Genomic DNA, 57,671 nt, shown 5'->3' with positions numbered 1-57,671 from the left:
AGGCCGGCGAGGACGAGGCCCGGCTGCACATGATCGGCGTGTGGCGCGAGGCGCGGAACTTCTTCACGGAGAAGGAGCAGGCCGCCCTCGCCCTGACCGAGGCCGTCACCCTCGTCCCGCACGCCGGCGTCCCCGACGACGTCTACGCGCGGGCGGCCCGCCACTTCGACGAGACGGAACTGGCCCGGGTCCTCGCGCTGATCTTCACGATCAACACCTGGAACCGCATCGCCCTGAGCACCGGAAAGGTCGCGGGCGAGGACGAGAGGACGGCCCGCTGACGGCCGTCCGGGCCGGTGGCGGCCGGCCCTCGAGCCGCCGCGCCGGGGCCCGCCGACCGTGCGGGCGTGGTGCGTGGCACGGGCGCCGCACCAGCCCGCACCGGCACAGCGCCTCGACGTCCGTCTCCACGTCGTCAGTCGGCCCCGGCCCGGCAGCCGACGGTCAGGAGGCCGGCGCCGGGCCGGCCCGATCGTCCTGGCGAGCCAGCAGGCCCGATGCGGTGACGGCCGTGGTGCGGCGGACCAGCTCCGTGAAGTCCACGCGCATGGCCGCCAGCGCCGGGTCGGAGGCGTAGACCGCCAGCATCGCCTCCGAAGGACGGCTGCATTGCCAGGCGGTCATGGCCATCAGCAGGGCCGATTCCACCAGGGCGGCGGCGCCGTCGTCACCGAGTTCGGGGAGGTGGCGCCCCACAACCTGGACCATGCCGTCGAGCGACTGCCGGGCCGCGTGCTTGTGCCGGACACCCACCTCCGTGGAGATGTTGTGCTCCAGGACCGCGCCCTGCGCGGCGAGCAGGTCGCACAGAACCGGCCTCCGTGCCAGGGAGGTCGCCAGGTGGTCGGCCAGCCCGTCCCCGCGCTCGCGTGCGCTGCCGGCGCCGGCCGGCTGCAGGTGCCGCAATTCGGCGACCCAGTCCTGGACCTCGGCGTCGAGCAACTCGAGCAGAATCGCCTCCCGCGACTCGAAGTAGCGCAGCACGTTGGCCTTGGCGAGGCCCACTCGACGGCTCAGCTCGTTGAGGCTCAGTTTCGCGACAGGCATCTCGGCGAGCATCGCGGCCGCGGTGTCCAGGATCTGGCGTCTCCGCTGCCTGCGCTGCTCGTCGGTGCGGGCGCGCTGGAAGGTCACCCGCCAATATTACATACCGGCGGTCCTTTGATTAAGTACCGGTGGTCCGTTACGGTGGGAACCCGAGACAAGATACCGGCAGTACGTAAAGGGTTTCGCCATGTACCAGGTTCCTGACCAGCACGGAAAGCTCGCCGTGGTGACCGGCGCGAACAGCGGAACCGGCAAGGAGGCCGCGCAACGGCTGGCCGGAGCCGGAGCGCGCGTCATTCTCGCCGTGCGCACACCGGCCAAGGGCGAGCAGGCCCGGGACGAGATGCTCGCCGCGCATCCCGGCGCCCGGATCGAGGTCCGCCCTCTGGACCTGAGCGACCTGGGTTCCGTCCGAAGCTTCGCCGACGGCCTGGCGGCAGAGGGCCGGCCGCTGGACCTGCTGGTGAACAACGCCGGAGTCATGAACGTGCCCCGGCGCACGGAGACGCCCGACGGCTTCGAGCTCCAGTTGGGGAGCAACTTCCTCGGCCCGTTCGCCCTCACCGTCCGGCTGCTGCCCCTGCTCCTCGACGCCCCCGCCCCCCGGGTGGCCACGATGAGCAGCGGAACCGCCAACCGGGCCCGCATCGACTTCGACGACCTGCAGTCCACCCGCGGCTACAGCCCTACCCGGGCCTACGCCCAGTCCAAGCTCGCCGACCTGCTGCTGATGCTCCACCTCGCCGGCCTCGCCGCCCGGCGCGGCCGCTCCCTGCTGTCGGCCGGCGCGCACCCCGGGTACACCCGCACCAACCTGATGACCTCCGGTCCCACTTTGAACGGCGGCCGGCCCGGGCGGCTGGAATCACTGCTGTACAAGGTCGTTCCGTCCCAGGGGCCCGAACAGGGCGCGGAACCTCTGCTGTACGCGGCCACCAGCCCCGCCGCGACACCCGGCGGCTACTACGGCCCGCGCTGGGGCCTGGTCGGCCCCACCAAGGCGGTTCCCCTGCCGCGCAGCGCCCGGGACAAGGCCGTCGCGGCACGGCTGTGGGCCGAGGCCGAGGAACTCACCGGCGTCTCGGCGGCCGGCACCCTCTGATCGCCCGCATCGACCCAGGGAAACTCTCATGAACATAGTCGTCTTCGGCGGCAGCGGCCTCATCGGCGACGGCTTCCTCCAGGAATGCCTCCGTGCCGACGACGTCACCAGGGTCGTCGCCGTGGGGCGGACGAGGCTGGACCTGACACACCCGAAGCTGAGCCAGGTCCTGCACGCCGACTTCCTGGACCTCGCCCCCGTCAGGAGCGACCTCGCCGGCGCCGACGCCTGCTTCTGGGCGCTCGGCGTCAGCTCCGCCGGCATGGACCCCGAGGACTACGAACGCATCACCTACGGATACACCACCGCCGCCGCGCAGACCCTTCACGACGTCAATCCGCACCTGACGTTCGTCTACGTCTCCGGCGGCGGCACGGACAGCACCGAACGCGGCCGCATGCGCTGGGCCCGCGTCAAGGGGCGCACCGAGAACGCGGTCATCTCCACCTTCTCCCACGGGTACGCCCTGCGCCCGGGCTTCGTCCTGCCTTCGCACGAGGCCCGCTCGAAGACCGCTGCCTACCGATGGGGCGGCGCCGCGGTCACCCCACTCGTTCCGCTCCTGAAGCTCCTGCGCCTGGGGCCGGTCCTGACGACCGACACCGCCCGGCTCGGCCGAGCGGCGCTGCACCTCGCCCGCCGGGGACACCACCGCCGCGTCCTCGAGAACCGGGACATCAACACGGCCGCCGCGCTCTGATGCGACGGCCGGGTGATCCGCGTCGGCGTCCCGATCGGCGTCCCGCAGCGATCACGGGGATCCGCCGGTTCAGGCGGAGCTGACCGGCAGCACGTCCGGGGACAGGGATCCCGCCCGCGCCGTGGCGCCGGTCATCTGGCGGCGGTGGTGGCGCCGGCACAGGACCTCGTAGCCGATCTCGTCGGGCTGGTTGGCCACGTCGCCCACCATGACCTGCTCACCCTCGACGACCATCACGCCGCCCACCGTGCGCGCGTTGTGCGTGGCGCGCGCCCCGCACCAGCACAGGGCCTCGACCTGCAACGTCTCGACACGGTCGGCGAGTTCGATCAGCCGCTGCGAGCCCGGGAAGAGCCGGGTGCGGAAGTCGGTGGTGATGCCGAAGGCGTAGACGTCCATCTCGAGGTCGTCCACGACACGGGCCAGCTGGTCCACCTGCTCGGGGGCGAGGAACTGTGCCTCGTCCGCGATCACGTAGTCGACCCGTCCGCCCCGCTGGAGCCGGTCCACCACGTGGCCGTACAGGTCGAACCCGGGACCCGCCTCCACCGCGTCGGTCACCAGGCCCAGGCGCGACGACAGCTTGCCCTCACCCGCCCGGTCGTCGCGGGTGAAGATCAGCCCCTCCAGCCCGCGAGCGGAACGGTTGTGCGCGATCTGGAGGGCCAGCGTCGACTTTCCGCAGTCCATCGTCCCGGAGAAGAACACCAGCTCGGACATCAGCAACGCGGGCCCTTCCCCGGCGAACTCACACGGACAACCCCGTCTGCACGAACAACCCCGTCGGCACGGACCGGACCTCGACCCGGCCGGCCCGCGCGCGGCGCATGCCCGAGGGGGTCGGTCGGCTTCCCGCGGGCCACGGTCCCCGAGAAGGACACCAGCTCTGGCATGACAGGTCGAACGCCTTTCGGTCAGCGTGCGGTGGAAGGGGCGGACGGATCGCGACGACGGCCGGGGGCCGTCAGGTGCGGACCTCCAGGAGGGGGACCAGCTGCTCGGCGGGGGTCATCGACCCGTGGTTGCCGACCATCAGGGACTCCTTGGGCTCGCGCCGCGAGGCGATCAGCAGGACGTCGTCGTGGGCGGCCGCGATCACGTCGCCGAGCCGGGCGTACACCCGGTCGTCGATGTGCGGGCCGAACCAGCCGGCCTCGATCGCCTCGTCCCGCGAGGCGATCCAGAACTGCTCGCCGAGGACCTCGCGCCAGACGGCGAGCACGTCGTTCACGGCGCCCGGCACCGCGTAGACGTGCCGGGCACGGCCCTCGCCGCCCAGCAGGCCGACGCCGGCCTTGAGCTCCCAGTCCTCGTCGACGTCGATGCGGTGCTCCTCGTCGAAGGGCACGTCGATCATGCCGTGGTCGGCGGTGACGTAGAGGGCGCTGCGCGGCGGGAGCTGTTCGGCGAGGCGCTGGACCAGGCGGTCGACGTAGCCGAGCTGGCCGCGCCAGGTGTCGGAGTCGACGCCGAACCGGTGGCCGGCGCCGTCGACCTCGGAGTAGTAGGTGTAGACCAGCGCGCGGTCGGCCGCGGCCAGTTGCCCGGCGGCGAGGTCCATCCGCTCCTCGCCGGCGAGACGGCCGTGGAAGGCTCCGCCGCTGAGCGCGATCTCGGTGAGCGGGGTGGACTCGAAGATAGGGGAGGACACCTGCGCGGCGTGCACACCGGCCGCCTCGGCCAGCCGGAAGACCGTGGGGTGGGGCTGCCAGAGGGCCGGGGAGGTCCAGGGCTTCCAGCGGAGCTGGTTCATCAGCTCGCCGGTCTCCGGGTTGCGGACCGTGTAGCCGGGCAGGCCGTGCGCACCCGGCGGCAGGCCGGTGCCGACCGAGGCCAGGGAGGTGGCCGTGGTCGCCGGGTAGCCGGCCGTCAGCGGGCGGCCGGTGCCGCCGCGTGAGGAGGCCAGCAGGGAGGTCATGAAGGGCGCCTCGTCGGGGTGCGCCTTCAGCTGCTCCCAGCCCAGCCCGTCGATCAGGAAGACGCAGGCCCGGTCGGCGGGCGCGAGTTCCGGTATCGCGGCGGTGACGCCCGGCACGCCCATCCCGGCGGCCAGGGTGGGCAGCAGGTCGGCGAGCGAGCCGCTGCCGTACTCGGGGACCGGGGCGGAGGACAGCGGCAACGGCTCCGGATGGCCGGGGGCGGACGCGGCGTTGGCGCGCTCCCAGTCGTCCCAGGCGGAGTGGGACATCAGCGGGCGGTGTCCGCGATCGCCTCGGAGAGCGCCTGCGCGAAGGCGAGCGCCTGGGCGACCGTCTCCGGTCCGTCGCCGGCCTCGCTGACACGGAGGCTGAGGTCGTCGGCGGTGCTGCTGCCGGTGTAGCCGTGGTCGGCGTCGCAGTTGGGGTCGCCGCAGGCGGCGGGCTCCAGGTCGATGCGGGAGACCGCGCCCCAGCCGATGGTCAGCACGACCTCCCGGGGCAGCCGGCCCGGCGTGTACGTCTCGGGGTCGGAGACGACGCGGCTGACCACCACCGAGGAGATCTTCTCCAGCTTCACCGACTCCGTGGACGTCGTCGCGTACGGCGACGGGGAGGTGCTGTCGGCGTTCTGCTCGTCGGTGTGGCTGACGATGAAGCGGTTTTCGGTGAGCACCAGCACCGTCACGTGGCGGCGGACCTCGTTGGCGTCGAACGTGGTCTCCTGATGGACCAGGAACGACCGGACGGGCTCCCCGCCGACGGCGGACTCCACCGCCTCGGCCACGAGGGCCGGGTAGTAGCCGCTGCGCTCGATCGCCGCGCGCAGCCCCTGGGTCGTCGTACTGGTCTTGGCCATGACGTCCATCCTACGGCGGCGCACCGGCTGCCCGGACCGCCCCGGACGGCCCGGAGCGCTTCGGTCAGTACTCCGGCAGCGTACGCGGCCCCTGGTCGTCCCGGGCCGGCGGGGGCGCCAGCCGCACCGAGGCGCCGAGCACACTCACGCCGCGCGGGGCGACGACCACGGGCTCCAGTGTGACGGCGACCACCTCGGGATGGTCGTCGACCAGCCGGGACACCCGCAGCAGGAGCCGTTCCAGGGCGTCGGTGTCCACGGGGGCGGCGCCGCGCCAGCCGAAGAGGAGGGGCGCGGTCCGCACCGAGCGGATCATCGAGGCGGCGTCACGGCCGACGACCGGGATCAGCCGGTGGGACAGGTCACCCAGCAGCTGCGAGGGGGCGCCGGCCAGGCCGAAGGACAGGACCGGGCCCGCCGCCGGGTCGATCACGGCGCGCACCACGGTGTCCACACCGCGCGGCGCCATCTGCTGGACGACGGGGCGGACCTGGTCGGCCCCGCCGAACAGGCCGGCGAGTTCGGCGAAGGCGCGGCGGACCTGCTCCTCGTCGGCGAGGTCGAGCCGGACGCCGCCGAGGTCGGCACGGTGCCGCAGGTGCGGGGCGGTGGTCTTGAGCGCCACCGGGAAGCCGAGCCGGCGGGCTGCGGCGACGGCCTCGTCCGCGGTGGGGGCGGGCACCGCCCGGCGTACCGGGATGCCGTAGCGGCGCAGCAGGGCCGCGGTGTCCTCGGGCCCGAGGTCGGGGCCGCCGCCCGGTACGGCGTCCGGGGCGGACGCGCCGCCCCGGACCGGTCCGGTGGCGCGGGCCAGGAGGCCGTCGATGAAGGACGCGGTCTCCTTCTCGTCGATGTCCTCGAACTCGGGCACCCGGCCGGGCTCGGCGGCCTCCCGGCGCCAGTCGGCGTACCGGACGGCCTCGGCGAGCGCGCGGACGGCGCGCTCGGCGGCGGGGAAGGCCGGGATGAGCCTGAGCCGGGTCTCGTCGGGCTTCTGCTCGCCGGCCGCCGTGCCGTCCTCCCCCGGCCGCGGGGCCTGCTCGCCGGTGGCGGCGGGCTCCCCGGCGACGCGGGCCCGGGGCGCGGTGCCGGCGGCGGCGGAGAGCGCCTCGGCGAGGCCGCCGAGCTCGACGTGCACGACGAGGACGGGCTTGTCGGGGGTCTGCGCCCCCGCGGTGCGGAGCGCCTCGGCGAGCGCGGCGTCGGCCGCCCCGCCGCCGTCGCCGGCCGCCTCCTCGATGCGCGGGATGGCGGTGACCACCACGGCGTCGCAGCCGGGGTCGGCCAGGGCCCGGGAGAGCGCCCGGTGGAAGTCGTCGGGTGTGGCGGCGGTGGTGAGGTCCTGCGGGCGCAGCGGCTGGAGGCCCTCGGCGAGGCAGGCGTCGTAGGTGAGCAGGCCGAGCGACTCGGAGTTGCCGAGGATCGCCACGCGCGGTCCGGCGGGCAGCGGCTGACGGGCCAGCAGGAGGCCGGCGTCGACCAGTTCGGTGATGGTGTCGACGCGGATCACGCCGGCCTGGCGCAGCAGCGCGGAGACGGTGTCGTGCGGAAGGCGGGTGGCGCGGACGGCGTGGCCCTGCGGGACGCCGCTGTGCCGGGCGCCCTGCACCACGACGAGCGGTTTGGCGGCCGCGGTGCGCCGGGCGAGGCGGTTGAACTTGCGCGGGTTGCCGATGGATTCGAGGTACATCAGCGCGACGTCGGTCTCCGGGTCGTCGTACCAGTACTGGAGGACGTCGTTGCCGGAGACGTCGGCGCGGTTGCCCGCCGAGACGAAGGTTGAGACGCCGGTGACGCCCGTGACGCCGCCGCCGCGCCGGTGGAGGCGGGAGAGCAGGGCGACTCCGATGGCCCCGGACTGGGTGAACAGGCCGATGCGGCCGGCGCGGGGCATCTCGGGGGCCAGGGAGGCGTTGAGCCGGACGCCGGGGGCGGTGTTGACCACGCCGAAGGCGTTGGGGCCGATGACGCGCATCCCGAAGGCGCGGGCCTGGCGCACCAGTTGGCGCTGCCGTTCGCGTCCTTCGGGCCCGAGTTCGGCGTAGCCGGCGGAGAGCACCACCAGTCCCTGGACGCCGTGTGCCCCGCACGCGTCGACCACCTCGGGCACCCGATCGGCGGGCACGGCGACGACGGCGAGGTCCACGGGGCCGTCCACGGCGCCGAGCGAGCGGTGGGCGGGGACGCCCTCGATCTCGGTGAGGTCCTCGGGGAAGGACGGGTTGACCGCGTGGAGTGCGCCGGTGAAGCCGCCGTCGCGCAGGTGCTCCAGCACGCCGCGGCCGACGCCGCCGGGAGTGCGGCTGACGCCGATCACGGCGACCGAGCCGGGGGCGAGCAGTCGCCGCACGGAGCGGGCCTCGGCGCGCTGTTCACGCGCCTGCTGGACGGCGAGCGACCGGCCGGTTGGCTCGAGGTCGAGGTGGAGGCGGACCACGCCGTCCTCGTAGCTGCGCTTCTGGGCGTAGCCGGCGTCGGTGAACACCTTGATCATCTTGGTGTTGGCCGGCAGGACCTCGGCGGTGAAGCGGCGTACGCCGCGTTCCCGGGCGACGGCGGCGATGTGCTCCAGCATCGCGGAGGCGACGCCGCGGCCCTGATGGGCGTCCTGGACGAGGAACGCGACCTCGGCCTCGTCGGCGGGCGCGGAGGCGGGCATGCCGGTGGCGTCGACCCGGTCGTAGCGGACGGTGGCGATGAAGTCGCCGCCGACGGTGGCGGCGAGCCCGACCCGGTCCACGTAGTCGTGGTGGGTGAAGCGGTGCACGTCCTTGGCGGACAGGCGCGGGTAGGGCGAGAAGAAGCGCAGGTACTTGGACTCGTCGGAGACCTGCTCGTAGAAGCTGACCAGGCGCTGCGCGTCGTCCTCGGTGATGGGCCGGACGTGGGTGATGCCGCCGTCGCGCAGCACCACGTCGGCTTCCCAGTGTGCGGGGTACTCGTGACGGTCCGACGGGTTCTGCATGCCGCCAGCCTACGGCGCGCGGCTGTGCGGGGCGCGGTGCGATGCCGGGTGACGGCGAGGACGAGGAGGGAACCGGGCATGCCGGAGTACCGGGTCAGGGTGGCGGGGCCGCACGGGCTGCACGCGCGGCCGGCGGCGCGCTTCGTGCGGGCGGTCCAGGAGTCGGGGCTGCCGGTGCGGGTGGACCGGGCGGACGGCGCCGGGGCGGGGCCGGTGAACGCGGCTTCGATCCTGGGCGTGCTGTCGCTGGGGGTGCAGGGGGGCGAGGAGATCGTGCTGACGTGCGAGGACGAGCCCGCGGGGCCGGGCGGGACCGGGGGCGGGGACGCGGCCGGCGGCGATGGCGAAGGCGCAGGCGGACCTGGGGGCACGGGCGGAGCCCGGGGCGCGGGCGGAACCAGGAGCGCGGGCGGACCTGGGGGCACGGGCGGAGCCGGGAGCGCGGGCAGGACCGGGGGCGCGGGCGAAGGCACGGGCCGGGGTGGCGGCGGGGGCATGGGCGGCGCGGGTGACGCCGAAGGGCACGCGGGCGGGCGCCCGGACGCGGGCGCGATCGCGCGAACGGACGGCGGCGGACGGGCCGAGGCGGTGCTCCGGAGTCTCGCGGACCTGGTCTCGGGGAATTCGCCGGAAGACCCGTCCCACCCGGCTCCCTGAGCGCGATCCGGTCTTTTCCCCGAGCGCCGGAACTACCTTTATTATCAGGCGCGCGAAATCACCGGAACCGGCCCACGGGAATTCCCTCGCCTCTTGTATACGGCCTCGCTGTTAATTCCGGAGGCCGCTCGTGTTTACGGCATGTTGCGAAGTCCTCACCGCACCCGGGCGCGCCGCGGTCCCGCGGTTCTGGCCAGGAATGCGCAGCCGGTGAAGGGCGAGGGAGCGCTCGGTGTGCGCGGCGGTCACCTGCCGGGCCCGCTCGCCGTCGCCCCGGGCCACCGCGTCGACGATGGCCCCGTGCTCGGCCCAGGTCTCGGCGGGGGCGGGCAGCGGCTCCACGGCGTACATCCAGGCGATCTTGTGCCGCAGCTGGGTGAGCGTCGAGGTCAGGGCGGCACTGCCGCACGCCTGGGCGAGAGTCTCGTGGAACCAGCCGCCCAGGGACCGCAGGTCGTCGCCGTACCCGCGCCGGGCCCGCTCCTGACCCAGCCTGACCAGGCCGCGAAGCACCTTCAGGTGGGCCTCGGAACGCCGCTGGGCGGCGCGGGCGGCGCCCAGCGGCTCCAGCAGCAGACGCATCTCGAGGAGGTCGGCGGCCTCCTCCTCGGTCGGCTCCGCCACACAGGCGCCGGCGTGCCGCCGGGTGACCACGAAGCCCTCCGCCTCCAGGGTGCGCAGCGCCTCGCGGACCGGGACCCGGGAGACGCCGTACCGGCGGGCGAGCAGTTCCTCGGTCAGCCGGGTCCCGCGCTCGTGGACGCCCGCGACGATGTCGTCCCGAATCGCCGTGCATACCGAATGCGCGGGAATACGCATGCCGACCTCCGCCTCGATGAATGAATTGACTCTAAGGCAATGGCCCTCGATTTCCGACGGCAAGCGGCGGTGGAAGGATATTTTTTGGCCGAACCCTGTCCGGACCACCGGGTTACGCCCGGATTCCGTCCGGTCCGTCCGGAGGGACGGAAAAGCCCCCGCCCGGAGTAAACCGGGGCGGGGGCTTTCACGGGTCGGCCGTCAGAGGTTCACGCCGTGGGACCGGAGATAGGCGACCGGGTCGATGTCGCTGCCGTACTCGGAGGTGGTGCGCGCCTCGAAGTGCAGGTGCGGGCCGGTGACGTTGCCGGTGGCGCCGGAGCGGCCGATGTGCTCGCCGGCGGTCACCGACTGGCCGGCGGCGACGCCGACCGAGGAGAGGTGGCCGTACTGGGTGTAGGTGCCGTCGTGCATCTTGATCACGACCTGGTAGCCGTAGCTGCCGCCCCAGCCGGCCTCCACGACGGTGCCGCGGCCCACGGAGCGGACCGGGGTGCCGGCGGCGGCGTGGAAGTCGACGCCGGTGTGGCTGCCGGAGGACCAGACGGCGCCGCCGGCCTGGTAGCCGGTGGAGACGTAGGAGCCGGCGATGGGGCTGACGAACATGGTGAGGCGGCGCAGGCGGTCGCGCTCGGCCTTGCGGGCGGCGCGGGCCTCGGCCTCCTCGCGCTCCTTGAGGGCCTTCGCCGAGGCGGCCGCCTCGGCGGCGGCCCGCTCCTGGGCCTCGGCCTGCTCGTCGATCTGCTCGGCGATCCGGTCGCCGATGGTGACGACCGGAAGCAGGCCACTGGTCTCGGCGGCGGGCTCGGCCGCGGCGGCGGGGGTTGCCAGGGTGCCGACCACGCCGGTGGTGGTGAGGGCGGCGAGGCCCGCCAGGCCGGCGGTGGTGCGACTGGTCCGGCCGGGGCGACGATGCCTGCCGGAGGCGCAGTTGAACGCCATGAAGTGGCTGAGTCCTTTCCTTCCCTCTCGCCTGCCGGGTTAGCTGTCGGGTTCGGAGCAGGAAGGTCTCCTACGGGTTCCTCCCGCGGTGCGGAAGGCGCCCGATTCACCCCATGGGTTCCGCTTGTGGGTCCCCGGCTCCCCTGGCTCGCGCCGTACGGGGATTAGGCGATGACTGCCCGGCGCCGCGGGCGCGGCGCACAGGTGTGGCGGACAGCCGGACCGAAGCTAGTGGGGTGATCATTCGGATAACAAACGGATCAAGGCTTTTGTAGCGCACGCCACAGGGCAAAACGGGCCCTTCACCACGCATCGCGCCCAGATCGACACAAAGCGGGCCCCGGTGACCACAAGGGTCACCAGGGCCCGAACCGTCCTGGAACGGCGGTTACTCGGCGCCCACCACCGTCACCTCGCCGATGCCCAGCTCGCGCACCGGGCCGGCGATCTGCTCGGCGTCACCGACCAGGACCGTGACCAGACGGTCCACCGGGAAGGCGCTCACCGCGGCCGCCGTGGCCTCCACCGTGCCGGTGGCGGCGAGCTGCTGATAGAGCGTCGCCTGGAAGTCGTCCGGCAGGTGCTGCTCCACCTGGTCGGCCAGGGTCCCCGCCACCGCCGCGGCCGTCTCGTACTTGAGCGGCGCCACGCCCACCAGGTTCTGCACCGCGGTGTCCCGCTCGGCGTCGGTCAGTCCGCCGGCGGCCAGGGTGCGCAGCACCTGCCACAGGTCCGCCAGCGCCGGACCGGTGTTGGGGGTGTCCACCGAGCCGCTGATCGCGAGCAGCGCCGCGCCCGAGCCGTCGGGCGCGGAACGCAGCACCTGCCCGAAGGCGCGCACGCCGTACGTGTAGCCCTTCTCCTCGCGCAGCACCTTGTCCAGCCGGGAGGTGAGGGTGCCGCCCAGGCAGTAGGTGCCGAGCACCTGGGCCGGCCAGACCCGGTCGTGCCGGTCCGGGCCGGTCCGGCCGATCAGCAGCTGGGTCTGGACGGAGCCGGGGCGGTCCACGATGACGACGCGGCCGGCGTCGTCGGCCGTCACGGCGGGCACCGGGCGCGGGGCGGCCTGGGAACCGGTCCACGCGCCCAGCGTCTCGGCGAGCAGGGCGTCCAGGTCGACGCCGGTGAGGTCACCGACCACCACGGCGGTCGCGGTGGCCGGGCGGACGTGCCGCTCGTAGAAGGCGCGCACGGCGGCCGGGTCGATCTTCTCGACCGTCTCCTCGCTGCCCTGGCGGGGACGCGACATCCGCGAGTTCGCCGGGAAGAGCTCCTTGTAGAGCTCCTTGGCCGCGCGGCGGGCCGGGTTGGCCAGCTCGTGCGGGATCTCGTCGAGCCGGTTGCGGACCAGCCGGGAGATCTCGTCCTCGGCGAACGCCGGGGCGCGCAGGGCGTCGGCCAGCAGGCCGAGCGCCTTGGGCAGGCGGGAGGCGGGCACCTCCAGGGAGACCCGCACGCCGGGGTGGTCGGCGTGCATGTCCAGCGTCGCGCCGCACCGCTCGAGTTCGGCGGCGAAGTCCTCGGCGGAGTGCTTGTCGGTGCCCTCGGCGAAGGCGCGCGCCATGATCGTGGCGACGCCGTCCAGCCCGGCCGGTTCGGCGTCCAGCGGGGCATCGAGCAGCACCTCGACGGCCACGACCTGCTGGCCGGGGCGGTGGCAGCGCAGGACCGTCAGGCCGTTGTCGAGCGCGCCGCGCTCCGGCGCGGGGAACGCCCACGGCTTCGGCGCGCCGGCCTGCGGCTGCGGGTGGAACTCCATCGTGGCCAGCTCGGTCACTTGGCCTCCTCCTCGTCCTCGTCGCCGTCGGCGTCGGCGTCGGCGCCCTCCGGGGTGGTCGGTTCGTACACCAGGACCGCGCGGTTGTCGGGGCGCAGCCGGGCCTTGGCCACCTCCTGGACCTCCTCCGGCGTCACCTCCAGCACCCGGTCGACGGCGGTCAGCGCGAGCTGCGGGTCGCCGAACAGGACGGCGTACCGGCAGAGTTCGTCGGCGCGGCCGGAGACCGTGCCCAGCCGGTCCAGCCACTCCCGTTCCAGCTGTGCCTGGGCACGCTCCATCTCCTCCGCCGTGGGGCCCTCGGCGGCGAGTCGCGCCAGTTCCTCGTCGACGGCGGCCTCGATCACCGGCACCTCGACGTCACCGGAGGTCTTGACGTCCAGCCAGCCCAGCGAGGGGGCGCCGGCCAGCCGCAGCAGCCCGAACCCGGCCGTCACCGCGGTGCGGTCGCGGCGGACCAGCCGGTTGTAGAGGCGGGAGGACTCGCCGTAGCCGAGGATGGTCAGGGCCACGTCGGCGGCGTCGCAGGCGCGGGTGCCGTCCTCCGGGAGGCGGTAGCCGGCCATCAGGGCGCGGGCCGGGACCTCCTCACGGACGACCTCGCGGATCTCCCCGCCGACGACCTCGGGCAGCGCGCCGTCGCGCGGGGCCGGCTTGCCGTCGTGGGAGGCGATGGAGCCGAAGTACTTCTCGATCCAGGCGAGCGTCTGCTCGGGGTCGATGTCGCCGACCACCGACAGCACCGCGTTGTTCGGGGCGTAGTAGGTGCGGAAGAACGCCCGGGCGTCCTCGAGCGTGGCGGCGTCCAGGTCGGCCATCGAGCCGATCGGGGTGTGGTGGTACGGATGGCCCTCCGGGTAGGCCAGCGCGAAGATCTTCTCGAACGCGGTGCCGTACGGGACGTTGTCGTACCGCTGGCGGCGCTCGTTCTTCACGACGTCGCGCTGGTTCTCCATCGACTCGTCGTCGAGGGCGGTGAGCAGGGAGCCCATCCGGTCGGCCTCCAGCCAGAGCGCGAGCTCCAGCTGGTGGGCCGGCATGGTCTCGAAGTAGTTGGTGCGCTCGAAGCTGGTCGTGCCGTTGAGGGAACCGCCCGCCCCCTGCACCAGCTCGAAATGACCGTTGCCCTTCACCTGGGCCGAGCCCTGGAACATCAGGTGCTCGAAGAGGTGGGCGAGGCCGGTGCGGCCCTGGACCTCGTGCCGGGAGCCGACGTCGTACCAGAGGCACACCGCGGCGACCGGGGTCAGGTGGTCCTCCGAGAGCACCACGCGGAGCCCGTTGGCAAGGCGGTGCTCGGTAGCTGTGAGGCCTCCTGAGCCTGCCTCGGCTGTGGCCGTGTGACCCATGGGCATGTACGTCCCTTCGCTCGCGGAATCTTGAACGCGTGAACACATGAAAACGCGGACTGCCTGTCACTGTATGCAACCGAGGGCGGGTGCCGTGAGGTTCCCGATACGTCACATTGACGCCCGATCCGGGGATCCGGTCCCCGGCGCGCGCCCCCGCGCCCGGCCCCGCACCGGTCCGCTCCCCGCGCTCCCGCGGTCCCGTTCCGGGCGCGCGCCGATCGCCCACCGCCGGGGGCGCGGTCCGCGCTGTCGGCGGCGAGGGCCACAATGGTGCGCGACAGTCCCCCGTTCATGCTCGCAAGACCGTGAAGGAGCCCGGCAGCGATGGCCCGCCGCAGCACGAAGACAGCGTCGCCCGACGATTTCGAGGAGCGGATCCTCGACATCGACGTCGTGGACGAAATGCAGGGCTCCTTCCTCGAGTACGCGTACTCGGTCATCTACTCCCGGGCCCTGCCCGACGCGCGCGACGGCCTCAAGCCGGTGCACAGGCGGATCGTCTACCAGATGAACGAGATGGGCCTGCGGCCCGACCGCGGGTACGTCAAGTGCGCCCGCGTGGTCGGCGAGGTCATGGGCAAGCTCCACCCGCACGGCGACACGTCGATCTACGACGCCCTGGTCCGCCTCGCCCAGCCGTTCTCCATGCGCGTGCCCCTGGTCGACGGCCACGGCAACTTCGGCTCCCTGGGCAACGACGACCCGCCGGCCGCCATGCGGTACACCGAGTGCCGGATGGCCGACGCGACGAGCCTGATGACCGAGTCGATCGACGAGGACACGGTCGACTTCCAGCCCAACTACGACGGCCAGGAGCGGGAGCCGGTGGCCCTGCCCGCCGCCTTCCCGAACCTGCTGGTCAACGGCGCCTCGGGCATCGCCGTCGGCATGGCGACCAACATGCCCCCGCACAACCTCGGCGAGGTCGTCGCCGCCGCCCGGCACCTGATCCGCCACCCGAACGCCGACCTCGACGCGCTGATGCGGCACATCCCCGGCCCCGACCTGCCCACCGGCGGCCGGATCGTCGGCCTGTCCGGCGTCCGCGACGCCTACGAGAAGGGCCGCGGCACCTTCAAGATCCGCGCGACGGTCGCCGTCGAGCAGGTCACCGCCCGCCGCAAGGGCCTGGTCGTCACCGAACTGCCCTTCGCGGTGGGACCCGAGAAGGTCATCGCCAAGATCAAGGACCTGGTCGGCTCCAAGAAGGTCCAGGGCATCGCGGACGTCAAGGACCTCACCGACCGCGAGCACGGCCTGCGCCTGGTCATCGAGATCAAGAACGGCTTCGTCCCGGAGGCCGTGCTGGAGCAGCTCTACAAGCTGACGCCGATGGAGGAGTCCTTCGGCATCAACAACGTCGCCCTGGTCGACGGTCAGCCGCTCACGCTGGGCCTCAAGGAGCTGCTCGAGGTCTACCTCGACCACCGCTTCGAGGTGGTGCGCCGCCGCTCCGAGTTCCGCCGCGGCAAGAAACGCGACCGTCTGCACCTGGTCGAGGGCCTGCTGACCGCGCTCATCGACATCGACGAGGTCATCCGTCTCATCCGCTCCAGCGACAACTCCGCCCAGGCCAAGCAGCGCCTGATGGAGAGCTTCTCGCTGTCCGAGATCCAGACGCAGTACATCCTCGACACGCCGCTGCGCCGCCTCACCAGGTTCGACCGCATCGAGCTGGAGGCGGAGAAGGAGCGGCTCACCGCCGAGATCGCGGACCTGACCCGGATCCTCGATTCGGACGCCGAGCTGCGCAAGCTGGTCTCCGCGGAACTCGCCGCCGTCGCCAAGAAGTTCGGCACCCCGCGGCGCACGGTGCTGCTGGAGTCCGCGGACACCCCCGCCGCCCTGCCGCTGCAGGTCGCCGACGACCCGTGCCGGGTTCTGCTCTCCTCCACCGGCCTGCTGGCCCGCACCGCGAACGCCGACCCGTTCCCCGCCCAGGAGGGCGCCAAGCGGGTCAAGCACGACGTGATCGTCTCCGTCGCGGACACCACCGCGCGTGGCGAGGTCGGCGTCGTCACCTCCACCGGGCGTCTGCTGCGCATCAACGTGGTCGACCTTCCGCCGCTCCCGGAGATCGCCGCGGGCACCGCGGCGAACCTGGCCGGCGGTGCCCCGCTCGCCGAGTTCGTCTCCTTCGAGGACGACGAGACACCCGTCTGCCTGACCTCGCTCAGCGAGTCCTCCCCCGGCCTCGCCGTCGGCACGCTCCAGGGCATCGTCAAGCGGGTCGTCCCGGACTACCCGGCGGGCAAGGACGAGCTCGAGGTCATCACCCTCAAGGACGGCGACCGGATCGTCGGCGCGGCGGAGCTGCGCACCGGCGAGGAGGACCTGGTCTTCATCACCGACGACGCCCAGCTGCTGCGTTTCCAGGCCTCCCTGGTCCGCCCGCAGGGCCGGCCGGCGGGCGGCGTGGCCGGCATCAAGCTGGCCGACGGCGCCAAGGTGATCTCGTTCACCGCGGTGGACCCCGGTCGGGACGCGGTCGTCCTGACCGTCGCCGGCTCGCGCGGCACGCTCGACGACTCGGTGCAGACCACGGCCAAGCTGACGCCGTTCGACCAGTACCCGCGCAAGGGCCGGGCGACCGGCGGCGTGCGGTGCCAGCGCTTCCTCAAGGGCGAGGACTGCCTCTCGGTGGCCTGGGCGGGCCCGGTGCCGGCCCGCGCCGGCCAGAAGAACGGCATGCCGGCCGAGCTGCCGGAGATGGACCCTCGCCGCGACGGCTCGGGCGTGGGCCTGCCGAAGACGGTCGCCGTCGTCGCCGGCCCGGCGTAACCGGGACCGGTCACCGTGCCTCCCGTGCGGGCCCGCACGGGAGGCGAGCGGCACGGGCCGCACGGGCGCGGGAGGCGGGGACGCGGGAGGCAGGGGGCCCGGGCGGCACGGGACGCGACCGGCACGGGGCAGTAGGCCCCGTAGGCCCGGTTGCGTTACTCCTCGGGGGCGACCAGGTCCGCGTCGTCCTCGCCCCGCACGTACCTCAGCACGCCCCACATACCGTCCTGGTCCGCCTCCGCGGGCGCCGCGCTCACACAGGCTTCCAGCTCCTTCGCCAGCCCCTCCGTGTCGATCCCGGACCCGATCAGCACCAGCCCGGTCCCCCGCCGCTCCCCGGGTCCCCACGGCTCGGGGTAGAAGCGCAGGAACCGCCCCACGGCGTGCACCAGGTACCGGTTGCGCGGGTCGTACGCGCCGAAGTCCACGTACCCCTTGATCCGGTACAGCCCCTCCGGCCGCTCGTCGAGGAACCGCATCAGCCGCCGCGGGTCCATCGCCCGCCCGGCCTCGAACGACACGCTCTCGTACCCGGCGTGCAGATGCCCGCCGTGCCCCTCGCCCTCCTGGAACACGTGCAGGTCGTCGAAGGACAGCTGCCCGATCCGCTCGCCCGACGGCCGGCAGTCGAAGAAAAACTCCGGGTCCACCCTCCCGTACGACGCCGGCACCACGGCGGCCCCGTCGGCCAGTCCGCCCACCGTGCGCAGCACCGCCTGGCGGTCCCCGGCACGGTCGATCTTGTTGACCACCACCAGGTCCGCCAGCGCCAGGTGCCGGTCGATCTCCGGGTGCCGCGCCCTGGTCTGCTCGAACTCGGCGGCGTCCACGACCTCCACCAGCCCGCCGTAGACGACCTCGGGCTGCTCGCTGGCCAGCACCATCCGCACCAACTCCTGCGGCTCCGCCAGTCCGCTCGCCTCGATCACGATGACGTCGATCCCCGCCGAGGGCCGGGCCAGCCTGCCCAGGTACTCGTCCAGTTCCCCGACGTCCACGGCGCAGCACAGACACCCGTTGCCCAGCGACACCGTGGAGTCGCCCAACGCGCCGGCCACCGCCAGTGCGTCGATCTCGATGGCGCCGAAGTCGTTGACCACCGCTCCGATGCGACTGCCGCCGCTGTGGTGCAGCAGGTGGTTCAGCAGGGTGGTCTTCCCCGCGCCGAGGAACCCCGCCAGCACGACGACCGGAATCTGCGGGGGCTGGTTGGTCTGCGGGGTCCCGCTGCTCATGTCGCGCCCTCTCTCACCGCACCGCGCACCCCGGCGCACGCTGCTCGCTTCCGAATGCCGCCGCCAGGATATGAGGCCACGTTCGCCGGGTGCTCGGGCGGTTGACAGGGCCCGGTTGATCGTCCGCCGGGTCACGGTGAAGTCCTGGCGGGGAAGCCGTTCTCGCAGATCCGGATGACACGGCGGATGCGGGCCGCGGTCAGGTGGTGGGTACCGCCCGGCAGGGCGGACGAGATCCACAGCAGCTTGCCCGCGGGATCGGGCACGCCCCGTACGTTCACGCCGTGGCGGCGTGCTTCCTGGAGGCGACGTCCCGGTCGCACTCGGCGAGCGTGCCGTCGAGCAGGACGTGATCGGGCCGGTCTCCCGCGGGACGCACCGCAGGCCGGGCACCCGTCTGAAATCAACGAGGCTCCTGCGCTGATGAGATGAGATGCCGAACATCTCTCTCGACGGCACAGGAGCCCCGTGCTGGTGCAGGACACCGGCCGGTTCGCCCGATCGGCGGCCACTCTGACGAGTTTCCCGTCTCGCGCATTTCCGCAGTTTGGGCGACGGCCTGGTGTGGGAGAAACTCCTCACTTCACGTGGGGGGGATATGACACATACAAGATTGCGGCCAATACTGACCACCGGCGTCTTGGTGCTCCTGACCCTGGTGGCCATTCCTCTGGTAGGCCTGGCAACAGTTGTCATCAGTGACTGGTTGCTGGAACGGGTGGTGCGCAGCGAGGGCGGCATACCGAAGGCTGTCGAAGTGGCTGCGGTCGGCGACTACTTCTCAGGAGGCAACACGGTTTTCGCCGGCCTCGCGCTACTTCTGGTCGTCACGACCCTGATCTACCAGCTCGTCCAGCTTCGCATGCAACGTGAAGAACTGCGTCTGCAACGCCAGGAACTGGCCGCCTCCCGCGCCGAACTGCGCAGGAGCGCGGCGGCGGATCTCCGATCACTGCACGTCCAGCTCACACAGATGCAACTCGACGACCCTTCCTTGGCGGAAGTGTGGAACGACTACCCCGACCTACCTCACACTGAAGTAAGGCAGTACCTCTTCGCCAACCTCACCTACGCCCACTATCTGCTGCACTTCCAATGGGGGGAACTCAGCGAGAGCGATCTGATCCCTCTCGCCCACAATGTGGTACGAAGCCCGGCCTTCCGGCGGTATTGGGAGCTCAGCCGCCCGAGCAAGGAACTGCTGCCGGTGGATAGCACGGAAGGCAGGTTTAACCGGTCCCTGGACCAAGCGGTTCGCGTCGCCAGCACGAATCCTCCCGCACCACGCACGAACCGTTGAATCGCACCGCGCCAATTCTCAGGTCTCAAGCATCGATTTGCGGGTTTATCGCGGCCCACCGTCCCTCTGAAGGACGCCCCCAAGCGTCACTTTCCCTCCGGTCAGGTTAGGCTCACCTGTGTGAGTAGGTGCGCAACCGTGTCACGGGTCCTGGACGAGCCGATCGCCGGGACCGCGGTGCACGCGAGGACGTGGCTGCTGCTGGAGCAGCCCGGTCCATGGGGTCCCGAGGCGCTCACGTCGAGCCGGCTGGACCCCGCGCTGGGGCGCGCCCTGGAGGACGCCGCGGCGGGCAGTGGGGTGCGGGTCGCGCTGATCCGGCGACCGGGACGTCACGCGGACCACGGTTCTCCCCCCGTGCGGCAGGTGTACGCCGCGCACACCGCTCCCGGCTACGGCTGGGTACGCAGCGCCGTCACCTCCGAACCCGAGCGGCTGCTGGACATCGACTTCGCGGCGCTCGGCCTGGGCGGAGCCGGGGCCTTCGACGCCGCCCTGCCCGCCGCCGTGCCCTACAACGGCTGCCCCCTGGCGTTCGTCTGCACCAACGGCCGCCGCGACCGCTGCTGTGCGCTCCTCGGACGCCCGCTCGCCGCCGAACTGGCCGCCTCCGGGGTGACGGGCACCTGGGAGGTCACCCACCTGGGTGGGCACCGCTTCTCACCGACCCTGCTGGTGCTGCCCCATGGATACGCGTACGGGCGCGTGGACGCCCCCGCGGTCAAGGAGATCCTGCACCGGGCCCGGGAGGGACGGGTGGTCACCGAGCACTGCCGGGGCCGCTCGGCGTGGCCGCGGCCGGGACAGGCCGCCGAGCTCGCGGTGCGGGCGCGGACCGGGGCGACCTCGGCGGACGCCCTGGACGTCATCGAGCTCAGGTCCCTTCCGGCCGGCGGCGACGCAGCCCCACCGCTCTGGGAGGCCACCGTGGCACACGCCGGCGGCCGCCGCTGGCGTGTGGTCGTGGCGCAGAACTCGGCCGGTCCGCCGCGCCCCGAGAGCTGCGGCGCACCCCTCGGCTCCCCCCTCCGGATGGACGTGCTGCGGATCGAGGAGGAAGAGGAGGAGGCGACGGACGGCCCGGCCTCCTGACGTGCCGCGGGACCCTCAACGGCCGGGCGCCCCGGCGCACTGGAGTGCGCGGGGCGCCCGGCCGTGGGGTTCCGGTGCGTCCTGAGGACGCACGGCAGGTGACGCGGTCAGACCGCTCCCGCTCCGGTCAGGGACCGGACCTCGGTCTCCGCGTGCTTGGCCTCGTCCGGCTCCTCGGAGGAGGTCACCGTGCCGAGCCACCCCGCCACGAAGCCCAGCGGGATGGAGATCAGTCCCGGGTTCTCCAGCGGGAAGAAGGCGAAGTCCGAGCCGGGGAACATGGACGTCGGCCTGCCGGACACCACCGGCGAGAACACCACCAGGGCCACCGCCGGGATCAGGCCGCCGTAGACCGACCAGACCGCGCCCCGGGTGGTGAAGCGGCGCCAGAAGAGCGTGAAAAGCAGCACCGGAAGGTTGGCCGAGGCGGCGACGGCGAAGGCCAGGCCGACCAGGAAGGCCACGTTCAGGCTGCCGGACAGCAGGCTGAGCCCGATCGAGACGACGCCGATGCCCACCGCGGCGACCCGGGCCACCGCCACCTCGCTGCGCTGCTTGGCACCCGCCCTGCGGAACGAGGCGTAGAGGTCGTGGGCGACCGACGCCGAGGAGGAGAGCGTGACGCCTGCGACGACCGCGAGGATGGTCGCGAAGGCGACCGCCGCCACCACCGCGAAGAGCACCGGACCGCCCGTCGAGTCGCTTCCGCCACCCAGGTCGAGCGCGAGCAACGGCACCGCCGTGTTGCCGGCCTCGTTGGACGCGCGGACCTCGTCGCTGCCCACGATCGCCGCGGCGCCGAAGCCCAGCAGGATCGTCATCAGGTAGAAGCCTCCGATGAGGCCGATCGCCCACACCACGGACCGGCGCGCGGCACGGGCCGTGGGCACGGTGTAGAAGCGCGAGAGGATGTGCGGGAGGCCCGCGGTGCCGAGGACCAGGGCGAGGCCCAGGCTGATGAAGTCCAGGCGGTCCGTCCAGCTCCCGCCGTACTCCAGGCCGGGGGCGAGGAACGCCTCGCCGAAGCCGCTGTTGTCGGCGGCCGTGCTCAGCAGCTCGTTGAAGTCACCGCCGAAGCGGACCATCACCAGCACGCCCAGGACCAGCGTGCCCGCCAGCAGCAGGACGGCCTTGACGATCTGGATCCAGGTGGTCGCCCGCATGCCGCCCAGGGACACGTAGACGACCATCAGGGCGCCGACGCCGATGACGGTCCAGGTCTGGGCCGCTCCGCCCGTGCCTCCGAGCAGCAGGGCGACGAGGCTTCCCGCGCCGACCATCTGCGCGACCAGGTACAGCACCGAGACGATCACCGAGGAGGTGCCGGCCGCAATCCGCACCGGCCGCTCCCGCATCCGCGCCGCGAGCACGTCCGCGAGCGTGAACCGGCCGCAGTTGCGCACGAGTTCGGCGACCAGCAGGAGCACCACCAGCCAGGCGACCAGGAAGCCGACCGAGTAGAGCATCCCGTCGTAGCCGAACAGGGCGATGAGACCCGAGATGCCGAGGAAGGAGGCGGCCGACATGTAGTCACCGGCGATGGCGAGGCCGTTCTCCACCGGAGAGAAGAGGCGGCTTCCGGTGTAGAACTCCTCGGCGGAGCCGTGCCGGTTGCGGCTCGCCCAGGTGGTGATGCCGAGTGTGACGGCGACGAAGACGCTGAACAGGACCAGTACGAGGGACTGGTGGTTGCCCGTCATGCGGCACCACCCCGGGCGCCACGCGTCAACTCCTGGGTGTCCCAGCGCAGCTGGAGGGCGGCACGGTCCCGGCGCAGACGGGCGTGGCGCGCGTACGCCCAGGTCAGGAGGAAGGTGCTGAGGAACTGGCCGAGGCCGGCGAGCATCGCCACGTTCACCGAGCCGGCCACCGGGGTGGCCATGAACTCTGTCGCGGTGGTGGCGGTCACCACGTAGGCCACGTACCAGAGGAAGAACGAGACGAAGGCAGGGACCACGAACTTGCGGTAGCGGCTGCGCACCTCCTGGAAGGCCGCGCTCCGCTGCACCTCCAGGTAGACGTCGGCGGCCGCGCGGTCGCTGGTCTCTTCCTGCGGCTGGCGCGCGGCCGGCACCGCGGGAGTCAGCTCTCCCGTGCCGTCCGTCTCACCCCAGCCGAAGGCGAGTGCGTCGTACCAGGGGTCGTCGAACCGCACCTCTCCGGTATCGCGACCGTCGTGCTTGTTCACCGAAATCTCCTTGTCCCACGGCTCCATTCGGCCGTAGGAACAATGATGGACAGACCGTGAACATCCCGGACTCTTTCGGCGGCTCTCTCACCCCATCAGGTGACCGAAAAGTCAACGGTCACAGGTGTATCTCCCGCACGGGTGATCCGCGGGGCCGGCCCGCGCGGCACTCCCGACCGGGGCCCGGCTCCGCCCGGCGCCCGGCGCCCGGCGCCCGGACGCGCCTGACCCGGACATGCCTCCGCCCGGGCGTCCGAGGACACCCGGGCGGAACACATGGCCGGCCCGCGGCGTACGACGGACCGGAGACCGGCGCGGCCGGCTCGCGGTCAGGCGTCGATCCGGGAGCGGTCGAGCGTCGCAGCGGAGCTGGAGATGAACTCCTTGCGGGGGGCGACGTCGTTGCCCATCAGCAGGTCGAAGACCTGCTCGGCCGCCTCCAGGTCGGAGAGGTTGATCCGGCGCAGCGTGCGGTGCCGCGGGTCCATCGTCGTCTCGGCCAGCTGGTCGGCGTCCATCTCGCCCAGGCCCTTGTAGCGCTGGATCGAGTCCTTGTAGCGGACGCCCTTGCGCTCGAACTCCAGCAGCGTCTCGCGCAGCTCGCGGTCCGAGTAGGTGTAGACGTACTTGTCCTGGCCGCGCTTGGGCTGGACCAGCTCGATGCGGTGCAGCGGCGGCACGGCCGCGAAGACCCGGCCGGCCTCGACCATGGGCCGCATGTAGCGCTGGAAGAGGGTCAGCAGCAGGCAGCGGATGTGCGAGCCGTCGACATCGGCGTCGGTCATCATGATGATCTTGCCGTAGCGGGCGGCGTCGATGTCGAAGGTCCGGCCCGATCCGGCGCCTATGACCTGGATGATCGCGCCGCACTCGGCGTTCTTCAGCATGTCGCTGACCGACGACTTCTGCACGTTGAGGATCTTGCCGCGGATCGGCAGCAGGGCCTGGAACTCGGAGTTCCGGGCCAGCTTCGCGGTACCGAGCGCGGAGTCGCCCTCGACGATGAAGAGCTCGCTGCGGTCCACGTCGTCGCTGCGGCAGTCGGCCAGCTTCGCCGGGAGCGAGGAGGACTCCAGGGCCGTCTTGCGGCGCTGGGCGTCCTTGTGCTGGCGGGCGGCGATCCGGGTGCGCGCGGCGGCCACGGCCTTCTCCAGGACCGCGCGCGCCTGCTGGGCGGCGTCCCGCTTGGCCGAGACCAGGAACGCCTTGAGCTCCTTGGAGACGACCTGGTTCACCACCCGGCGGGCCGCCGAGGTGCCCAGGACCTCCTTGGTCTGCCCCTCGAACTGCGGTTCGGCCAGCCGGACCGTGACCACCGCGGTCATGCCCTCTATGGCGTCGTCCTTGACGATGTCGTCCTCGGCGACGCGCAGCATCTTCTTGCTGCGCAGCACCTCGTTCATCGTGCGGGCGATCGCCTGCTCGAATCCGGCCACGTGGGTGCCGCCCTTGGGGGTGGCGATGATGTTGACGAACGAACGCAGCGTGGTGTCGTAACCGGTGCCCCAGCGCAGCGCCACGTCCACGCCGAGTTCCCGGGTGACCTCGGTCGGGGTCATCTGGCCGTGCTCGTCGAGGACGGGCACGGTCTCCTTGAAGGTTCCCTGGCCGGAGAAGCGCAGGACGTCGCAGATCGGGCGGTCGGAGGCGAGGTACTCGCAGAACTCGCTGATGCCTCCGTCGTAGCGGAAGGACTCCTCGCCCTTGCTGCCGCCGTCACCGAGGCCGAACTCGTCCCGCACCACGATGGTGAGGCCGGGGACCAGGAAGGCGGTCTGGCGGGCACGCTGGTGCAGGTTCTCCAGAGAAAGCTTGGCGTCCTTCAGGAAGATCTGGCGGTCCGCCCAGTAGCGGACGCGGGTGCCGGTCCGGCTCTTGGGGATCTTCCTCTTCTTGCGCAGCCCGCTGCCGGGCTCGAACTTCGCGTTCTCGCCCTGGCCGGAGAACTCGCCGGGGACACCGCGCCGGAAACCGATGGTGTGGGTGTGGCCGCTGCGGTCGACCTCCACGTCCAGGCGGGCCGAGAGGGCGTTCACCACGGAGGCGCCGACGCCGTGCAGACCGCCCGATGCGGCGTAGGAGCCGCCGCCGAACTTGCCGCCGGCGTGCAGCTTGGTCATCACGACCTCGATGCCGGAGAGGCCGGTCTTGGGCTCGACGTCCACGGGGATACCGCGGCCGTTGTCCCGGACCTCGACCGAGGCGTCGTCGTGCAGGATCACCTCGATGTGGTCGCAGTACCCGCCCAGGGCCTCGTCGACGGAGTTGTCGATGATCTCCCAGAGGCAGTGCATCAGGCCACGGCTGTCCGTGGACCCGATGTACATGCCAGGGCGCTTGCGGACGGCCTCGAGTCCCTCCAGGACGAGCAGGTGCCGCGCGGTGTAGTTGGAACCGTCCCGATCTGCTCCGGTCAGCAGCGCTGTGGACGGCACGGTCGTGTCGGCGGTCACGCGGTTCGCTCCTCGCTGAATTTTTCTGGGCATGTCTGGGCGTCGCCGGGGGACGCGCCACGGCTCGGTCACCGCTCCAGAGAGTACCGATGCCTGATGAGGCCGATGTAACGCCACCCTCGTCCTCGATCAAACCCTAAGCCAGAATCGTATGGACGTTCGATACCTCGGAGGAGTGAAGCACACATCACGTTCCGCGGCAGGCATGAACCCTTTAGGCTCCGGGCACGTCCTCCTCAACAAGCGGCGTTCAGCCGTCGGAGGACCGACACTGGAAGAAGCGCGAACCCGTACGACACGAAGACACGCACTACGGCACATTCGCCGCCAACCGGCAGCAGACAGCCGCCTCGCCAAGAAATCTTTCGAGGAAAAGCCGCGAGCGGGAACGTTTTCGGCCTGGTTGGATGTTGACCCTGGTACGACAGCTCGTCGAGCTAGAGAAGAGGCGACGTGACTACTGTTCTGACCCCCGCGAGCCCGCTGACGGCCGCCGATCGCTGCGACCGCTGCGGCGCCCAGGCATACCTGCGCGTCGTCCTGCTGAGCGGCGGAGAACTGCTCTTCTGCGCCCACCACGGCCGCAAGTTCGAGCCGGAACTCAAGAAGATCGCCGCCGAGATACAGGACGAGACGGAGCGACTGACGTCCTCCGGCCCGGCCGCAGCCGAACCCGACGGAGAGCGCTGAGAGCGCCGACACTCCACCCACGACGAGCTAATCCGGCACAGGCCGGGTGACAAGGGCGGCCGCCTCCCCCGCCAGGGAGGCCGGCCGCCTCTGCTCGTTCCCCGCACCTGGCCCTTGGCCGGCGGACCCCAGGGCCGCCGTGCCCGGTCCCTGGCCGCCCTAGGGTTGCCGGGCCAGTGCCCGCACGACCTCGGACACCCGGGTGTACACCCCCGGCTTCCGGGCCTGCCCGCAGCCGCTGCCCCAGGACACCAGTCCGATGAGCCGGCCCCTGGCCACCAGAGGGCCTCCGCTGTCCCCCTGGCAGGCGTCCGGGCCTCCCCCGGGCTCTCCGGCACAGAGCATCGCCCGGGGCGTGTAGGCGCCCTCCGAGCCCCCCGGATAGGCCTCCTCGCACGACGCGTCCGCCAGGACGTGCACCTGCGCCGCCCGCAGCGACGGGGAGTAGGCCCCCGAGCCGTTGACGTCACCCCACCCGTAGACCGTGGCGGAGGCGCCCGGGCGGTACCCGCTGTCGCCCGCGGGAGCGGCCTGCACCACCGCGCTCCTCGGCAGCGGCTCCGCCAGGGTGAGCACGGCGAAGTCCCCGGCATTGGTGACGTCGTCGTACCCCGGATTCACCCAGGTGTCCCGCACCCTGATCTCCCGGCCGCCCGCGCCGGTCAGCTCGGACCGCCCCGCGATCACCGCCAGGTCCGGCACCTGGTCGGGGGACGTGCCCAGAACCTGCTCGCCCAGGCAGTGCGCCGCCGTGAGCACGGTGCTCGCACCGATCACCGCGCCGCCGCAGAAGTGCCCGGCTCTCGTCTCGCCGAAGAGCCGGCGGCTGGAGATTGCCACGGTCCAGGGAGCCTGCTCGATCTCCACGGGGAACCCTCCGACGACGACACGGGAGGCCCCGCCCCGAACTGTTCCCGCGTCGGCGGCCGCCGGCACGGCCGGTACCAGCGCCGCCAGCGACGAGGCCACCGCCGCGACCCCCACGGCTGGGAGAAAACGCATGACATTCCTCACTCCGGGTCGACCATGTGTCGACCCAAAGTAATCCAGCCGGGCCCGTCGCCACAGGTGCGACGACGCGAAGGCCCGGCTCCCGAGAAGAGGAGCCGGGCCTTCGCCGCGCTTTCCGACCGGTTGTGACCGGTCCCGGTCAGTCGAGGTAGTCGCGCAGGACCTGCGAACGCGACGGGTGACGCAGCTTCGACATCGTCTTCGACTCGATCTGACGGATGCGCTCACGCGTCACGCCGTAGACCTTGCCGATCTCGTCGAGCGTCTTCGGCTGGCCGTCGGTGAGACCGAAGCGCATGGAGACCACGCCCGCCTCACGCTCGGAGAGGGTGTCCAGGACGGAGTGCAGCTGCTCCTGGAGGAGGGTGAAGCTGACCGCGTCGGCCGGCACGACCGCCTCGGAGTCCTCGATCAGGTCACCGAACTCGCTGTCGCCGTCCTCGCCGAGCGGGGTGTGCAGGGAGATGGGCTCGCGGCCGTACTTCTGGACCTCGATGACCTTCTCCGGGGTCATGTCGAGTTCCTTGGCCAGCTCCTCCGGGGTGGGCTCGCGGCCCAGGTCCTGGAGCATCTGGCGCTGGACGCGGGCCAGCTTGTTGATGACCTCGACCATGTGCACCGGGATACGGATGGTGCGCGCCTGGTCGGCCATGGCGCGGGTGATCGCCTGACGGATCCACCAGGTGGCGTACGTGGAGAACTTGTAGCCCTTGGTGTAGTCGAACTTCTCCACGGCGCGGATCAGACCGAGGTTGCCCTCCTGGATCAGGTCCAGGAAGAGCATGCCGCGGCCCGTGTAGCGCTTGGCCAGCGAGACGACCAGTCGGAGGTTGGCCTCCAGCAGGTGGTTCTTGGCGCGGCGGCCGTCCTCGGCGATGATCTCCAGCTCACGCTTGAGCTTGGGCGCGATCTTGTCCGAGTTCGCCAGCTTGTCCTCGGCGAACAGGCCGGCCTCGATGCGCTTGGCAAGCTCGACCTCCTGCTCGGCGTTGAGCAGCGGGACCTTGCCGATCTGCTTCAGGTAGTCCTTGACCGGGTCCGCGGTGGCGCCGGCCGCGGCGACCTGCTGGGCCGGGGCGTCGTCCTCGTCCTCGTCGGACAGCACGAAGCCGGCACTCTCGGCGCCCTCGGGCTCGTCACCGGCCTTGCCGGGAGTCTCCTCGAGCTCCTCCTCGACGAGGTCCGGGTCGTCCTTCTTGGACGCCGTCTTCTTCGCCGCGGTCTTCTTGGCGGTGGTCTTCTTCGCCACCGCCTTCTTGGCGGTGGTCTTCTTGGCGGCGGCCTTCTTGGCGGGCGAGGCGGCCTCCGCCTCCTCACCCTCCTCGACGGGAGCCGTGGGAGCGGCGGTCTTCTTCGCCACCGTCTTCGCGGCGACCGACCGGGTCGTGGTGCGCTTCGCGGTGCTCTTGGCGGCGACGCTCTTGCGGGCGCGCTTGGGCTCCGCCGCGTTCACCATCAGCGTCACACCCTCGTCCTCGAGGATCTGGTTGAGGCTGCGGAGAACGTTCTTCCACTGAGTGGCCGGAATCTGGTCGGCTTCGAAGGCGCGACGCACGTCATCGCCGCCGATCTGCCCCTCAGCCTTCCCACGCTCGATGAGCGCCATGAGAGAGACGGACTCGGCGATCTCCGGCGGGAGCGTACGGGATGTGCTGGCCGACACGAACAACCTCTCGGAACGTTGGAAAACGGCTTCCGGCCCCGTCCGCGAGGACAGGAGCCGACGACCGCCGACCTGGGGATGAGCCGACGGCGCGGGCTCGGGCCGGGAGGGGAAGCGCCGCGTACGGCGTCCGTATTCCTTCCTCGGCTGTCACCTATTAGGTCATCGCGCTGCTCCGCCGAGCGTTACGCCCAATCTGCGTGGCCCGAGTCACACCGCGAAAGGGTGCAATACCGAAGATAGTCGGTCATCGCCGGTCACGGACCGACCGTTTTCCGCAGATCTCGTGATGCAGGACACCCCGCCCGGAGACACCGGAGGGGAAGAGCCGCCATGGCCGGACGGGAGGGACCGCCGATGCCGGACGGGAGGGACCGCCGATGCCGGACGGGAGGGGCCGCCGGGACATCACCCCGGCGGCGCCCGGCCCCTCTTCCGTCAGTGCTCGCGGGGCGCCGGGACGACGGTGTCCGGGTGCACGGTGAGCAGCTGCCGCATGGCGGCCTCGGCGGCCGCGCCGTCGGCCTGCGCCAAGGCCTCCACGATGCGCGCGTGGTGGGTCAGCGAGGTCTCGTTCGGCCGGTCGCAGCCGGTGACGGGACCTCCCGAGACCTGGAGGGCGGACGAGACGATGCCCGAGAGGTGCTCCAGCATCCGGTTGCCGGCGACCTGGATGAGCAGGGAATGGAACTCGGCGTCGGCCCGGGAGAAGGTCAGGGCGTCGCCCTGGGCCACCGAGTGGTTCATGATCTCGACCATGTCGGCGAGGCGTTGCTGGACGTCCTCCCGGCCGTGCCCGGCGGCCAGCCGCGCGGCGAGCGGCTCGATCGTCCAGCGCAGCTCGGTCAGCTCCCGGCGCTGGTTGTCGCGCTGGGGGCCGAACGCCCGCCATTCGATGATGTCGGGGTCGAGCAGATTCCAGTCACTGACCGGCCGCACCCGCGTGCCCACGTTGGGCCGGGCGCTGACCAGACCCTTCGCCTCCAGCACGCGGAGGGATTCACGGACGACGGTGCGGGACACCTCGAACCGCTGACCGATCTCCTCGGGAACGAGCGGCCGGTCCGCCCCCAGATCACCGGAGACGATCATCTGTCCCAGCTGTTGCACGAGTTGGCCGTGCAGTCCACGGCCACGGCTTCCGGCCGCGCGGCGGGCGCCGACCCGGCCAAGCTCCGGTTCGGCGTCCCAGGAGGGCACGCCGACCCTGTCCGCCGTGGGGCCCTCGGCGTAGGGGTAGCGGTCGATTTCACCCGCGCCGGCCAGGCCGGAGTCGGCGGAGCGGGCGGCGGTCATCATGGTGTGCGCAAGGGTACTCACGGAATCTTTTGTCGGCGCCGGCGCCAACTCCCTTGAGCGCTTTGGTGAAAAGCACACGAAAGGGTGATCGCTCACCCCGTCTCAATTGACGCCTTATCGGAAAGAAATGTGACGTTCCATGGCGAGTTGGGGGTACGGGGGGACTCCGAAGCGTCGAGCGGTCACCTTCGGCCCCGTTCCGGACGCTGCCGGGCCACCCTGCGCAGCCCCGTGAACAGGTACGCGCACACCAGCGCCGCGAGCGACAACGCCATGGCAAGGCCCATGGGTTGGCCGATCACCCGCAGCGCCTCCCCGGCCGTTCCGGGGCGGCCGAGGTGCCACCGGGCGAGCAGTTCACCGCCCCACCGCAGCGGGCGTCCGGCCCCCGCGGCGGGCAGGAGGAGTCCGACGGCACGGTCGGCCAGGGGGGTCGCGACGACGGGGACGGCGAGCACCGCGGCCAGCCCTCCGGCGACGGACCGGAAGAGCCCGGCGGCCAGGACCCCCGCCCACGCGCACGCCGTCACCAGGGCGAGCCAGCCCGCCGCCAGGGCCGGCCACCCGGGGGGCAACGCGGTGTACTCCTCGCCGAGGAACAGCCGCAGCAGCAAGGCGTCGACGACCACGGCGACGAACGCGGGCACGGCGGCCGCCGTCGCCGAGACCAGCAACTTGGCGACCAGCAGACCCAGTCGCCGCGGAACGGTGCCCCGGTCGACGGCGAGGGCGGGGTAACGGAATTCGTGGCCGGAGGAGAGGGCCCCGAAGAGCCCGGCGGCCAGTGCGGCCGGCGGCAGGGGCAGCTGCGCGGGCCAGGCGGCGAGCAGTTGGGGGTGCGGGGTGTGGCCGATGCGGGCCAGCACCAGGGTGACCAGGGCGGAACTCAGGACGACGGCCAGGGCGGTACGCGCCCAGACACCGGTGCCGCCGGCCCGCCGGCACTCGTAACGCAGTGGCCGCGACGGCGAGAAGGGGCGGCGGACACGGCGCGGGGGGCGCCGCGGGCCCGCACCGGGGATGCCCTCCCCGGAGGAGGTCCCCTCGGGAGGCGGCCCCTCGGGAGGCGCTCCCTCGGGGGACGCGCCCTCGGGGGGCTGCCCTTTCGGGGAAACCATGAAGGGGGCCGCCGCGGGGAGGGACACAGCGGCGGCGTCGTCGGCGCGTGCGGCGGACCTCCCCGCGGCCCACGCGTCCCGCGGGATCCCGGTGGCCTTCCCGGTGGGCGGTACGGCGGCCGCCCCAGGCCCCATGTCCCCGGTCTCCTCGGCGAGTTGATGGATCAGGACACCGTGCCGGTAGGCGGTCTCGCCGATCTCGGCGCAACTGCCGCCGTAGACCGACAGGAGCGCACCGCCCTCCCGGACCACCTCCACCGGGCGACGGGAGGTCCGCGCCTCCTTGGCCAGCAGGTCCGCGAGGCGCGCGGCGTGCGGGGTGCGGACGGCGACGCGGCGGCGCAGGCGGGCGCGGGTGAACTCCTCGACGTCCTGACCGGCCACCACGCGGCCCCGGTCGAGGGTGACCACCCGGTCGGCGACGCGGGCCGCCTCCCGCGGATCCGCGGTGGTGAACAGCACCACACCTCCGTGGTCGGCGTGGCGACGCATCTCGGCGTGGAGCCATCGGGCGTCCTCGGGAGCGAGGTCGGCGGCAGGTTCGTCGAGGACCAGGGCGTGGGGCGCCGCCAGCAGGGCGCACGCCATGCCGAGCCGTCGGTCGGCGCCGCGGGAGAGGGAGTCGAGCCGCCGGTCGCGCAGTTCCACCAGGCCGGCCCTCTCCAGGAGTTCGTCGGCACGGGCGGCGGGCACCCCGGCGGCCGCGCAGACCATGCGGAGGTGACCGCGGACGGTCCTGGCAGGGTGGCCCGGGACGTCGCCGAGGACCGCCCCCACTTCGCGCAGCGGGGCCGGCGACGCGTGCAGGGGGCGGCCCCTGAAGTGGGTGACGCCGCGTCCCGGCCGCAGTTCCAGCATGAGTTGGAGAACCGTGGTCCGGCCCGCACCCGGCGCCCCGAGGAGTGCGGTGACACGGCCGGGAAGCGCCTCGAAGGAGACGTCGTCGACGGCGGGCGGAAGCTCCTTGCGGGGGGCACTGGTCAGTCCGATGGCCTTGATCACCCGTAGCAAGATAGCGCGATACGCGTTATCTGCTTACAGTTTGCCCGTTTTGCCTTGCCGTTGCCGGGAGAATTCCCCGAGCGTGCGACGGCATGAGGACGGCCGGGGCGCCTGGCCTCAGATCTCGGGGCGCAGCATCGGCGGGTTGAGCAGCGTGGCTCCGCCTGCGCGGAACAGCTGGGCGGGACGGCCCCCCTGACGGGTGGTGGTGCCTCCGGTCGGAACCAGGAAGCCGGGCGTGCCGGTGACCTTGCGGTGGAAGTTCCGCGGGTCGAGGGTGACGCCCCACACCGCCTCGTAGACACGGCGCAGTTCCCCGACGGTGAACTCCGGCGGGCAGAACGCCGTGGCCAGCGAGGAGTATTCGATCTTTGAGCGGGCTCGTTCGACTCCGTCGGCGAGGATGTGCGCGTGATCGAAGGCGAGCGGCGCCTCCTGGTCGGGGCCGCCGTCCCCGGACGGCTCGAGCAGTTCCTCCACGGGGGCCCAGCGGGCGTCTCCGGCGTCGCCGCCGGGGCGCGGGGCGGGGAGGTCGGGGGCGAGGGCGAGGTGGGCGACGCTGACCACCCGCATCCGGGGGTCCCTCTTCGGATCCCCGTAGGTGGCGAGCTGTTCGAGGTGGGCGCCGTTGTCCTGCGGGGGTTCCGCGGGGACGACGGGGTCGTGCGCCCGCAGGCCGGTCTCCTCGTGGAGTTCGCGCGCCGCGGCCTGGGTCAGGTCCTCGTCCTCGCGCACGAAGCCTCCGGGAAGGGCCCAGCGGCCCTGGAAGGGGGGCTCGCCGCGACGGACCGCCAGTGCGCACAGTGAGTGACGGCGCACGGTCAGCACCACCAGGTCCACGGTGACGGCGAAGGGAGGAAAGGCTGACGGGTCGTAGGGCATGCGGCGATCATAGTCGTCTGCCTGACGATAAACACCGCTTCGGACCGAACCCGCAGTTGGAGACAGCCGGCGCCCTGAGGCCGCCGGTGCGGCCCCGCGAAGCCGGGCCCGGCGGCCGGGACGGCACGGTTCGTGGGTCCCGCGGTCCGGGTCGGGAGAGACCTCGCCCATCGGTGTCACGCCTTGGCGGCGCAGAGTGACCGTGCCGGACGGGACCGTCAGGGCGGCCACCGACGTCGGCGGCCGGGACTCCGGCCGCCGGCGACCCGCGGACGGACGCCGGCCACCGCGGGTACGGCGGTCAAGCGGGCGGCAGCCGCAGGACGACCCGGCCTGTCAGGGGCACGGAAGCGCACGGCGAGGCACGGCACGGCGAGTGCATGGCACCGGGAGGCGAGGCCGAGCGCAGGAGAGGGCGCGGGACGACCCGGCACGGCGAGGAGAGGCACGGCCAGGCCAGGCCAGGCCAGGCCACGGTGCGGGACCGCCGGCGCGATCCTGGAGAACCGTCCGGCGGGGAGTGCGCGGCACCCCTCGCCGGAGGTCCCGGGCGGTCGGTGACCGATCACCTCGGCAGCGTCCGGCGAGCCCCGCGACAGAGGGCCACCATCCGTGAGAGGCGATCCCGCGCCCCGCACGGCCCGGTCACGGGGCGCCCTGGCGGTGGACCTGCCGAACACGGTTCCACCACCCGGCCGAACCGCGGATCGGCCCGTCGACCAGCGCTCCACGGGGCATCCGAACCGCCACTCACCTCTCCTCACCCGCCCCGCGCCCACCCCTCCCTCGCCTCACACCTCACGCCTCACACCCCTCGTCTCACATCCCTCGTCTCACATCCCTTCCCGCCGCCTTCCGCCGCGAGCCCGCCCCAGCGTTCCGGGTCCACCCGCGGGCCCACCTCCTCCGCGCGGGCGGCTGAGCCGGGCATCGGCACGGCCGGGACCACGCCTGTTGCCGTGGGGCCGGCCGCGCGGGGGGACGCGGCAGGACCGAGGGCTGCCGGTCGCCCCGCCCACGGGCGCCAGCTCGACGGCGGCCGTCTGCCCCGCGGCCTCCGCCTCCGGTGACGTCCCGCCGCCGGGCACCCCCGGCTCGTCCTCCGGACCGCCTGCCGGCCGGGGAGCCGGCGCCGTGGCCGCCGCGGAGGCGGTGCCACCACGGGCGCCGGCCACGCTCTCGTCGGGCACCGTCGCCACGGCCGCCGTGAACTCGCCCGCGCCCGCCCCGTCCACAGGATCGCCGACGGACGCCCCGCCCGGAGGCTGCTCGGTCGCCGTCCCACCCGAGGGCGCCCCGGCGGATGCCCCGCCTCCGCCGCTCCCTTCCGGGGGCGCGCCGCCCGCCGCGGACCGCCCGGCCGCGGCCCCGATCCGGCGTGCCCGTTCCTCGCGCAGGCAGCTGCGGACGGACTCGGGGTCCAGCCCTTCGTCGATGGCCCGGTGCAGCAGGCGGGCGAACAGGTAGCCGGGGTCGGCGGCGAGCGCCATCGCCAGGGCCTCCCGCGCCTCCACGTCGTCCCCCGTGGACCAGGCCACCCAGCCGGCCAGGGTGAGGGGCGGTGCCGCGTGCTCGCCGTAGGAGCCGACGCAGCGGCGGGAGAGCGCACGCCAGAGCCGGAGGGCGGGGTCCGCCTCGGTCCCCTCCATCCACTCCGCCGCCCGGTCCCGGGTGGCGCGGTCCTGGAGTCCGAGGATCAGCCCCGCGGCCTCCTCGTCGGTGAGGAGTGCGTCGTCCCGGAGGTCCGCGTCGAGCGGATCGGGCCGCGGCGGCTCGGCGGCGTAGCGGCGGTGGGCACGGGCCGCCAGTCGCATGGTCCGCTCCGCCACCTCCGAGCGGCCGTCCGCCTCGACCAGGCGCGGCAACAGCTTCGCGGCCGTCTCGTCCAGGGCGGTCTCCTGGGCCGCCACCGCCTCCCTCCCCTCCCACGGGCGCAGCCGTACCCGCATCTCGCCCAGGGAGCCGCGCACCCTCAGCCCGGCGTAGGTCGCGGCGGCGGCCAGCGCCGAGGTGCCGGGAAGGCCCATGGGTCTGCCCTCCGCCGGGCAGCAGTGCTCGTCCGAGCAGCAGTAGGACCAGTAGCGCCCTCCGGAGAGGCACAACGCCTCGACCACCGGCACGTCGAGCTTCCCGCACTCGGTGCGCAGCAGCTGGGCCAGCGGCCGCAGGCGTTCCATCACGGCCCGCCCGGTGCCGCCGGGCGCGGGCTCCTCGCACACGTAGGCCACCATGCCGGTGACCGCGGAGCCCCGGCGGGCGCTGCCGGTCACCAGGCCGAGGGCCAGCTGCCGGGCGGCCGCCTGCCAGTCGGAGGATGCGGCCGGGATGCCGAGCCGGGCCCTGCCCCCGAACCGCCCGTGGTCCCCGGAGTCGTGCAGGGCCACCAGGACCATGCTGTCCTCCGGCCGGTAGCCGAGCAGGTAGGGCAGGGCGTCGGCGAGCTCCCCGGTGCTCCGCAGGGTGACCTGCCGAAGGACGGAATCAGCCGAATCACCCCCGCTGGTCTCGTTCGTCTCGTTTCCAGAGGAACCAGTGATTTCGTCGCGATTTGTCATGCGGCGACGATACGGCCGATCGCCGCCTTCACCCGTTCGGCTGTGGACGACGGCCTGTGCACAAACTCCGTCTGTCGCCGCCGTCCTGTTTGATGGGGTCATGGACCAGCACCACGACACCACGGAACTGCGGAGCGAGGCCGACGCCGTCCTCGCCCGGCTCGTCGGCGACCCCACCGGACGGGCTCGACTGCGCGAGGACCAGTGGCGTGCGGTCGAGGCGCTGGTCGCGCACCGCCGACGCGCCCTGGTGGTGCAGCGCACGGGCTGGGGCAAGTCGGCGGTGTACTTCGTGGCGACCTCGCTGCTCCGGGCGCGCGGCAGCGGCCCAACGGTGATCGTCTCTCCGCTGCTGGCGCTGATGCGCAACCAGGTCGACTCGGCCGCGCGAGCGGGGATCCATGCCCGGACCATCAACTCCGCCAACCAGGAGGACTGGGAGACCGTCCAGGCGGAGATCGCGGCCGGCGCGGTGGACGTGCTGCTGGTCAGCCCCGAGCGACTCAACAACCCGGACTTCCGCGACCACGTGCTGCCCGCCCTGGCGGCCACGACCGGCCTGCTGGTGGTGGACGAGGCACACTGCATCTCCGACTGGGGCCACGATTTCCGCCCGGACTACCGTCGGCTGCGCACCATGCTCCAGGAGCTGCCCGCGGGCGTGCCGGTGCTGGCGACCACGGCCACCGCCAACGCCCGCGTGACGGCGGACGTCGCCGAGCAGCTCGGCACCGGAGCGGTCGGGGCGGACTCCGACGCCCTGGTGCTGCGCGGCCCGCTGGACCGGGAGAGCCTCAGCCTGAGCGTCCTCGAACTGCCGGACGCCGCGCACCGGCTGGCCTGGCTGGCCGACCGTCTGGACGACCTGCCGGGCTCCGGCATCGTGTACACGCTGACCGTGGCGGCGGCCGAGGAGGTCACGGCGTTCCTCCGCCGTCGCGGGCACACCGTGGCCTCGTACACCGGGAAGACCGAGAACGCCGATCGCCAGCAGGCCGAGGACGACCTGCTGCACAACAAGGTGAAGGCGCTGATCGCCACCTCGGCACTCGGGATGGGCTTCGACAAGCCCGACCTCGGTTTCGTGGTGCACCTGGGCTCGCCCTCCTCCCCGATCGCCTACTACCAGCAGGTGGGCCGCGCAGGCCGCGGTGTCGACCACGCGGAGGTGCTGCTGCTGCCGGGCCAGGAGGACGCCGCGATCTGGAGCTACTTCGCCTCCCTGGCCTTCCCCCCGGAGGAGACGGTCCGGCGCACCCTCGACGTGCTGGGCGCCTCCGAGCGGCCTCTGTCGCTGCCCGCCCTGGAGCCGCTGGTGGAGCTTCGCAGGTCCCGGCTGGAGACCATGCTCAAGGTGCTCGACGTGGACGGAGCGGTACACCGGGTGAAGGGCGGCTGGATCGCCACCGGGCGGCCCTGGAGCTACGACGCCGAGCGGTACGCGTGGGTGGCCCGGCAGCGCGAGGCGGAACAGCAGGCGATGCGTGCCTACGCCGCCACCGACGGCTGCCGGATGGAATTCCTGCGGCGTCAGCTGGACGACGAGGAGGCCGCGCCGTGCGGCCGCTGCGACAACTGCGCGGGGGCGCGCTTCACTGCCGACGCCTCCACCGGGTCGGTCGACGCCGCGCGTTCGAATCTGGCCCGGGCCGGCGTCGAGGTGGAGCCCCGCAAGATGTGGCCCACCGGCATGGCGGCCGTGGGCGTCGACCTGAAGGGGCGCATCCCGGCGTCCGAGCTGTCCGGCGAGGGCCGCGCGCTCGGGCGGCTGTCGGACATCGGCTGGGGCAACCGGCTGCGTCCACTGCTCTCCCCGCAGGCGGCCGACGGACCCGTGCCGGACGACGTGGCGCGCGCGGTGGTGGAGGTGCTGGCCGACTGGGCGAAGGGGCCCGGCGGCTGGGCTCCCGGGGTGGAGCGGGCCCAGCCCAGGCCCGTGGGGGTGGTGACGGTCGCGTCCCGTTCCCGCCCGCGGCTGGTGGGCTCGCTGGGCGCCAGGATCTCGGAGGTGGGCAGGCTGCCCCTGCTGGGCGCGGTGGAGTTCACGCAGGACGCCCCGCCACCGCACCGGAGCAACAGCGCCCAGCGGCTGAAGGCGCTGCACGATTCGCTGACCGTGCCGCCGGAACTCGCCTCGGCGCTGGCGGGCGCGCCGGGACCGGTGCTGCTGGTCGACGACTGGACGGAGACTGGATGGACGCTCGCGGTGGCGGCCCGGCTCCTGCGCCGGGCCGGTGCTCCGGCGGTGCTGCCGCTGGTGCTCGCCGTCCAGGCCTGACCGGACCGCGCCCGCCGGTGCGCCGCGGCCGCGGTGCCGCCGCCCCGGTGCCTGCCGATGCCACGGTGCCGGCCGCCCCGGTGCCGGCCGACGCCGCGGTCCCGGCGCGCGCGGCGCCGTCCGCCCCACCGCGAGTTCCGCCTCGCCATCGCCCGCCCGGCCTGCCGGGTTCCTCCGACCGCGTGGCCGCCGACTGCCCCAACCGCGCGCCCGCGACGCACCCGGACCCGGGATCCTTGGGGCGTCCGCCACGCACCGGACCGGGACATCCCCCGGGCACCCGTCGCGCACCGCACCGGGGCACCCGCGTCGCAGCCGCGGAGCCCCCGCGGGGCGTCCGGAGACGTCCCGGCCTCGACACCCGTGGCCGGTCTCCGCGACCTCCCGTGCGCCCGACGGGTCGGCGTCGCGCCTCGGGAAGGCGCAGCTCACCGGGGCAGTACACGGAACCCGAGCGTCCCCGTTACTCTGTGCGCCGGTTGGCGCGCCCACGCGGCGGGGATATTGGCGGCGGAACACCAGAAAGCGGTCAGCGGCCCCAATTGCTCGTTGCCGAGGTGCAGTTCGAGGGCAAGAATTGAGATCCGCCCCCGCGTTGACCCGCCGTCGAACGGTCGGGAGCCTCGTGGTGCGCGCTCCCCCGAATCCGACCCCGCCCGCGCAGTGGGCATTCTGCCGAAGGGAGGACCGTGACCTTCGGATTCGCCCCGTCCTCCGCGGCAGCCGTGTCGACGTCCGCCGACCCGTCCGCCGTGTCCGCCAGTCGCCTGCTAGAGCCCGCGGAGTGGAGCGCCGCCGGTGTGCCGCTGTTGCGCAATCCCCGCGAGGTCGTCAACGGCCTGCACTCCAGGCACCTGCCCGAATCCGGCACGGCCGTGGTGGCCGTCCTCGACCCCGACGAACGCATGCGCGCCAGCGCCTCGTTCACCCGCCGGCCCGGAACGACCGCGGACGGCTGGATGTTCCGCAACGCACTGCTGGCACAGCTGCGCCGGGTGATCCCCCATGACCTGCGCCGCCGCAGGCCGGTGCGCACGGCGGTGCTGTTGTACTGCCGGGAGGGCGACGGCCGCTGGACGGAGGAGGACGGCGCCTGGATGTGGGGTCTGCGCGACGCCTGCACGCTGCACGGGCTGCGCTGCGGCGCCTACATCACGCTGACCCGGGACGGCTGGCAGGTCCAGGGTGAGGGCCGCGGCGGCCGGCGTCCGCACACGGACTCGCCGCCCGAGCTGTTCGGCGGCGCGGCACCCGTTCCGCTCCCCCGCACGGGCGGAGCGGTGTCCGAGATGCTCCGGCGCGCGGCGGCCCGCTGAGGGGCGGGACCGCCGGGCGCACGGGACGACCGGACCCGCCCGCGACGCGGGCGGTCCGGGATCAGACCCCGGCGCCCAGCACCGCGTTGACCCGCTGCGGCTCGCCGCAGACGACCAGCAGGGTGCCCGCCCGGCGCAGCGCCGCCGGCAGGGCCGCCGCCACCGCCTCGTCGGTTCCGCCGTTGACGGCGATCACGGCCACCGGACGCGGCGTGAGCCGGTCCAGCGCGGACGCGTCGGCGTAGAACACGTCGTCGCCGGCGGCGTGCTGCGCCCAGTAGGCGTCCTCGCCGAAGGAGAGTTCGTGGACGGCCCACGGGTGGGGGTCGCCGGTGGTGATCACCAGGACCTCGCCCGGGGCACGGCCCGAGTCGAGCAGCAGGTCGACGGCCTCCTCCGCGGCGTCCAGCGCGCCGTCGAGCGGGGCCGGGATCAGCTGTATCTGTGGGGTGGCCACGGAGGCCGACGGGGCGGCCTGCGGTCCGGGCTCGGGGGTCGTGCGCTGCGCGGACGGCGCCGGGCGCGGACCCGGCCGACCGGGACGCGCGGCGGCCGCGGGGCGCGGACCGGGGACGGGGCGGGGGGTCGGCATGCTGTGGCTGGGGGCCGGAGCAGTGCTGGGACCCTGGGCGCGCTCGGGAATCTGGGGCTCCTCGGGACTGAGAGGCATGGCCTGATGTCTATCAAATGTCGGTGCGCCCCACGGGAGCGGGGGCATGTCAGGAAGGGAAACCGCGGGAGGCGGACCGGTCAGAAGTCGAAGCCCAGTTGGCCCTCGATCTCCGGAACGCTCGCCTCCGCCCAGGTGCGGACCTTCTTCAGGTGCCGCCACTGTGGCAGCGCATCAAGATACGCCCATGACAGTCGGTGGTAAGGGGTGGGGCCCCTTACCTCCAGCGCGGCCCGGTGGACCGGGGACGGATAGCCGGCGTTGGCGCCGAACGCGAAGTCCGTGTGCGATGCGCCGAGTTCCGCCATCATGGCGTCCCGCTCGACCTTGGCGATCACCGAGGCCGCGGCGACGGCGACACAGCTGCGGTCGCCCTTGATCACCGTGCGGACCTGCCACGGGCTGCCCAGGTAGTCGTGCTTGCCGTCGAGGATCACCGCGTCCGGCCGGACCGGAAGGTCCTCCAGCGCACGCACCGCGGCGAGCCGCAGCGCTGCGGTCATGCCGAGGTCGTCGATCTCCTCCGGCGAGGCGTGTCCCAGCGCATAGGCGGTGACCCAGTCGCGGAGCGTCCCCGCGAGTTCGTTGCGCCGCTTCACGGTGAGCAGCTTGGAGTCGGTGAGGCCCTCGGGCGGGCGGCGGAGACCGGTGATCGCCGCGCAGACGGTGACCGGACCGGCCCATGCGCCGCGGCCCACCTCGTCGACACCTGCGACGATCTTGGCTCCGGTCGTGGCGCGGAGGGAGCGCTCGACGCTGTGGGTGGGTGGTTCGTACGGCATGACGTCTTCAGACTACGCCGCCCTCCGGCGGGTGGAACCCCCGGCCTCGCCAATTCCTGCCACCTCCCGCCAGCGTTCGCTGCCGCACATACGACCACGGCGCGCGGGCCCTACCGGGGAGGGGCGGGAACCGGTCCGGACATCCGGGGGAACCGAGGCGCGGGTCGTGGAACAGCCGGTGACGAAGAGCCGATTCGGTGCGCGGCGTTCAAGGATCACGATCCCGCCCCTCGTCGGCCGACGGCACCGACGGCCAGCACGTCGCAGAAGCGAACGCCCGCCGGACGCCGAACACCGAGCGGGGCGGGGCGGAGGGCGGCCCGTCCGGCCGTCCTCCACCCCGCCCCGCTCCGGCCCCGCCCCGCTCCGGCCCCGCCCCGCTCCGGCCCCGCTCCGCCCGGCTCCGTCTGCGTGCGACCCCGGACCGCGCATCACCCGTGAGGGCTCACTCGTAGTAGTCGTCCTCCCAGCGGTCACCGGTCCGGCAGGCCGCGGAATCGAGTTCCACGGGCCGCTCGGCGAGAATGCCGCGGGCCTCGCGCTCACTCCAGCTGGTGGCGTACCAGGGGGTGCCGTCGTCCAGCTCGTCGGTGAACTCGGCCAGCAGACAGCTCCGCAGCGGCTCCTCCAGGCGGTCGAGGGCCGGGACCGCGTCGACGGACAGGCCCTCCAGGTAGGTCTGGTCCAGCTTGCCGTCGGCCGTGTACCGCTGGACGTTGTGTTCGGCGATCATCGCGTCGGGGGACATCAGGCCGAACGCCAGCACGCCGGCGGCCGCGGAGGCGGCGACCGCACGGGGCAGCCACCGGGCGCCCCACACTCCCGCCGCCATGACCAGCACGATGACCAGGCCCAGCCAGAACTCCATGGCGAACACCGAGATGCGCAGCCGGGTCAGCCCGTAGGCGTCGACGTACATGTCCATGCGCCGCACCGCGGACGCCACGACGACGAGCGCCAGCACGCACAGCACCCCGAGGACGCTCCGCACGAGGACGCGGTCACGTGGGCCCGACCTCGGGGCGGTGCGGGCGGCGACGACCACCACGACCAGGAACAGCAGCGTGACGACCAGCAGCTGCCAGAAACCCTGCCGTGCGTACTCGGAGTAGGTGAGCCCGGTCTTCTCCAGCACCGCGTCGTAGCCACCGAACAGCACCGCCAGCTGCACCGCGTTGAACGCCGCGAACAGCGCGGTGAGGACGACCAGCGGCAGCGCCCACTCGGTGCGGCCGCGCGGGCGCCCCTCGGGGATCCGGGTGCGGTCCCACGGGATGGGCGCGGCGGCGGTCCGGGCGGCGGCCAGCGCTCCCACCAGGCCGAGCGCGAAGGTCACCAGCCGCAGCGGCCCGTCGGCCGGCCCTTCCAGGTCGGGGACCAGGTTGCCGAGCAGGTCCGCGAAGGCCGCGTCGGCCCCGGCGAACAGTGCGCCGAAGACGACGAGCAGGACCACTGCCACGCCGGTTCCGCGGAGCACCGGCCCCAGCCTGCCCGACGTGCCGGCGGCCCGCGCCTTGACGCCCCTGAAGCCCCACGCGACGCCGTTGACGGCCGCCGCGCACAGCCCGAGCGGGGCGAGCAGCACGGCTGTCCAGGATCGCCCGCCGTTGAGGGCGAGCGCGCCCAGCGCGAAGGCCCCGGCGACGGCGAGGAACACCGGCCAGCCGGCGTCCCGCAGCGCGGGCACCGTCAGCAGGGCGAGCCCGGCCACGGCCCAGACCACCGTCCAGGGCCGTACCTCTCGCTCCGCGCGGCGGGCGGCCCCCCAGGCGGCCACCGCCGCGGGTACGGCCGCCAGCAGCAGATTGATCCCGAGGCCGTCGGCGAGCACCAGGCAGGCGACCAGACCCGCCGCCAGGGCGGCCCAGAGCGTGACCGTGCCGACGGCGGCCGGGGCTGCGCCCTTCACCTTGTCGAACCAGCCGGGCGCCGGGGGCGTCGGCGGACGCGGCACGGATCCGGGCGGTGGCGGTGGCCACGCGGCGGCCGGCGGCTGCCGCCTCTCCTTGGCGCCGGAGGTGTCCGGCCCACCGCCGTCCGGCCCGTCCTCGGGCTCCCCCTGCACCGGTATGTCGGACAACTCGACCCCTCCCCCACCGCATCGCGGGCGAAGCCCGGCGACCCCGGCGGAGGCACGCCGGTGCGGCGTGGGCGGGGGTCTCGGTGCGGTGTGTCGTCGTCGTGGACGCCGCATGATCGACAGGCGCCGGGCGCTCAGGCTAGCCGCGCCTCGCCGGGCTGCCTCCGGGCGGAGGATCCTGTGGCAACCCTGTGGCATGTCTGTGACACAACAGGGGGCGGATCGGGGCAGCGGCAGGCCGCACGGGGGCGCCTCCGGCCGCCGCGGCGCGCCGCGGAACGTCAGCCCACCGGCGCCGGCACCCACTCCGGCACCGCCTCGGTCCGCTCCCGCCACTCGGCGGGCGGAGCCCCGGCGGTGCCGGCCGCCGCGACGACGCCGCCGACCACGGCGCAGGTGGTGTCCACGTCACCGCCGGCCCGCGCGGTCGTCCAGAAGGCCCCGCGGAAGTCGCCCGCCGCCCGCGCTGCCGACCAGAGCGCGAAGGGCACGGTGTCCTGGGCGGTGCTGCGGCGGCCGCAGCCGACGACCGCGGCGACGGTGGCGGGGTCCTCGTAGTCGAGCAGCGTGCGCACCCGCTCCAGACCGAGGGCGACCATGCTCCGGGCCGGCAGCAGCGCCAGGACCCCGTCGATCAGTTCCTCCGGGCGGTACGCGCCGGAGGACCGGGCCGACAGCGCGGCGGCCGCCGCGACGGCCTGCGCTCCTGCCACGCCTTCGGGATGGCGGTGGGTGATCACCGCGGAGAGGGTGGCCTCGCGGACCGCGCGCTCGGGGTCGTCGGCGAACCAGGCGCCCAGCGGGGCGACCCGCATGGCCGCGCCGTTGCCCCAGGAACCCTGGCCGTCGAAGAGGGCGCCGGACAGCTCGCGCCAGTCACCGCCCTCACGGACCAGGCGCAGCATCCGGTTGACGGCCGGACCGTAGCCGCGGTCGAAGTCGTGGTGGCGTGCGAAGGCCGTGGCCAGCTCGTCCTGGTCGACGGCGTCGTGCGCGGCGAGGACGGCCACCACCGAGCAGGCCATCTCGGTGTCGTCGGTCCAGCCCCACCGGCCGGGCGGGAGTTCGCCGCCGTGCAGCAGCGGACCGTTGGCGGGGACGAAGAACTGGGAGCCGAGGGCGTCGCCGACGGCGAGGCCGGCCAGGGAGGCGAGGGCACGGTCCAGGCGTGCCCCCGGTGCGGGAGAGGGGTCATGGGTGGTGGTGGTCACGCTGCCATCCTGCCGATCGGCCCTGCTGCCGACCAGTGCCTTCCGGTACCGGCTCGCGCCAGCGGTCGAAGGGCCGGTCCAGGGCGTACTTGCCGTTCTCCCCGAGAACGAGCATGCGTGTCTCGCCGTTCCCCGGGTTGGAGAGCGACTCGAACTCGTCGACGGTCCAGTGGAACCAGCGCATGCAGAACAGCCGCATCGCCAGGCCGTGGGTGACCAGCAGGACGTTCGGCGGGTGGTTGGCGTCCTCGAAGCTGCGGAACAGGCTTTCCAGGAAGCCGCCGACCCGGTCGTAGACGTCGGCGCCCGACTCGCCCTGGGCGAAGCGGTAGAAGAAGTGGCCGTAGGCGTCGCGGTTGGCCTTCTGGCGCGCCACGTCCGCCCGGTCCTGCCAGTTCCCCCAGTCCTGCTCACGCAGCCGGGGTTCTTCCCGGATCCGCACCCGCGCGGGATCGAGGCCGAACGCCTGGAAGGTCTCGTGGGTGCGGCGGTAGGGCGACACGTAGACGCTCACCCGCTCCTGCCCGAACAGCTCACGGAGTCTGCGTCCGGTCTCCTCGGCCTGCCTCCAGCCCTGGGCCGTGAGGGGGAGGGCGTGGTCCGGGGTGCGCTCGTAGATGGAGTCGTCGGCGTTCCCCTCGGACTCGCCGTGCCGGACGAGGACGATGCGGCGTGGTCGGGCCATACCGGAACCCTAGATCGGGAACGTGACACATTCCTGTCGTGCGCTGGTCATGTCGCCCACGGGTCCCCCCGGGTCGGGTCCCTTGTCGCGGACCGTCACCCCCCGCTCGCGCCGCGTCGCCCCACGGTCGCCCCGGCCACGTCAGGGGCGGGCGGCGGGGACGACGGTCCAGCCGGGCTCCAGATCGACTATGTCGCCGTCGAGATCCGCGACGTCCGCCTCCAACTGGGCTCGCAGTGAGAGCCGCTCGATGCGCTCGGTGCGGTACTTGGCGCGCTCGGCCGCCGACTGCCACATGGAGAGGATCAGGAACTCGGGCCCCGGAGCCTCGGCGAAGATCCCCCGCACCATGCCCGGCGAACCGGCCATGGCCGGGTTCCACACCTTCTCCTGCATCAGCGCGAAGTGCTCGGCACGCTCCTCCCGCACCCGGCAGTGGGCCACGCGGACCCGGTCCGCCTCGGCGAACCGCGGCTGGAAGCCGGTCTTCACGTCGAACCGGTGGGTGAAGAGCCGGACCCGGGTGTCCCGGTAGGTGCCGGCCTGTGCGGTGGCCAGCCGGTCGTGGGAGAGCGCCATGAACGAGTCGTAGAGCACCCGGCTCTCCCAGAAGGAGAAGAGGTGCACGACGCCCGGCCGCATGCGGCTCCAGCCTCCACCCTGCCCCTGGAAGCCGGACTCGCCGCGCAGACCCGCCCATTTCCGCTGCCCCTGTTCGAACCCTCGGGGGTCCGTCACCGTGCAGCGAATCCACTTGACCAGCACCGCGCCATCGTAAGGCCACGGGACGCGCCACTGGAGGGCGCGAACTACCGGCGCACTTCCCGGTGATGACTCGCACACGCGTGGCAGGATGGACAACCGGCTTTCTGCGCGGTCCTGTTGGACCAGGGAAGTGGGCAACTCGCCGTTCCGCCAGGAGCGTCGGAAGGCCTCAGGGACCCAGACCCAGGGAAGGGGAGAGCATGTCCGGCAGCGCTTCCGGCATCGGCAAGGGGATCGCCAAGGTCGAGGTGTCACTGAAGTGGGATCCCAGCCCGATGGGGCAACCGGCCATCGACCTCGACCTGGTGGCGGCGGCCTACCGGCACGACGACCCGCACGGCGCGCCCGTGTACGTGGTGCACTTCGACAGCCGCTCGCCGGACGGCACGATCACCCTCCACCGGGACAGCCGGGACGGCAAGGGATTCGGCTGGGACGAGGTGATGACGCTGGAACTCGGCCGTCTCGCGGAGCGGTTCGGCCGCGTCGTGGTCGGTGCGGTCATCCAGCAGGGCACCGTGGAGCGCGCCTTCTCCGAGGTCCCCCACGCCCGGTACCGGGTGGCCGAGGGGCACCTGGCGCTGGCCGAGGACGACTTCGCGGCCGTCTCCGGCGCGCAGGCCGCCACGCTGGCCGAGTTCGTCCGGGAGGGCGGTCGCTGGCAGTACCGTCCGGCGGTCCGCGGCTTCGACGACGCGGAGCGCTTCCCCCAGGCCATGGGCGCCGTGAGCGGCGGCTGACGACCCGCCCCGACGCCTCCACGCCCCTGGCGGGCGCCGCCAGGGGCGTGGAGGCGGCACGGGGTCCTACGAGCCGCACGGCGCCTGGGCCTCGCCGGACGGGGCCGGCCCGTCGTCGAACGCCCGCAGTCCCGTACCGGACATCGTTCCGGACGCCGGTCCGACCATCGTCCCGGCGAGCCGGATCATCGAAGCGTCACCCGCCGCCAGGGCGTTCCGCGCCGTCCCGCACCAATCCTCCCGGTCTAGAAGCGCCAGGTAGCCGTCCCGGTGGACCTGCCACCGGCGGACCGGGGCGATCGAGCCCAGGTCCCCGCCCTCGCCGAGGTCTCTCACGAGGACGGCGGCGAGGTGGTAGCGGTCGGGAGAGGGCCCGAGCCGGTCGAGGTGACGCAGATGTGCCGCGAGCAGCGCCTCGGCGTCCGGACAGGTGCTGAGGGTCATGCCCATGCCTTGGCTCCACATGAGCACGTGCAGGAGCCTGCCGGCATGCTCCACGATCTCGGGGTCCACGTCCGCTCCGGCGAGAGCTTCCCGCAGACCGGCGGCCCGGGCGACCTTCCCGGCGAAGTACCCGTTGAGGAAGTCGCCGTCGACCGCTGCCCGCAGCAGCCACCGCCGGACGTCCGGGCGGCCGTCGACCAGCCGGCAGAGCGCCTCGACCACGTACACCCGCCCCCAGCCCGCCACGCGGTCGGCCAGCCAGAGCAGCGCCTCGGCGCCGCCCGGCAGCCGCTCCAGGGCGTGCGCGGTGAGCGGGGCGAACGTGTCGGAGAGCAGGCCGACGGTCTGGAGGTACGGGATGTCGTCGGCGGTGCCCACCGCGGCGAGCAGCGCGGTGCCGACGATCACGTCGTCCATGTCGGTGCCGCGCCTGACGAGCCGGCGCCCGGCCTCCCGTGCCCGCGCCGGTGCGCGCAGCGCGGCCTCACCGACGCACGGGACGGGATGGATGGGCACGTGCACGTCACGGAAGCGGCCCGCCAGACGCTCGGGCGGCGCCTGAGGGCGGGTGAAGTGCTCGTCGAGGACGGCAGCGACACCGACGCCGATCAGCTCACGCCTGGGCGGGTGCTCCGGCCGTGGCCGTCGGCGACGGTCCTCGTCGTCCGGGAAGGGCTCGCCGGCACGCGACAGCGGGGCGTCGGGGGTCAGCCGGTGCAGCCGGAGGGCGTGGTCGAACAGCGGGGTCCTGGATCCGGGAAGCTCAGTCCCGGTCGCCTCGCTCACCGGCGGAGGGAGGACTCGATTCTCTCGATCATGTCGATGAGCCTGCCAGCGCCTCACCCCGGTGGCAAGCCTGGGTGACACACGCGACGGCGGGAGGAGCTTTCGCTCCTCCCGCCGTCGGTGTGCTCAGCGGATCGCGTCACCCGTCGCGGTCACGCGACCTCGCCCGCCGTCAGCTGCAGCCGCTGGTGGAGCCGCAGCCCTCGCAGACGTAGCAGGAACCGGCGCGCTGCATCTTGGTGCCGCAGGAGAAGCACAGCGGGGCGTCGGCCTGGATGCCCAGCTGCATCTCGACCAGCTCCGCGTTGGTGTGCGACTCACGCGGCGCCGGCTTGGCGGCCGGGGCCTCGGCCTTCGGCGTCACCACGGGCGCCGACTGGGCGAGGGTCTCGGTGTCCAGGTCGTCCTCCTCGAAGATCGGCTCGTAGGAACCGGTCTCCAGGTGGCGCTGGCGCTCCTCGGCGGTGTGGATGCCGAGCGCGGACCGCGTCTCGAAGGGCAGGAAGTCCAGCGCCAGGCGGCGGAAGATGTAGTCGACGATCGACTGCGCCATCCGCACGTCCGGGTCGTCCGTCATGCCGGCCGGCTCGAAGCGCATGTTGGTGAACTTCGAGACGTAGGTCTCCAGCGGCACGCCGTACTGCAGGCCCACCGAGACGGCGATCGAGAAAGCGTCCATCATGCCGGCGAGGGTCGAGCCCTGCTTCGACATCTTCAGGAAGACCTCACCGAGACCGTCGTCCGGGTAGGAGTTGGCGGTCATGTAGCCCTCGGCGCCGCCGACGGTGAAGGAGGTGGTGATCCCGGGCCGTCCCTTCGGCAGGCGCTTGCGCACCGGGCGGTACTCGACGACCTTCTCGACCTTCGCCGGGGCCTCGGCGACGGGCTCGGCCTTCTTCTCCTCCTTCTTCTTGGCGGAGAGGGGCTGGCCGACCTTGCAGTTGTCGCGGTAGATGGCGAGCGCCTTGACGCCCAGCTTCCACGCCTCGAAGTAGATCTCCTCGACCTCCTCGACGGTCGCCGTCTCCGGCATGTTGACCGTCTTGGAGATGGCGCCCGAGATCCACGGCTGGATCGCGGCCATCATGCGGACGTGGCCCATCGGGGAGATGGCGCGCTCGCCCATGGCGCAGTCGAAGACCTCGTAGTGCTCCGGCTTGAGGCTCGGGGCGTCGATCACATTGCCGTGCTCGGCGATGTGGGCGACGACCGCCTCGATCTGCTCCTCCTGGTAGCCCAGGCGGCGCAGGGCCTGCGGCACGGTGCCGTTGACGATCTGCATCGAACCGCCGCCGACGAGCTTCTTGAACTTGACCAGGGCCAGGTCCGGCTCGACGCCCGTGGTGTCGCAGCTCATGGCCAGACCGATGGTGCCGGTCGGGGCCAGGACGGACGCCTGGGAGTTGCGGAAGCCGTTCTGCGCGCCGAGGCGCAGGACGTCCTGCCAGGCCTCGGTGGCGGCGGCCCACACCGGGGAGTCCAGGTCGTCCATGCGTACGGCCACGGCGTTGGCGTCGGAGTGCTGCTTCATCACGCGCTGGTGCGGCTCGGCGTTGCGGGCGTAGCCGTCGTACGGGCCGACGACGGCGGCCAGCTCGGCGGAGCGGCGGTAGGCGGTGCCGGTCATCAGGGAGGTGATGGAGCCGGCGAGGGCGCGGCCGCCGTCCGAGTCGTAGGCGTGACCGGTGGCCATCAGCAGGGCGCCGAGGTTGGCGTAGCCGATGCCCAGCTCACGGAAGGCGCGGGTGTTCTCACCGATCTTCTCGGTGGGGAAGTCCGCGAAGCAGATCGAGATGTCCATCGCGGTGATGACCAGCTCGACGACCTTCTGGAAGCGCTCGACGTCGAAGGACTGGTTGCCCTTGCCGTCGTCCTTCAGGAACTTCATCAGGTTCAGCGACGCGAGGTTGCAGGACGTGTTGTCCAGGTGCATGTACTCGCTGCACGGGTTCGAGCCGTTGATCCGGCCGGACTCCGGGCACGTGTGCCAGTGGTTGATGACGTCGTCGTACTGGATGCCCGGGTCGGCGCACGCCCAGGCGGCCTCCGCCATCTTGCGGAAGAGGCTCTTGGCGTCGATCTCCTCGATGACCTCGCCGGTCATCCGGGCGCGCAGCCCGAACTGGCCGCCGGACTCCACGGCCTTCATGAACTCGTCGTTCACACGGACCGAGTTGTTGGCGTTCTGGTACTGGACGGACGTGATGTCGTCGCCGCCCAGGTCCATGTCGAAGCCCGCGTCGCGCAGGGCGCGGATCTTCTCCTCCTCCTTCACCTTGGTCTCGATGAAGTTCTCCACGTCGGGGTGGTCGACGTCGAGGATGACCATCTTGGCCGCGCGGCGGGTGGCGCCGCCCGACTTGATGGTTCCCGCGGAGGCGTCGGCGCCGCGCATGAAGGAGACCGGGCCGGAGGCGTTGCCGCCGGAGGAGAGGAGCTCCTTGGAGGAGCGGATGCGGGACAGGTTCAGGCCTGCGCCGGAACCGCCCTTGAAGATCATGCCCTCTTCCTTGTACCACTCCAGGATCGACTCCATGGAGTCGTCGACGGAGAGGATGAAGCAGGCGGAGACCTGCTGCGGCTGCGGCGTGCCGACGTTGAACCAGACGGGGCTGTTGAAGCTGAAGATCTGGTGCAGCAGCGCGTAGGCCAGCTCGTGCTCGAAGATCTCGGCGTCCGCGGGCGAGGCGAAGTACTGGTTGTCCTCGCCGGCCTTGCGGTACGTCTTCACGATCCGGTCGATCAGCTGCCGGAGGCCGGTCTCCCGCTGCGGCGTGCCGACCGCGCCGCGGAAGTACTTGCTGGTGACGATGTTGACCGCGTTCACCGACCAGAAGTCGGGGAACTCGACGCCACGCTGCTCGAAGTTGATCGAGCCGTCGCGCCAGTTGGTCATGACGACGTCACGGCGCTCCCAGGCCACCTCGTCGTACGGGTGCACGCCGGGGGTGGTGTGGATGCGCTCGATGCGCAGTCCCTGCCGGGCCGCAGCAGCCTTGGATCCCTTGGCTCGGGAACCTCGTGCCGGACCGCTCGCCGTCTCTGTCATGCCGCCTCCCTGTATCGGGCAAAACGCCCTGAAGTGCCGCGTTCTTCCCGTGGCACGGATCTGTCCTGTTCGCCGCGGAACGCCCTCGCTGCGTCCTCCGCGACCTGTCTTTCCTCCACCGCCGCCCGGCCGGCCTCCGGAGCCGCTGCCTCCGGTGCCGGTCCGCCGTTCAGTCGGCGGTGCTCACGGGCACGGGAGCCTTCTCCTGCTCCACCTGCCCGCGGTCGTCTTCCCGGGCGCGCTCGCCCGAAGCGTCCTCGCCCGACGCGTCCTCGTCGGGGGCGGGACGCGGCCTCGCTTCCCTGAGTTCCGCGATCGCGCCCTCGAAGTCCTCCAGGGACTCGAACGCCCGGTAGACGGACGCGAAGCGCAGATAGGCCACCAGATCGAGCTCCTGGAGCGGGCCGAGTATGGCCAGCCCCACATCGTGCGTCGTGAGCTCGGCGCTGCCGGTGGCGCGCAGCGCCTCCTCGACCCGCTGCCCCAGCTTCGCCAGCGCGTCCTCGGTCACCGGCCGGCCCTGGCAGGCCTTGCGGACGCCGTTGATGACCTTGGTCCGGCTGAACGGCTCCGTGACCCCGGAACGCTTGATCACCATCAGTGAGCACGTCTCGACGGTCGTGAACCGCCGGGTGCATTCCGGGCACTGGCGCCGCCTGCGGATCGACGTGCCGTCGTCGGTCGTACGGCTGTCGACGACACGGCTGTCGGGGTGCCTGCAGAAGGGGCAGTGCATGGCGTTCCAACCCTCCTCACAAGCAGACTCAACAGCCTCGCAGACCCCGTGGGCCCCTCGAAGCGAGCACCAGCATAGGCGATGCCGTGAGCCCCGAAGACCACACCCACCACAACTTCTGGGTCACGCCGCACATCCAACCACTAGATGTGGGGCCAGGGCGGGAAATGGCGGCACCAGCACTTCGGACGCGCATGTCGCCGGAAACCGGCCCGGGCGCCCGGCGGCCGGGCCGTACGGGCCGGCCTCGCGCACGCGCCCGCGGGCGCGGCGGCGCCCGGCCGGGCGCCCGGTTGAGGAGGTACCGTGACCGCCGCGCGGACGCGGCGCGGGCCTCCTGCGCGGATGCGGGGCCGAAGCGGGCCATGGGGTCGGTCCGACGGGGCACCGGATGGCAGACTGGGGCACGGCCCGGGCGCGCGCGGACCGGTGAAGCGTACCCCCATGCCCTCATTCGTCCCGGGACGGGGTGGTGTGGGGCCTTACACCCGGACCAAGGCAGGTGCCAGGTGGATCGGCATTTTTCACTCGAACGTGTGTTTGGCGCAACCTTTCGAAAGCCTCTACCGTTGTGCAGCAGGGAGACCATCGAGAGGGGCCGACGTGACCACCACCGCAGACAGCGCCACCATCACCGCCCAGGACCGCTCCCAGGGGCGTCTCGAGCCGCCACACGCGATGAACGCCGGGATCAACACCGCGATGAACGAAGCCACGCACCCAGAGGGGCCAAAGCGCTCCCTCCCTGGGCGACCTCCCGGCATCCGGGCGGACAGCTCGGGCCTCACCGACCGCCAGCGGCGGGTCATCGAGGTGATCCGCGACTCGGTGCAGCGCCGGGGCTACCCGCCGTCCATGCGGGAGATCGGGCAGGCCGTGGGCCTCTCCAGCACCTCCTCGGTGGCGCACCAGCTCATGGCGCTGGAGCGCAAGGGCTTCCTGCGCCGCGACCCGCACCGGCCGCGGGCCTACGAGGTCCGCGCCTCCGACCAGGCCGCCCCTGTGCAGCCCACGGACACCGCGGGCAAGCCGGCCGCGTCGTACGTGCCGCTGGTGGGCCGCATCGCCGCCGGTGGGCCGATCCTCGCCGAGGAGTCGGTCGAGGACGTCTTCCCGCTCCCCCGGCAGCTGGTCGGTGACGGCGAGCTCTTCGTCCTCAAGGTCGTCGGCGATTCGATGATCGAGGCCGCGATCTGTGACGGCGACTGGGTCACGGTCCGCCGCCAGCCGGTGGCGGAGAACGGCGACATCGTCGCCGCCATGCTGGACGGCGAGGCCACCGTGAAGCGTTTCAAGCGCGAGGACGGACACGTCTGGCTGCTCCCGCACAACGCTGCCTACGAGCCCATCCCGGGCGACGACGCCACCATCCTGGGCAAGGTGGTGGCGGTGCTGCGCCGCGTCTGAGACCAGCGGCCCTCCCGGCCGCGCTTGATCGGGCCCCGGAACCCCTGCGCCGGTTCCGGGGCCCTGCTGCGTCCGCCGCCGGGTCCTGCCGTGCCGGCGTGCCGCCGCCGCGTCCCGGTGGCCTTGGCCTGGAGGTCTCGGCCCGGTGACCTTGGCCTGGAGGTCTCGGCCCGGTGACCTTGGCCCGGTGGCCTTGGCCCGGTGGCCTTGGCCTCGGGGCCTTCCTACGCGGCGACCGAGGCTTTCGCCCGCGTGCGATCCCTCAGCCACCGATCGCGACGCACTGCCGCCGCCCCTATCGGGCATCGCCGTGCCGCTTCCCGACGGGCGCTCGGACGGCGACCGGTCAGGTCACCCGGCGGTCAGCTCCCCTCCGCCTGGGCGGTTGCGTCGATGGCGGCGAGCGAGCGGCGGACCTGGTTCCGGTCGGTCGTGTACCAGAAGTCGGGCAGTGAGGCTTTGAGGAAGCTGCCGTAGCGGGCCGTGGCCAGGCGCTGGTCGAGCACCGCGACCACGCCGCGGTCTCCCGTGGCCCGGACCAGCCGTCCGGCTCCCTGGGCCATCAGCAGCGCCGCGTGGGTCGCGGCGACCGCCATGAAGCCGTTGCCGCCGCCTTCCTCCACGGCCTTCTGCCGCGCGCTCATCAGCGGGTCGTCGGGCCGCGGGAAGGGGATCTTGTCCATCACGACCAGCTGGCAGCTGGGACCCGGCACGTCCACGCCCTGCCAGAGCGAGAGCGTGCCGAACAGGCAGGTCTTCGGGTCGGCGGCGAAGTTCTTGATCAGTTCGCCGAGCGTCTCCTCGCCCTGCAGCAGCACGGGGAACTCGGGGATCCGTTCCCGCAGCTCCTCCGCGGCGAGCTGGGCGGCCCGCATCGAGGAGAAGAGTCCGAGCGTGCGCCCGCCGGCGGCCTGGATCAGCTCGGTGAGCTCGTCCAGCATGTCCGCCCGGTCCCCGTCCCGGGCCGGCCGGGCGAGGTGCTTGGCGACGTAGAGGATGCCCTGCTTCGGGTAGTCGAACGGCGATCCGACGTCCACGCCCTTCCACTGCGGGAGGTCGTCGCCCTCCAGGCCCTCGGGGCCGAGCCCCAGCGAGCCGGCGACGCCGTTGAAGTCGCCGCCCAGCTTGAGCGTGGCGGAGGCCAGCACCACGCTGCGGTCGGCGAACAGCTTCTCGCGCATCAGCCCGGCCACGGACAGCGGCGCCACCCTCAGCGAGGCGCCGAAGCGGTCGTGCCGTTCGTACCAGACCACGTCCCACTCGTTGCCGTGGGTGATCCGCTCGGCCACGGCGTGCACGTTCTCCACCGACGCCAGGGCCTGCTTGCGGACCGCGTCCTCGTCCTGGACGGACTTGTCGCGGGTGTTGCCGAGGGCGGAGATCACCGACCGGCAGGCGTCCCGCAACGCGGTCAGCGCGTAGGCCAGGTCCTCGGGGATCTCCTCCAGGCGCCCGGGCAGCGCCAGTTCCATCACCCGCTCGAAGCCCTCCGAGGCGGTCTGGAGCTGGTCGGCGAACTTCTCGTCGACCAGCTTGGCCGCGCGGCGCACCGCACGGCCGACCTGGCCGGGGGTCAGCTCGCCGGTGGCGACGCCGGTGACCCGGGAGACCAGCTCGTGGGCCTCGTCGACGATCAGCACCTCGTGCTGCGGAACCACCGGCGCGCCCTCGATGGCGTCGATGGCCAGCAGCGCGTGGTTGGTGACGATCACCTCGGCGAGCTTGGCCCGCTCACGGGCCGCCTCCGCGAAGCACTCCGCGCCGTAGGCGCACTTGGAGGCTCCCAGGCATTCGCGGGAGGAGACCGACACCTGCTGCCAGGCCCGGTCGGAGACGCCCGGCGTCAGGTCGTCCCGGTCCCCGTTCTCGGTCTCGTCGGCCCAGTCGCGCAGGCGCAGCAGGTCCTGGCCGAGCTTGCTGGTGGGGGCGGCGGCCTCGAACTGGTCGAAGAGGCCCTCGTCCTCGTCCTGCGGCATTCCCTCGTGCAGCCGGTGCAGGCAGAGGTAGTTGGAGCGGCCCTTGAGTATCGCGTACTCGGGCCGACGGCGCAGCAGCGGGTGCAGGGCGTCCACCGTGCGCGGCAGGTCGCGTTCGACGAGCTGCCGCTGCAGCGCCAGGGTGGCGGTGGCGATGACCACACGCTCCCCGTGCGCCAGGCTGGGCACCAGGTAGCCGAGCGACTTACCGGTGCCGGTGCCGGCCTGGACCAGCAGGTGGGTGCCGTCGTCGATGGCCTCCGCGACGGCTTCGGCCATGGCCACCTGGCCGGGACGCTCCGTGCCGCCGACGGCGCCGACGGCGGCGTGCAGGAGTTCGGGAAGAGAGGGCTTCGTCATAGCCCCACCAACCCTAGTGCGTCCCTCCGACAACACCCCGCCCCCGGATCATCAGGGCGGCCCGCTTGCCGGGCAGCTCAAGGGTGCCCGCCCGACGGAATCCCGCCTTCCGGAAGGCGCCGAGGGAGGCGTGGTTGCGCAGGTCGGGCTCGGCGACCAGCCGCAGGCAGCCGGGACGCCGGTCGAGCACCAGGCGGGCCACGGCGTCCAGCAGCAGGGTGCCCAGTCCCCGCCCCCGGTCGGCGGCCTCGCCGATCAGCAGATGCACGCCGGTGTCGTGGGGGCGCGCGGCGTAGTGGTCCGCGAGCGGGTCGAGGTCGGCGCGGTAGATCTCCCAGTAGCTCGTCGGCCGGCCGTCGAGCAGCCCGAGGCAGGGCACGCTGCGGCCGTCGCCCCCGGTCTGCGCCCGCAGGTGCTCCTCGGTGCGCGCTGGCGGTCCTGCGAGGTCCCAGTACTCCGCCACCACGGGGTCGTTCATCCAGCGGTGCAGCAGGCCGAGGTGTTCCCGGTCCCGCACCGGCAGCAGCAGGAACGGGCCGTCGGGGGTCGCGACGGGGCCCCAGCCCGCCACGTCGCCCAGGCGATCGCTCCGGGCGCGCGCCGGGGCGCGGGTGCCCGACGGGGCGCTCACCGGGCGTGCACCGGGTTGGCGACGGTGACGTACACGGACTGGGTGTCGACCGGGCCGACCAGTTCGTCGAGGCCGCGCAGCCGGGTGAGCAGGTTGGCCTTGCAGCGCAGCAGGGGCTCCTCCAGCAGCCGGGCGGGCAGGGGGGAGCCGGTGGCGTCCGGTCCCGTGGCGGCATCGGCCAGGAAGCGGCGGAACGCGGCGAGCAGCAGACGTTCGTCGGTGAGTCCCTGAGAGCCGAACGCCCCGATGAGGCCCAGCACGTTGTTGACACCGAGGTAGTAGGCGAACCGTTCGTCGGTGACGTCGTCGTCCACGAAGGTGTCGCTGCGGTCGCCGACCCCGGGCAGCAGGGCCTCCAGCCCGGCGCGGCGGGACGCGCGGAAGTAGTAGCCCTGGTTGTCCCGGTAACGGCCGCCGACGGGCCAGCCGTCCGCGTCGAGGAGGAGCAGGGTGTTCTGCTGGTGGGCCTCCAGGGCGATGCCGGCCTCGCCGTCCAGCCGGAGGACGGGGCGCACGACGCACTCCAGGTAGCGCAGGAACCACTCGGCGCAGACGGCGGTCGGCGGCCGCCCGGTGCGGTCGGCGAGGGCGGTGACCAGGGCGGCCAGCCGGGAGACGGGCTCGCCGGGGCGGCGGGTGCAGGCGGGCCGGGGGGCGCAGAGCGAGGCGACGCAGCACACGTCGTCGGTCGGGCCGAACGGGTTGTGCCGGATCACCGCGTCCAGCCCGTGCACGGGGCTGCCGTCCGGGGCGTCCACGGCCAGCCAGGCGGGGTCGCGGACGATGTCGAAGCCGGGGTGCGCGGCGCGGACGCGCCGGCCGAGGCCGCCGCGCAGCAGCCGGTGGACCTCCACCCCGCGGTGGAGTTCCTTGCGCAGGTTCTCCCGGCGGGAGTTGGTGATGCGCAGGCCCAGCGAGAGCTTGAGCATGGCGGGCGCGCCGGTGCGGTAGAGGGTGCGGACGGAGGAGGTGGGGCTCCACGGGGCGCCGTGCGGGCCGAGATCGGTCAGCCGGCCGGCGTCGAGCAGCTCGGCCACCCGGTCGTCCTCGCGCAGGCGCCGCCACTGCCAGGGGTGCACGGGCAGCGGCGCGTGGCCGGCGGGGGCGTCGGGGGCGGGGCCGAGGAGCCGTGCGGTGAGGGCGGGGGCGGGGACCACCCTGCCGCGCTCGGTCCAGGCCGAGTCGGCGGCCAGCACGTCCGGGGCGACGGCCACCCAGTGGAGGGGGAAGGCCCCGCGGGTCTCCGGGGAGTGGCGTGCGAGTTCCTCGTCCGTCAGACCCTCTCGGCTCTTGGGCGTCGGGTGGAGGGGGTGGCCGAGGAGGAGCGCCTGCTCGGCGGTGAGGAAGAGGTCGGCACGGCCGGGCGCCGGGTCCTGTTCGCGGCGGGCGGCGCGGTCCGCGAGGAAGACGGCGGTGTTGCGGACCGAGTCGACCACCCGTGCCACCAGGTCCGGGCCGTGGACCCTCGTACCTGCGGCGTCCGCCCTGCCGGTCCCGTTCACGCTGTTGGCCGCCCCGTGGGCGCTGTCGGCCCCGTGTTCGGCGTTGGTTCCGCCCTCCCGGCCTTCTCCGTCCGCTGCCGCCCCCTCCGCCGTCTCCCGCGCCAGCAGAGCGGCCAGGAGCGCGGCGTCGACCGGGGCTGCCGTCTCGGCGCCGCCCGGCCGGACGGGACCGAAGCGGTGCAGCCCGGTGGGCGACCAGTGGCGGACCGGCACCACCAGTTCGGTGCCGGTGGCGGGCAGCGGCATCCGCAGCGGGCGTCCGGCCGGGGGCGCGGGCAGTCGCCGTTCCCGGACCCAGCAGCGCAGCAGGTTCTCCACGGTGGCGGCGTCGGCCACGGCACGGGGGTCCGGCCCCTCCACCGGGTCCGGCGCCAGGTCCGGGACCGGCCCCGGCCGCCGGGTCACGGAAGCGGCCTCGTCCGCCACCGGAACCACCACCGGCACGGGCACCACCGCCCCTGACGGCCCCGGCTCGGCCACCCCCACCGCACCGGAGTGCCGCCCATCACCGGCAACCACGTCTCCGTCCGCCCCGGCCCCGGGCCGCACCACCGCCACGGGCTCGGCCACTTCCACCGGAGCAACCGAAACCCGCGCATCCACCACCGGAACGGCATCCGGCACGAACGTCGGCATCCCCAAGGACCCGGACTCGGCAACCGTCACCGCACCGGCGTGCCGCTGCTGGTCACCGGCAATCACGAATCCGTCCGGCCCGGTTTCGGGCCGCACCACCGCCACGGGCTCGGCCACTTCCACCGGAGCAACCGAAACCCGCGCATCCACCACCGGAACGGCATCCGGCACCAAGGTCGGCATCCCCAACGGCCCGAACTCGGCCACCCCCA

General features: G+C 72.9%; 43 protein-coding genes, 2 pseudogenes and 1 riboswitch (2 of these 46 cut by a window edge). Of the genes and pseudogenes, 13 read left to right on the top strand and 32 right to left on the bottom strand.

Going from position 1 to position 57,671, the window contains the following annotated elements; all coding sequences use genetic code 11:
• Nucleotides 1–281, top strand: partial view of a carboxymuconolactone decarboxylase family protein gene (locus GBN72_RS31010; RefSeq protein WP_246213017.1) — the 3' portion only. It extends 238 nt beyond the left edge of the window; 281 of the gene's 519 nt are visible here — the last part of the coding sequence; its start codon lies beyond the left edge, outside the window; the stop codon is at nt 279–281.
• A 163-nt stretch (nt 282–444) separates the two neighbouring features.
• Here the strand turns inward: GBN72_RS31010 and GBN72_RS31005 are convergent, their stop codons facing one another.
• A complete protein-coding gene (locus tag GBN72_RS31005) occupies nt 445–1,134 on the bottom strand; it encodes a TetR/AcrR family transcriptional regulator (RefSeq protein ID WP_151775298.1) in 690 nt (229 codons plus the stop codon).
• Nucleotides 1,135–1,234: 100 nt separating this feature from the next.
• Here GBN72_RS31005 and GBN72_RS31000 point away from each other — a divergent pair, with 100 nt between their 5' ends.
• Together GBN72_RS31000 and GBN72_RS30995 are read left to right on the top strand one after the other, a co-directional pair.
• Nucleotides 1,235–2,149: an SDR family oxidoreductase gene (locus tag GBN72_RS31000; RefSeq protein WP_151775297.1), complete on the top strand. Its 915-nt coding sequence runs from the start codon at nt 1,235–1,237 to the stop codon at nt 2,147–2,149.
• 28 nt (nt 2,150–2,177) lie between these two features.
• A complete protein-coding gene (locus GBN72_RS30995) occupies nt 2,178–2,849 on the top strand; it encodes a Rossmann-fold NAD(P)-binding domain-containing protein (protein WP_151775296.1) in 672 nt (223 codons plus the stop codon).
• A 69-nt stretch (nt 2,850–2,918) separates the two neighbouring features.
• On the opposite strand, the gene GBN72_RS30990 is transcribed toward GBN72_RS30995, so the two are convergent.
• From GBN72_RS30990 to GBN72_RS30975, 4 genes are all read right to left on the bottom strand, one after another.
• Entirely contained in the window at nt 2,919–3,569 is a 651-nt protein-coding gene (locus tag GBN72_RS30990; RefSeq protein ID WP_151775295.1) for a thymidine kinase, read from the bottom strand.
• A 244-nt stretch (nt 3,570–3,813) separates the two neighbouring features.
• Complete coding sequence (locus tag GBN72_RS30985; protein ID WP_151775294.1) at nt 3,814–5,037, bottom strand: alkaline phosphatase family protein; 1,224 nt, start codon at nt 5,035–5,037, stop codon at nt 3,814–3,816.
• The gene (locus GBN72_RS30980) at nt 5,037–5,633 is read right to left on the bottom strand and encodes a DUF5998 family protein (RefSeq protein ID WP_151775293.1); all 597 of its coding nucleotides are present in this window, start codon (nt 5,631–5,633) and stop codon (nt 5,037–5,039) included. Before GBN72_RS30980 ends, GBN72_RS30985 begins: the two co-directional genes overlap by 1 nt.
• 55 nt (nt 5,634–5,688) lie before the next feature.
• Nucleotides 5,689–8,589 (bottom strand): bifunctional acetate--CoA ligase family protein/GNAT family N-acetyltransferase, encoded by a 2,901-nt coding sequence (locus GBN72_RS30975; protein ID WP_151775292.1) that lies wholly within the window; start codon nt 8,587–8,589, stop codon nt 5,689–5,691.
• 78 nt (nt 8,590–8,667) lie between these two features.
• Between GBN72_RS30975 and GBN72_RS34895 the strand changes: the two are divergent.
• Nucleotides 8,668–8,889: pseudogene (locus GBN72_RS34895) on the top strand (HPr family phosphocarrier protein); the annotation flags it as partial.
• 468 nt (nt 8,890–9,357) lie between these two features.
• Here GBN72_RS34895 and GBN72_RS30965 read toward each other — a convergent pair.
• The 4 genes from GBN72_RS30965 to GBN72_RS30950 all read right to left on the bottom strand — a co-directional run bounded on the left by GBN72_RS30965 (nt 9,358) and on the right by GBN72_RS30950 (nt 14,139).
• The gene (locus tag GBN72_RS30965; RefSeq protein ID WP_151775290.1) at nt 9,358–10,065 is read right to left on the bottom strand and encodes a GntR family transcriptional regulator; all 708 of its coding nucleotides are present in this window, start codon (nt 10,063–10,065) and stop codon (nt 9,358–9,360) included.
• A gap of 201 nt (nt 10,066–10,266) precedes the next feature.
• The gene (locus GBN72_RS30960; RefSeq protein ID WP_151775289.1) at nt 10,267–11,007 is read right to left on the bottom strand and encodes a M23 family metallopeptidase; all 741 of its coding nucleotides are present in this window, start codon (nt 11,005–11,007) and stop codon (nt 10,267–10,269) included.
• A gap of 13 nt (nt 11,008–11,020) precedes the next feature.
• Nucleotides 11,021–11,188: riboswitch (cyclic di-AMP (ydaO/yuaA leader) on the bottom strand.
• A 207-nt stretch (nt 11,189–11,395) separates the two neighbouring features.
• A complete protein-coding gene (locus tag GBN72_RS30955; protein ID WP_151775288.1) occupies nt 11,396–12,784 on the bottom strand; it encodes a M16 family metallopeptidase in 1,389 nt (462 codons plus the stop codon).
• Complete coding sequence (locus GBN72_RS30950; RefSeq protein WP_151775287.1) at nt 12,781–14,139, bottom strand: M16 family metallopeptidase; 1,359 nt, start codon at nt 14,137–14,139, stop codon at nt 12,781–12,783. Before GBN72_RS30950 ends, GBN72_RS30955 begins: the two co-directional genes overlap by 4 nt.
• 321 nt (nt 14,140–14,460) lie before the next feature.
• Here GBN72_RS30950 and GBN72_RS30945 point away from each other — a divergent pair, with 321 nt between their 5' ends.
• A complete protein-coding gene (locus tag GBN72_RS30945) occupies nt 14,461–16,917 on the top strand; it encodes a DNA gyrase/topoisomerase IV subunit A (protein WP_151775286.1) in 2,457 nt (818 codons plus the stop codon).
• Between the two features lie 155 nt (nt 16,918–17,072).
• Here GBN72_RS30945 and GBN72_RS30940 read toward each other — a convergent pair whose 3' ends face one another.
• On the bottom strand, nt 17,073–18,152 hold the full coding sequence (locus GBN72_RS30940) for a CobW family GTP-binding protein (RefSeq protein WP_151775400.1): 1,080 nt from the start codon (nt 18,150–18,152) through the stop codon (nt 17,073–17,075).
• Nucleotides 18,153–18,313: 161 nt separating this feature from the next.
• A pseudogene (locus GBN72_RS36235) lies at nt 18,314–18,510 on the bottom strand (IS5/IS1182 family transposase); the annotation flags it as partial.
• A gap of 285 nt (nt 18,511–18,795) precedes the next feature.
• On the opposite strand from GBN72_RS36235, the gene GBN72_RS30930 reads away from it, so the two are divergent.
• Together GBN72_RS30930 and GBN72_RS30925 are read left to right on the top strand one after the other, a co-directional pair.
• Nucleotides 18,796–19,452 (top strand): DUF6082 family protein, encoded by a 657-nt coding sequence (locus GBN72_RS30930; protein WP_246213032.1) that lies wholly within the window; start codon nt 18,796–18,798, stop codon nt 19,450–19,452.
• 120 nt (nt 19,453–19,572) lie between these two features.
• The gene (locus tag GBN72_RS30925) at nt 19,573–20,544 is read left to right on the top strand and encodes a ferredoxin family protein (protein ID WP_151775285.1); all 972 of its coding nucleotides are present in this window, start codon (nt 19,573–19,575) and stop codon (nt 20,542–20,544) included.
• A 107-nt stretch (nt 20,545–20,651) separates the two neighbouring features.
• Here the strand turns inward: GBN72_RS30925 and GBN72_RS30920 are convergent, their stop codons facing one another.
• The 3 genes from GBN72_RS30920 to GBN72_RS30910 all read right to left on the bottom strand — a co-directional run bounded on the left by GBN72_RS30920 (nt 20,652) and on the right by GBN72_RS30910 (nt 25,185).
• Nucleotides 20,652–22,244, bottom strand: a complete 1,593-nt coding sequence (locus GBN72_RS30920; RefSeq protein ID WP_151775284.1) for a monocarboxylic acid transporter — start codon at nt 22,242–22,244, stop codon at nt 20,652–20,654.
• Nucleotides 22,241–22,759, bottom strand: a complete 519-nt coding sequence (locus GBN72_RS30915; protein ID WP_151775283.1) for a DUF485 domain-containing protein — start codon at nt 22,757–22,759, stop codon at nt 22,241–22,243. The genes GBN72_RS30920 and GBN72_RS30915 overlap by 4 nt, the downstream gene beginning before the upstream one ends.
• Nucleotides 22,760–23,061: 302 nt before the next feature.
• Nucleotides 23,062–25,185, bottom strand: a complete 2,124-nt coding sequence (locus GBN72_RS30910) for a DNA gyrase/topoisomerase IV subunit B (protein ID WP_151775282.1) — start codon at nt 25,183–25,185, stop codon at nt 23,062–23,064.
• 453 nt (nt 25,186–25,638) lie between these two features.
• Here GBN72_RS30910 and GBN72_RS30905 point away from each other — a divergent pair, with 453 nt between their 5' ends.
• Nucleotides 25,639–25,875, top strand: coding sequence for a DUF7455 domain-containing protein (locus tag GBN72_RS30905; protein ID WP_151775281.1), 237 nt, complete (start codon nt 25,639–25,641; stop codon nt 25,873–25,875).
• Nucleotides 25,876–26,034: 159 nt separating this feature from the next.
• Here GBN72_RS30905 and GBN72_RS30900 read toward each other — a convergent pair whose 3' ends face one another.
• The 6 genes from GBN72_RS30900 to GBN72_RS30875 all read right to left on the bottom strand — a co-directional run bounded on the left by GBN72_RS30900 (nt 26,035) and on the right by GBN72_RS30875 (nt 35,405).
• Nucleotides 26,035–26,877, bottom strand: a complete 843-nt coding sequence (locus tag GBN72_RS30900; protein ID WP_151775280.1) for a serine protease — start codon at nt 26,875–26,877, stop codon at nt 26,035–26,037.
• A gap of 148 nt (nt 26,878–27,025) precedes the next feature.
• Complete coding sequence (locus GBN72_RS30895; protein WP_151775279.1) at nt 27,026–28,549, bottom strand: RNA polymerase sigma factor; 1,524 nt, start codon at nt 28,547–28,549, stop codon at nt 27,026–27,028.
• A 438-nt stretch (nt 28,550–28,987) separates the two neighbouring features.
• Nucleotides 28,988–29,869 (bottom strand): FadR/GntR family transcriptional regulator, encoded by an 882-nt coding sequence (locus GBN72_RS30890; protein WP_174887235.1) that lies wholly within the window; start codon nt 29,867–29,869, stop codon nt 28,988–28,990.
• Nucleotides 29,870–30,030: 161 nt separating this feature from the next.
• The gene (locus GBN72_RS30885; RefSeq protein WP_151775278.1) at nt 30,031–31,968 is read right to left on the bottom strand and encodes an ABC transporter ATP-binding protein; all 1,938 of its coding nucleotides are present in this window, start codon (nt 31,966–31,968) and stop codon (nt 30,031–30,033) included.
• A 117-nt stretch (nt 31,969–32,085) separates the two neighbouring features.
• Nucleotides 32,086–32,850, bottom strand: coding sequence for an NUDIX hydrolase (locus GBN72_RS30880; RefSeq protein ID WP_151775277.1), 765 nt, complete (start codon nt 32,848–32,850; stop codon nt 32,086–32,088).
• Nucleotides 32,851–33,683: 833 nt separating this feature from the next.
• Nucleotides 33,684–35,405, bottom strand: coding sequence for a DUF4192 domain-containing protein (locus GBN72_RS30875; protein ID WP_151775276.1), 1,722 nt, complete (start codon nt 35,403–35,405; stop codon nt 33,684–33,686).
• A 100-nt stretch (nt 35,406–35,505) separates the two neighbouring features.
• On the opposite strand from GBN72_RS30875, the gene GBN72_RS30870 reads away from it, so the two are divergent.
• Nucleotides 35,506–37,683 carry a RecQ family ATP-dependent DNA helicase gene (locus GBN72_RS30870; RefSeq protein ID WP_151775275.1) on the top strand — a complete coding sequence of 726 codons (2,178 nt, stop codon included), beginning with the start codon at nt 35,506–35,508 and terminating at the stop codon, nt 37,681–37,683.
• A gap of 689 nt (nt 37,684–38,372) precedes the next feature.
• Nucleotides 38,373–38,999 carry a hypothetical protein gene (locus GBN72_RS30865; protein WP_151775274.1) on the top strand — a complete coding sequence of 209 codons (627 nt, stop codon included), beginning with the start codon at nt 38,373–38,375 and terminating at the stop codon, nt 38,997–38,999.
• 61 nt (nt 39,000–39,060) lie between these two features.
• On the opposite strand, the gene GBN72_RS30860 is transcribed toward GBN72_RS30865, so the two are convergent.
• The 6 genes from GBN72_RS30860 to GBN72_RS30835 form a co-directional block, all read right to left on the bottom strand.
• Entirely contained in the window at nt 39,061–39,669 is a 609-nt protein-coding gene (locus GBN72_RS30860) for a hypothetical protein (protein WP_151775273.1), read from the bottom strand.
• 80 nt (nt 39,670–39,749) lie between these two features.
• Nucleotides 39,750–40,451 carry a ribonuclease HII gene (gene rnhB / locus GBN72_RS30855; protein ID WP_151775272.1) on the bottom strand — a complete coding sequence of 234 codons (702 nt, stop codon included), beginning with the start codon at nt 40,449–40,451 and terminating at the stop codon, nt 39,750–39,752.
• A gap of 445 nt (nt 40,452–40,896) precedes the next feature.
• Nucleotides 40,897–42,645, bottom strand: a complete 1,749-nt coding sequence (locus GBN72_RS30850; protein ID WP_151775271.1) for a DUF4153 domain-containing protein — start codon at nt 42,643–42,645, stop codon at nt 40,897–40,899.
• A 167-nt stretch (nt 42,646–42,812) separates the two neighbouring features.
• Entirely contained in the window at nt 42,813–43,742 is a 930-nt protein-coding gene (locus GBN72_RS30845; RefSeq protein WP_151775270.1) for an ADP-ribosylglycohydrolase family protein, read from the bottom strand.
• Complete coding sequence (locus GBN72_RS30840; RefSeq protein ID WP_151775269.1) at nt 43,723–44,427, bottom strand: histidine phosphatase family protein; 705 nt, start codon at nt 44,425–44,427, stop codon at nt 43,723–43,725. The genes GBN72_RS30845 and GBN72_RS30840 overlap by 20 nt, the downstream gene beginning before the upstream one ends.
• Nucleotides 44,428–44,568: 141 nt before the next feature.
• A complete protein-coding gene (locus GBN72_RS30835) occupies nt 44,569–45,192 on the bottom strand; it encodes a YdbC family protein (protein ID WP_151775268.1) in 624 nt (207 codons plus the stop codon).
• Between the two features lie 200 nt (nt 45,193–45,392).
• On the opposite strand from GBN72_RS30835, the gene GBN72_RS30830 reads away from it, so the two are divergent.
• A complete protein-coding gene (locus GBN72_RS30830; RefSeq protein ID WP_151775267.1) occupies nt 45,393–45,932 on the top strand; it encodes a TerD family protein in 540 nt (179 codons plus the stop codon).
• 66 nt (nt 45,933–45,998) lie between these two features.
• On the opposite strand, the gene GBN72_RS30825 is transcribed toward GBN72_RS30830, so the two are convergent.
• The 3 genes from GBN72_RS30825 to nrdR all read right to left on the bottom strand — a co-directional run bounded on the left by GBN72_RS30825 (nt 45,999) and on the right by nrdR (nt 50,947).
• Nucleotides 45,999–47,162 carry a hypothetical protein gene (locus tag GBN72_RS30825; protein ID WP_174887234.1) on the bottom strand — a complete coding sequence of 388 codons (1,164 nt, stop codon included), beginning with the start codon at nt 47,160–47,162 and terminating at the stop codon, nt 45,999–46,001.
• A gap of 172 nt (nt 47,163–47,334) precedes the next feature.
• On the bottom strand, nt 47,335–50,211 hold the full coding sequence (locus GBN72_RS30820) for a vitamin B12-dependent ribonucleotide reductase (protein ID WP_151775266.1): 2,877 nt from the start codon (nt 50,209–50,211) through the stop codon (nt 47,335–47,337).
• A gap of 169 nt (nt 50,212–50,380) precedes the next feature.
• Nucleotides 50,381–50,947 (bottom strand): transcriptional regulator NrdR, encoded by a 567-nt coding sequence (gene nrdR / locus GBN72_RS30815; RefSeq protein WP_151775265.1) that lies wholly within the window; start codon nt 50,945–50,947, stop codon nt 50,381–50,383.
• 603 nt (nt 50,948–51,550) lie between these two features.
• Here nrdR and lexA point away from each other — a divergent pair.
• The gene (gene lexA, locus GBN72_RS30810) at nt 51,551–52,354 is read left to right on the top strand and encodes a transcriptional repressor LexA (protein ID WP_151775264.1); all 804 of its coding nucleotides are present in this window, start codon (nt 51,551–51,553) and stop codon (nt 52,352–52,354) included.
• Nucleotides 52,355–52,716: 362 nt separating this feature from the next.
• On the opposite strand, the gene GBN72_RS30805 is transcribed toward lexA, so the two are convergent.
• Genes GBN72_RS30805 through GBN72_RS30795 form a run of 3 tightly spaced genes read right to left on the bottom strand, consistent with a single transcriptional unit; the run spans nt 52,717 to nt 57,273 of the window.
• On the bottom strand, nt 52,717–54,690 hold the full coding sequence (locus GBN72_RS30805) for an ATP-dependent DNA helicase (RefSeq protein ID WP_151775263.1): 1,974 nt from the start codon (nt 54,688–54,690) through the stop codon (nt 52,717–52,719).
• 13 nt (nt 54,691–54,703) lie between these two features.
• Nucleotides 54,704–55,426: a GNAT family N-acetyltransferase gene (locus tag GBN72_RS30800; protein ID WP_151775396.1), complete on the bottom strand. Its 723-nt coding sequence runs from the start codon at nt 55,424–55,426 to the stop codon at nt 54,704–54,706.
• The gene (locus GBN72_RS30795) at nt 55,318–57,273 is read right to left on the bottom strand and encodes an IucA/IucC family protein (protein WP_439959838.1); all 1,956 of its coding nucleotides are present in this window, start codon (nt 57,271–57,273) and stop codon (nt 55,318–55,320) included. Before GBN72_RS30795 ends, GBN72_RS30800 begins: the two co-directional genes overlap by 109 nt.
• Nucleotides 57,274–57,318: 45 nt before the next feature.
• Here GBN72_RS30795 and GBN72_RS35675 point away from each other — a divergent pair, with 45 nt between their 5' ends.
• Nucleotides 57,319–57,671: the 5' portion of a hypothetical protein gene (locus GBN72_RS35675; RefSeq protein WP_151775262.1), read on the top strand. It continues 211 nt past the right edge of the window; the window shows 353 of its 564 coding nt (coding positions 1–353); it begins with the start codon at nt 57,319–57,321; its stop codon lies off the right edge, out of view.

The organism is Streptomyces abyssomicinicus, assembly GCF_008974245.1.
GTDB classification, from domain to species: domain Bacteria; phylum Actinomycetota; class Actinomycetes; order Streptomycetales; family Streptomycetaceae; genus Streptomyces; species Streptomyces abyssomicinicus.
This window is presented reverse-complemented; position numbering and strand designations above follow the sequence as displayed.

Coding starts and splice junctions, on each gene's coding strand:
- nrdR (WP_151775265.1), bottom strand. CDS start 50,947: ATGCACTGCCCCTTCTGCAGGCACCCCGACAGCCGTGTCGTCGACAGC.
- GBN72_RS30900 (WP_151775280.1), bottom strand. CDS start 26,877: ATGCGTTTTCTCCCAGCCGTGGGGGTCGCGGCGGTGGCCTCGTCGCTG.
- GBN72_RS30985 (WP_151775294.1), bottom strand. CDS start 5,037: ATGTCCCACTCCGCCTGGGACGACTGGGAGCGCGCCAACGCCGCGTCC.
- GBN72_RS31000 (WP_151775297.1), top strand. CDS start 1,235: ATGTACCAGGTTCCTGACCAGCACGGAAAGCTCGCCGTGGTGACCGGC.
- GBN72_RS30805 (WP_151775263.1), bottom strand. CDS start 54,690: ATGACGAAGCCCTCTCTTCCCGAACTCCTGCACGCCGCCGTCGGCGCC.
- GBN72_RS30995 (WP_151775296.1), top strand. CDS start 2,178: ATGAACATAGTCGTCTTCGGCGGCAGCGGCCTCATCGGCGACGGCTTC.
- GBN72_RS30920 (WP_151775284.1), bottom strand. CDS start 22,244: ATGACGGGCAACCACCAGTCCCTCGTACTGGTCCTGTTCAGCGTCTTC.
- GBN72_RS30875 (WP_151775276.1), bottom strand. CDS start 35,405: ATGACAAATCGCGACGAAATCACTGGTTCCTCTGGAAACGAGACGAAC.
- GBN72_RS30840 (WP_151775269.1), bottom strand. CDS start 44,427: ATGGCCCGACCACGCCGCATCGTCCTCGTCCGGCACGGCGAGTCCGAG.
- GBN72_RS30980 (WP_151775293.1), bottom strand. CDS start 5,633: ATGGACGTCATGGCCAAGACCAGTACGACGACCCAGGGGCTGCGCGCG.
- GBN72_RS30870 (WP_151775275.1), top strand. CDS start 35,506: ATGGACCAGCACCACGACACCACGGAACTGCGGAGCGAGGCCGACGCC.
- GBN72_RS30860 (WP_151775273.1), bottom strand. CDS start 39,669: ATGCCTCTCAGTCCCGAGGAGCCCCAGATTCCCGAGCGCGCCCAGGGT.
- GBN72_RS30915 (WP_151775283.1), bottom strand. CDS start 22,759: ATGGAGCCGTGGGACAAGGAGATTTCGGTGAACAAGCACGACGGTCGC.
- GBN72_RS30880 (WP_151775277.1), bottom strand. CDS start 32,850: ATGCCCTACGACCCGTCAGCCTTTCCTCCCTTCGCCGTCACCGTGGAC.
- GBN72_RS30975 (WP_151775292.1), bottom strand. CDS start 8,589: ATGCAGAACCCGTCGGACCGTCACGAGTACCCCGCACACTGGGAAGCC.
- GBN72_RS30830 (WP_151775267.1), top strand. CDS start 45,393: ATGTCCGGCAGCGCTTCCGGCATCGGCAAGGGGATCGCCAAGGTCGAG.
- GBN72_RS30820 (WP_151775266.1), bottom strand. CDS start 50,211: ATGACAGAGACGGCGAGCGGTCCGGCACGAGGTTCCCGAGCCAAGGGA.
- GBN72_RS30940 (WP_151775400.1), bottom strand. CDS start 18,152: ATGAGCAGCGGGACCCCGCAGACCAACCAGCCCCCGCAGATTCCGGTC.
- GBN72_RS30990 (WP_151775295.1), bottom strand. CDS start 3,569: ATGTCCGAGCTGGTGTTCTTCTCCGGGACGATGGACTGCGGAAAGTCG.
- GBN72_RS30950 (WP_151775287.1), bottom strand. CDS start 14,139: ATGCCCATGGGTCACACGGCCACAGCCGAGGCAGGCTCAGGAGGCCTC.
- GBN72_RS30945 (WP_151775286.1), top strand. CDS start 14,461: ATGGCCCGCCGCAGCACGAAGACAGCGTCGCCCGACGATTTCGAGGAG.
- GBN72_RS30850 (WP_151775271.1), bottom strand. CDS start 42,645: ATGCGGCGTCCACGACGACGACACACCGCACCGAGACCCCCGCCCACG.
- GBN72_RS30960 (WP_151775289.1), bottom strand. CDS start 11,007: ATGGCGTTCAACTGCGCCTCCGGCAGGCATCGTCGCCCCGGCCGGACC.
- rnhB (WP_151775272.1), bottom strand. CDS start 40,451: ATGCCGTACGAACCACCCACCCACAGCGTCGAGCGCTCCCTCCGCGCC.
- GBN72_RS30965 (WP_151775290.1), bottom strand. CDS start 10,065: ATGCGTATTCCCGCGCATTCGGTATGCACGGCGATTCGGGACGACATC.